General features: G+C 44.4%; 53 protein-coding genes, 19 tRNA genes and 1 pseudogene (1 of these 73 cut by a window edge). 8 read left to right on the top strand and 65 right to left on the bottom strand.

The window, feature by feature from the left end; all coding sequences use genetic code 11:
- Positions 1-400, bottom strand: the beginning of a protein-coding gene (gene ilvD / locus C4K46_RS10340; protein ID WP_209629177.1) for a dihydroxy-acid dehydratase. The gene continues 1,307 nt to the left of window position 1, outside the view; the window shows 400 of its 1,707 coding nt (coding positions 1-400); it begins with the start codon at positions 398-400; the stop codon falls past the left edge of the window.
- 496 nt (positions 401-896) lie between these two features.
- On the opposite strand from ilvD, the gene rpmF reads away from it, so the two are divergent.
- Positions 897-1,079 (top strand): 50S ribosomal protein L32, encoded by a 183-nt coding sequence (rpmF, locus tag C4K46_RS10335; RefSeq protein WP_209629176.1) that lies wholly within the window; start codon positions 897-899, stop codon positions 1,077-1,079.
- A 14-nt stretch (positions 1,080-1,093) separates the two neighbouring features.
- Complete coding sequence (rpmG, locus tag C4K46_RS10330; protein ID WP_001265622.1) at positions 1,094-1,243, top strand: 50S ribosomal protein L33; 150 nt, start codon at positions 1,094-1,096, stop codon at positions 1,241-1,243.
- 521 nt (positions 1,244-1,764) lie between these two features.
- Here rpmG and C4K46_RS10325 read toward each other — a convergent pair.
- The 14 genes and pseudogenes from C4K46_RS10325 to C4K46_RS10260 form a co-directional block, all read right to left on the bottom strand.
- Positions 1,765-3,045 carry a restriction endonuclease subunit S gene (locus tag C4K46_RS10325; protein ID WP_209629175.1) on the bottom strand — a complete coding sequence of 427 codons (1,281 nt, stop codon included), beginning with the start codon at positions 3,043-3,045 and terminating at the stop codon, positions 1,765-1,767.
- Positions 3,038-4,639, bottom strand: coding sequence for an HsdM family class I SAM-dependent methyltransferase (locus C4K46_RS10320; protein WP_209629174.1), 1,602 nt, complete (start codon positions 4,637-4,639; stop codon positions 3,038-3,040). The genes C4K46_RS10325 and C4K46_RS10320 overlap by 8 nt, the downstream gene beginning before the upstream one ends.
- On the bottom strand, positions 4,639-7,686 hold the full coding sequence (locus C4K46_RS10315) for a type I restriction endonuclease (protein WP_209629173.1): 3,048 nt from the start codon (positions 7,684-7,686) through the stop codon (positions 4,639-4,641). The genes C4K46_RS10320 and C4K46_RS10315 overlap by 1 nt, the downstream gene beginning before the upstream one ends.
- A gap of 104 nt (positions 7,687-7,790) precedes the next feature.
- Positions 7,791-8,087, bottom strand: a pseudogene (locus tag C4K46_RS10310) (ClbS/DfsB family four-helix bundle protein); the annotation flags it as partial.
- A gap of 140 nt (positions 8,088-8,227) precedes the next feature.
- Positions 8,228-8,521 (bottom strand): hypothetical protein, encoded by a 294-nt coding sequence (locus tag C4K46_RS10305; protein WP_209629172.1) that lies wholly within the window; start codon positions 8,519-8,521, stop codon positions 8,228-8,230.
- Between the two features lie 14 nt (positions 8,522-8,535).
- Positions 8,536-8,940, bottom strand: a complete 405-nt coding sequence (locus C4K46_RS10300) for a hypothetical protein (RefSeq protein WP_209629171.1) — start codon at positions 8,938-8,940, stop codon at positions 8,536-8,538.
- Positions 8,922-9,416: a hypothetical protein gene (locus C4K46_RS10295; RefSeq protein WP_209629170.1), complete on the bottom strand. Its 495-nt coding sequence runs from the start codon at positions 9,414-9,416 to the stop codon at positions 8,922-8,924. Before C4K46_RS10295 ends, C4K46_RS10300 begins: the two co-directional genes overlap by 19 nt.
- A 336-nt stretch (positions 9,417-9,752) precedes the next feature.
- Positions 9,753-10,793 carry an aldose epimerase family protein gene (locus C4K46_RS10290; RefSeq protein WP_209629168.1) on the bottom strand — a complete coding sequence of 347 codons (1,041 nt, stop codon included), beginning with the start codon at positions 10,791-10,793 and terminating at the stop codon, positions 9,753-9,755.
- Positions 10,794-10,878: 85 nt separating this feature from the next.
- Entirely contained in the window at positions 10,879-12,042 is a 1,164-nt protein-coding gene (locus C4K46_RS10285; protein WP_209629166.1) for an SIS domain-containing protein, read from the bottom strand.
- Between the two features lie 118 nt (positions 12,043-12,160).
- Positions 12,161-12,565 (bottom strand): PTS sugar transporter subunit IIA, encoded by a 405-nt coding sequence (locus tag C4K46_RS10280; RefSeq protein WP_209629179.1) that lies wholly within the window; start codon positions 12,563-12,565, stop codon positions 12,161-12,163.
- A 13-nt stretch (positions 12,566-12,578) separates the two neighbouring features.
- Positions 12,579-13,406: a PTS system mannose/fructose/sorbose family transporter subunit IID gene (locus tag C4K46_RS10275; RefSeq protein ID WP_209629164.1), complete on the bottom strand. Its 828-nt coding sequence runs from the start codon at positions 13,404-13,406 to the stop codon at positions 12,579-12,581.
- Positions 13,393-14,313 (bottom strand): PTS mannose/fructose/sorbose/N-acetylgalactosamine transporter subunit IIC, encoded by a 921-nt coding sequence (locus C4K46_RS10270; protein WP_209629162.1) that lies wholly within the window; start codon positions 14,311-14,313, stop codon positions 13,393-13,395. The genes C4K46_RS10275 and C4K46_RS10270 overlap by 14 nt, the downstream gene beginning before the upstream one ends.
- 25 nt (positions 14,314-14,338) lie before the next feature.
- A complete protein-coding gene (locus tag C4K46_RS10265; protein ID WP_209629160.1) occupies positions 14,339-14,815 on the bottom strand; it encodes a PTS sugar transporter subunit IIB in 477 nt (158 codons plus the stop codon).
- Positions 14,812-16,599 carry a glycoside hydrolase family 35 protein gene (locus C4K46_RS10260; RefSeq protein WP_209629158.1) on the bottom strand — a complete coding sequence of 596 codons (1,788 nt, stop codon included), beginning with the start codon at positions 16,597-16,599 and terminating at the stop codon, positions 14,812-14,814. Before C4K46_RS10260 ends, C4K46_RS10265 begins: the two co-directional genes overlap by 4 nt.
- Positions 16,600-16,739: 140 nt before the next feature.
- Between C4K46_RS10260 and C4K46_RS10255 the strand changes: the two genes are divergently transcribed.
- Positions 16,740-17,456, top strand: coding sequence for a GntR family transcriptional regulator (locus C4K46_RS10255; protein ID WP_209629156.1), 717 nt, complete (start codon positions 16,740-16,742; stop codon positions 17,454-17,456).
- Between the two features lie 84 nt (positions 17,457-17,540).
- Here C4K46_RS10255 and C4K46_RS10250 read toward each other — a convergent pair whose 3' ends face one another.
- The 5 genes from C4K46_RS10250 to C4K46_RS10230 all read right to left on the bottom strand — a co-directional run bounded on the left by C4K46_RS10250 (position 17,541) and on the right by C4K46_RS10230 (position 20,593).
- Entirely contained in the window at positions 17,541-17,834 is a 294-nt protein-coding gene (locus tag C4K46_RS10250; protein ID WP_209629154.1) for a hypothetical protein, read from the bottom strand.
- Positions 17,821-18,201, bottom strand: coding sequence for a hypothetical protein (locus C4K46_RS10245; RefSeq protein WP_209629152.1), 381 nt, complete (start codon positions 18,199-18,201; stop codon positions 17,821-17,823). Before C4K46_RS10245 ends, C4K46_RS10250 begins: the two co-directional genes overlap by 14 nt.
- Positions 18,183-19,478 carry a hypothetical protein gene (locus C4K46_RS10240; protein ID WP_209629150.1) on the bottom strand — a complete coding sequence of 432 codons (1,296 nt, stop codon included), beginning with the start codon at positions 19,476-19,478 and terminating at the stop codon, positions 18,183-18,185. The genes C4K46_RS10245 and C4K46_RS10240 overlap by 19 nt, the downstream gene beginning before the upstream one ends.
- The gene (locus C4K46_RS10235; RefSeq protein ID WP_209629148.1) at positions 19,475-19,885 is read right to left on the bottom strand and encodes a hypothetical protein; all 411 of its coding nucleotides are present in this window, start codon (positions 19,883-19,885) and stop codon (positions 19,475-19,477) included. Before C4K46_RS10235 ends, C4K46_RS10240 begins: the two co-directional genes overlap by 4 nt.
- Before the next feature lie 288 nt (positions 19,886-20,173).
- Complete coding sequence (locus tag C4K46_RS10230) at positions 20,174-20,593, bottom strand: hypothetical protein (RefSeq protein WP_209629147.1); 420 nt, start codon at positions 20,591-20,593, stop codon at positions 20,174-20,176.
- Positions 20,594-20,735: 142 nt separating this feature from the next.
- On the opposite strand from C4K46_RS10230, the gene C4K46_RS10225 reads away from it, so the two are divergent.
- The 3 genes from C4K46_RS10225 to C4K46_RS10215 all read left to right on the top strand — a co-directional run bounded on the left by C4K46_RS10225 (position 20,736) and on the right by C4K46_RS10215 (position 22,595).
- On the top strand, positions 20,736-20,966 hold the full coding sequence (locus C4K46_RS10225; RefSeq protein ID WP_209629145.1) for an AbrB/MazE/SpoVT family DNA-binding domain-containing protein: 231 nt from the start codon (positions 20,736-20,738) through the stop codon (positions 20,964-20,966).
- A 166-nt stretch (positions 20,967-21,132) separates the two neighbouring features.
- The gene (locus C4K46_RS10220; protein ID WP_209629143.1) at positions 21,133-21,864 is read left to right on the top strand and encodes an ABC transporter ATP-binding protein; all 732 of its coding nucleotides are present in this window, start codon (positions 21,133-21,135) and stop codon (positions 21,862-21,864) included.
- Positions 21,861-22,595 carry an ABC transporter permease gene (locus tag C4K46_RS10215; RefSeq protein ID WP_209629141.1) on the top strand — a complete coding sequence of 245 codons (735 nt, stop codon included), beginning with the start codon at positions 21,861-21,863 and terminating at the stop codon, positions 22,593-22,595. The genes C4K46_RS10220 and C4K46_RS10215 overlap by 4 nt, the downstream gene beginning before the upstream one ends.
- Positions 22,596-22,684: 89 nt before the next feature.
- Here the strand turns inward: C4K46_RS10215 and purB are convergent, their stop codons facing one another.
- The 13 genes from purB to C4K46_RS10150 form a co-directional block, all read right to left on the bottom strand.
- Complete coding sequence (purB, locus tag C4K46_RS10210; RefSeq protein ID WP_209629140.1) at positions 22,685-23,980, bottom strand: adenylosuccinate lyase; 1,296 nt, start codon at positions 23,978-23,980, stop codon at positions 22,685-22,687.
- 76 nt (positions 23,981-24,056) lie between these two features.
- A complete protein-coding gene (locus tag C4K46_RS10205; RefSeq protein WP_245335204.1) occupies positions 24,057-24,230 on the bottom strand; it encodes a hypothetical protein in 174 nt (57 codons plus the stop codon).
- Positions 24,231-24,261: 31 nt separating this feature from the next.
- Entirely contained in the window at positions 24,262-24,948 is a 687-nt protein-coding gene (locus C4K46_RS10200; protein ID WP_209629138.1) for a hypothetical protein, read from the bottom strand.
- A gap of 41 nt (positions 24,949-24,989) precedes the next feature.
- Positions 24,990-25,853, bottom strand: a complete 864-nt coding sequence (locus C4K46_RS10195) for a hypothetical protein (protein WP_209629136.1) — start codon at positions 25,851-25,853, stop codon at positions 24,990-24,992.
- Between the two features lie 2 nt (positions 25,854-25,855).
- Complete coding sequence (locus C4K46_RS10190; protein ID WP_209629134.1) at positions 25,856-26,074, bottom strand: phosphoribosylaminoimidazole carboxylase; 219 nt, start codon at positions 26,072-26,074, stop codon at positions 25,856-25,858.
- Between the two features lie 13 nt (positions 26,075-26,087).
- Entirely contained in the window at positions 26,088-27,167 is a 1,080-nt protein-coding gene (purK, locus tag C4K46_RS10185) for a 5-(carboxyamino)imidazole ribonucleotide synthase (RefSeq protein ID WP_209629132.1), read from the bottom strand.
- Positions 27,154-27,639, bottom strand: coding sequence for a 5-(carboxyamino)imidazole ribonucleotide mutase (purE, locus tag C4K46_RS10180; RefSeq protein WP_209629130.1), 486 nt, complete (start codon positions 27,637-27,639; stop codon positions 27,154-27,156). Before purE ends, purK begins: the two co-directional genes overlap by 14 nt.
- Before the next feature lie 36 nt (positions 27,640-27,675).
- Positions 27,676-28,935 (bottom strand): phosphoribosylamine--glycine ligase, encoded by a 1,260-nt coding sequence (gene purD, locus C4K46_RS10175; RefSeq protein ID WP_209629128.1) that lies wholly within the window; start codon positions 28,933-28,935, stop codon positions 27,676-27,678.
- 412 nt (positions 28,936-29,347) lie between these two features.
- On the bottom strand, positions 29,348-30,055 hold the full coding sequence (locus C4K46_RS10170; protein WP_209629126.1) for an MIP/aquaporin family protein: 708 nt from the start codon (positions 30,053-30,055) through the stop codon (positions 29,348-29,350).
- A gap of 3 nt (positions 30,056-30,058) precedes the next feature.
- Positions 30,059-31,885, bottom strand: coding sequence for a type 1 glycerol-3-phosphate oxidase (glpO, locus tag C4K46_RS10165; protein WP_209629124.1), 1,827 nt, complete (start codon positions 31,883-31,885; stop codon positions 30,059-30,061).
- Positions 31,886-31,923: 38 nt separating this feature from the next.
- Entirely contained in the window at positions 31,924-33,429 is a 1,506-nt protein-coding gene (gene glpK, locus C4K46_RS10160) for a glycerol kinase GlpK (protein WP_209629122.1), read from the bottom strand.
- A 487-nt stretch (positions 33,430-33,916) separates the two neighbouring features.
- On the bottom strand, positions 33,917-35,335 hold the full coding sequence (locus tag C4K46_RS10155; RefSeq protein ID WP_209629120.1) for an AcpB/EbpR/MafR family transcriptional regulator: 1,419 nt from the start codon (positions 35,333-35,335) through the stop codon (positions 33,917-33,919).
- Positions 35,336-35,343: 8 nt separating this feature from the next.
- Complete coding sequence (locus tag C4K46_RS10150; protein ID WP_209629118.1) at positions 35,344-36,636, bottom strand: NAD(P)/FAD-dependent oxidoreductase; 1,293 nt, start codon at positions 36,634-36,636, stop codon at positions 35,344-35,346.
- A 217-nt stretch (positions 36,637-36,853) separates the two neighbouring features.
- Here C4K46_RS10150 and C4K46_RS10145 point away from each other — a divergent pair.
- Positions 36,854-36,925, top strand: a tRNA-Glu gene (locus C4K46_RS10145).
- 5 nt (positions 36,926-36,930) lie between these two features.
- A tRNA-Asn gene (locus C4K46_RS10140) sits at positions 36,931-37,004 on the top strand.
- A gap of 507 nt (positions 37,005-37,511) precedes the next feature.
- Here the strand turns inward: C4K46_RS10140 and purH are convergent.
- The 32 genes from purH to C4K46_RS09980 form a co-directional block, all read right to left on the bottom strand.
- Positions 37,512-39,059 carry a bifunctional phosphoribosylaminoimidazolecarboxamide formyltransferase/IMP cyclohydrolase gene (purH, locus tag C4K46_RS10135; RefSeq protein WP_209629116.1) on the bottom strand — a complete coding sequence of 516 codons (1,548 nt, stop codon included), beginning with the start codon at positions 39,057-39,059 and terminating at the stop codon, positions 37,512-37,514.
- Positions 39,060-39,070: 11 nt separating this feature from the next.
- Positions 39,071-39,790, bottom strand: coding sequence for a suppressor of fused domain protein (locus C4K46_RS10130; protein ID WP_209629114.1), 720 nt, complete (start codon positions 39,788-39,790; stop codon positions 39,071-39,073).
- Complete coding sequence (gene purN / locus C4K46_RS10125) at positions 39,791-40,348, bottom strand: phosphoribosylglycinamide formyltransferase (protein ID WP_209629113.1); 558 nt, start codon at positions 40,346-40,348, stop codon at positions 39,791-39,793. It abuts the gene before it with no gap.
- The gene (gene purM, locus C4K46_RS10120; RefSeq protein WP_209629178.1) at positions 40,345-41,367 is read right to left on the bottom strand and encodes a phosphoribosylformylglycinamidine cyclo-ligase; all 1,023 of its coding nucleotides are present in this window, start codon (positions 41,365-41,367) and stop codon (positions 40,345-40,347) included. Before purM ends, purN begins: the two co-directional genes overlap by 4 nt.
- Before the next feature lie 111 nt (positions 41,368-41,478).
- Positions 41,479-42,918, bottom strand: coding sequence for an amidophosphoribosyltransferase (gene purF / locus C4K46_RS10115; RefSeq protein WP_209629111.1), 1,440 nt, complete (start codon positions 42,916-42,918; stop codon positions 41,479-41,481).
- Positions 42,919-43,015: 97 nt separating this feature from the next.
- Complete coding sequence (locus C4K46_RS10110; RefSeq protein ID WP_209629108.1) at positions 43,016-46,738, bottom strand: phosphoribosylformylglycinamidine synthase; 3,723 nt, start codon at positions 46,736-46,738, stop codon at positions 43,016-43,018.
- A 10-nt stretch (positions 46,739-46,748) separates the two neighbouring features.
- Positions 46,749-47,462, bottom strand: a complete 714-nt coding sequence (purC, locus tag C4K46_RS10105; protein WP_209629106.1) for a phosphoribosylaminoimidazolesuccinocarboxamide synthase — start codon at positions 47,460-47,462, stop codon at positions 46,749-46,751.
- Positions 47,463-47,659: 197 nt separating this feature from the next.
- On the bottom strand, positions 47,660-47,908 hold the full coding sequence (locus C4K46_RS10100; RefSeq protein WP_209629104.1) for an acyl carrier protein: 249 nt from the start codon (positions 47,906-47,908) through the stop codon (positions 47,660-47,662).
- Entirely contained in the window at positions 47,905-48,909 is a 1,005-nt protein-coding gene (gene plsX, locus C4K46_RS10095; RefSeq protein WP_209629103.1) for a phosphate acyltransferase PlsX, read from the bottom strand. Before plsX ends, C4K46_RS10100 begins: the two co-directional genes overlap by 4 nt.
- Entirely contained in the window at positions 48,906-49,688 is a 783-nt protein-coding gene (gene recO / locus C4K46_RS10090) for a DNA repair protein RecO (protein WP_209629101.1), read from the bottom strand. The genes plsX and recO overlap by 4 nt, the downstream gene beginning before the upstream one ends.
- On the bottom strand, positions 49,669-50,853 hold the full coding sequence (locus tag C4K46_RS10085) for a pyridoxal phosphate-dependent aminotransferase (protein WP_209629099.1): 1,185 nt from the start codon (positions 50,851-50,853) through the stop codon (positions 49,669-49,671). The genes recO and C4K46_RS10085 overlap by 20 nt, the downstream gene beginning before the upstream one ends.
- 138 nt (positions 50,854-50,991) lie before the next feature.
- Entirely contained in the window at positions 50,992-51,960 is a 969-nt protein-coding gene (locus tag C4K46_RS10080) for a ribose-phosphate diphosphokinase (protein ID WP_209629097.1), read from the bottom strand.
- A 164-nt stretch (positions 51,961-52,124) separates the two neighbouring features.
- Positions 52,125-53,360 (bottom strand): peptidoglycan hydrolase PcsB, encoded by a 1,236-nt coding sequence (pcsB, locus tag C4K46_RS10075; RefSeq protein WP_209629095.1) that lies wholly within the window; start codon positions 53,358-53,360, stop codon positions 52,125-52,127.
- Positions 53,361-53,459: 99 nt separating this feature from the next.
- A complete protein-coding gene (gene mreD / locus C4K46_RS10070) occupies positions 53,460-53,960 on the bottom strand; it encodes a rod shape-determining protein MreD (RefSeq protein WP_209629093.1) in 501 nt (166 codons plus the stop codon).
- A 1-nt stretch (position 53,961) separates the two neighbouring features.
- Positions 53,962-54,777, bottom strand: coding sequence for a rod shape-determining protein MreC (gene mreC, locus C4K46_RS10065; RefSeq protein WP_209629091.1), 816 nt, complete (start codon positions 54,775-54,777; stop codon positions 53,962-53,964).
- A 109-nt stretch (positions 54,778-54,886) separates the two neighbouring features.
- Positions 54,887-54,974, bottom strand: a tRNA-Ser gene (locus C4K46_RS10060).
- Between the two features lie 16 nt (positions 54,975-54,990).
- Positions 54,991-55,064: transfer RNA gene (locus C4K46_RS10055), tRNA-Ile, on the bottom strand.
- Positions 55,065-55,101: 37 nt separating this feature from the next.
- A tRNA-Gly gene (locus tag C4K46_RS10050) sits at positions 55,102-55,172 on the bottom strand.
- A 9-nt stretch (positions 55,173-55,181) separates the two neighbouring features.
- Positions 55,182-55,254 (bottom strand) — tRNA-Phe (locus C4K46_RS10045).
- A 5-nt stretch (positions 55,255-55,259) separates the two neighbouring features.
- A tRNA-Met gene (locus C4K46_RS10040) sits at positions 55,260-55,333 on the bottom strand.
- Between the two features lie 13 nt (positions 55,334-55,346).
- Positions 55,347-55,436 (bottom strand) — tRNA-Ser (locus C4K46_RS10035).
- A gap of 14 nt (positions 55,437-55,450) precedes the next feature.
- Positions 55,451-55,524 (bottom strand) — tRNA-Ile (locus tag C4K46_RS10030).
- 17 nt (positions 55,525-55,541) lie between these two features.
- Positions 55,542-55,615: transfer RNA gene (locus C4K46_RS10025), tRNA-Met, on the bottom strand.
- A gap of 6 nt (positions 55,616-55,621) precedes the next feature.
- Positions 55,622-55,695 (bottom strand) — tRNA-Pro (locus C4K46_RS10020).
- Between the two features lie 4 nt (positions 55,696-55,699).
- Positions 55,700-55,773, bottom strand: a tRNA-Arg gene (locus C4K46_RS10015).
- A gap of 17 nt (positions 55,774-55,790) precedes the next feature.
- Positions 55,791-55,876 (bottom strand) — tRNA-Leu (locus tag C4K46_RS10010).
- A gap of 5 nt (positions 55,877-55,881) precedes the next feature.
- A tRNA-Gly gene (locus C4K46_RS10005) sits at positions 55,882-55,953 on the bottom strand.
- 20 nt (positions 55,954-55,973) lie between these two features.
- Positions 55,974-56,046 (bottom strand) — tRNA-Thr (locus tag C4K46_RS10000).
- A gap of 10 nt (positions 56,047-56,056) precedes the next feature.
- Positions 56,057-56,139: transfer RNA gene (locus C4K46_RS09995), tRNA-Leu, on the bottom strand.
- Between the two features lie 11 nt (positions 56,140-56,150).
- Positions 56,151-56,223, bottom strand: a tRNA-Lys gene (locus tag C4K46_RS09990).
- 54 nt (positions 56,224-56,277) lie between these two features.
- A tRNA-Asp gene (locus C4K46_RS09985) sits at positions 56,278-56,350 on the bottom strand.
- Positions 56,351-56,353: 3 nt separating this feature from the next.
- Positions 56,354-56,426 (bottom strand) — tRNA-Val (locus tag C4K46_RS09980).
- Positions 56,427-56,632: the final 206 nt, after the last annotated feature.

Raw genomic sequence — 56,632 nt, 5'->3', positions numbered from 1 at the left:
TGGAACCAGGCATATTCTTATCACAGCCACCGATGGCCACAAAGGCATCAACATTATGCCCGCCCATGGCAGCCTCAATCGAATCGGCAATGATGTCACGTGAGGTCAGGGAAAAACGCATCCCCGGTGTTCCCATGGCAATCCCGTCAGCGACGGTAATGGTACCGAATTGAACAGGCCAGGCCCCCTCAGACTGGATTCCTTGCTTGGCTAGCTTACCCAAATCGTGAAGGTGGATATTACAGGGAGTGTTTTCGGCCCAAGTCGAAATAACCCCAACAATAGGAGATTCAAAGTCCTTATCGGTCATTCCGGTCGCCCGCAACATGGCTCGGTTAGGTGACTTAACCATGCTGTCATAGATACTGGACCGATGACGCTTGTCTTTTAAATCAGTCATGATTTTTCCTCTTTCATAGTCGTAGAATTCTTGTCTAGACTTATTATATCACAATTCCCTAGAGCTTTCACTAGGCAAAAATAAATTTTTAGAATATTCTGGATTAAATTGTCAGATTATTCTAGCCCGATAGAGAGCAAGTTGCTTCAGAAACTAGGAAAGTTGGATTGCTTGAGCTCAAGTCCTTCAGCTTTTTCTACCTTCAAAAATCTAGTGAAGCAGCCCTTATAAGACCAGCTAAGCCTAAAGGGCTTTGCAATTTTTTAGGTATTTCCAAACTCTTTTCAATACTACTAGTCATTTATCAGTCCGCGCCCAGATAGTCCTAGCTCTTGGGACCACAAGTCCCGCAAAAATTTAGAAATTCGGCAAAAAAATCTGTCAAGTAACTTTACTTTACAAGCCTTTTGTGTTATCATATTAAAGTTGATGAAAATCAAAGCATAACATTAACTAAATTTGGGCCAGGCCCGAGACTTTATGGAGGAAAAAATAAATGGCAGTACCTGCACGTCGCACATCAAAAGCGAAGAAAAACAAACGTCGTACCCACTACAAAATTACAGCTCCAACTGTAACTTTTGACGAAACTACTGGAGACTACTCACGTTCTCACCGCGTATCCCTCAAAGGATACTACAAGGGACGTAAGATTGCTAAAGCTAAGGCAGCTGAATAAGGAAGGGAGAGACCATGCGCGTAAATATTACACTTGAACACAAAGAATCTGGTGAACGCTTGTACCTAACTTCTAAAAACAAACGTAACACTCCAGACCGTCTTCAACTGAAGAAATACTCACCAAAATTGCGTAAACATGTTGTGTTTACTGAGGTGAAATAATATCATTACCCAGTGGATAATGATAGCCTGAGCTTTAAAGGTTAAAGCGAGGGAAATTAGAAAAACAGTCCTAGGCTGTTTTTTTATATAATAATCGCCCAGAAACCTTGATTTCTGGGCGGTTATTTTTCAGTATGTCCCCTCTTTGACAAAAAAAAATAAATGGAGTATAATGAGGTCATAAAGATGGGGTTCATTAGAACACCAAAGCCCTTAACTACTGCAATAGTTAAGGGCTTTTTTACGTTCTATGAAAGATTAACGGGTGTTTTTAGGCTGACAATACTACTTGTCCTTGCCGTCCAGCCATTTGCAGAGGTAATAGAGGACAAGACCTGCTAAAACATTTGCCACAACAGCAAGTAAGAGCTCAAAGATGGAATTCATTAACAAACACCTCCATTCCAGCAAAAAACTTGCTTTCAGGTAAGCATTGCCCAATTATTATACCACAACTAAAGCTTCTGCGGCTGTTAAAAGGACGATAAATTTAAAACGCACTCAATTTTTAGAAGTGCATTTTATAATTCTTCCCGAACTTCCGACTCACTTCTCAATTTAACCTGTCCATTCATAAGCAGGGGCAGAAGCCAGTCGCGGAGGTTGATGAGAGATTCATTTTGCTTTTGAATATTTCGAATTCCTTCAAAGTAAGTATCCATTATCCGAGAAAAACTTTTAACTATTTCTTTATTTGGAATAACAATAACCATTTGTGACAAAGTAGCTTGGGAAATATTTTTCATAATAGTTCCAGACGAACTATTGCTCATCAATAATTCTAAATCTTTTAAGTAGAAAAATACATAATCCAATAAAAACTTTTCGCTCAGTGTTACCCCAATAATAAAGCCTGAATAGATGACCTTTCCTCTAATGTTTGTAACCATCCTAGTTGCACCAGGAACACCACTACGTGTTATTAAAATCATAGATTCATCAACTAAATAATTATTGACCTGATTGTCAGACAACTTAACAGAATCTAATTCGTCAGCATCAATAAAGATAGTTGACGAGGACACATTACGCACATTCACAATTTTTGTTTTTGAATCTCCAGATGATCCTTTTTCATAGTTAATGCCGTTTTTAAAACTGCTAATATCAGAGAGCTTCTCCACTCCCCATCCTTGGGGGATTTCTCTTTTTAGTTCCTCGTTATAAACCATCTTGCCACCAGAGGATTTATAGGGCTTGCCATGCTCATCAGGAAAATCAAACTGCACAAACCAATAATCGTAGAGCGTTTTGGCCATGGACTCCAGTTGGGAGTTGATTTTGTTGTTGGTTTGGATTTTTTCTTCTAGTTTAGACAATACAGCAACTACAACATCTTGCTGTTCTCTGTCAGGTAACAATATTGGACATTCAGAAAATGTTTTAGCATTGATATTCCCTCTTGTACTTCCATTTGATAGATTCTCAACCCAAGCTCTATACTCTTTTCCTAATGTATAATATTTTAGGTATTTTGGATTAACTCTTTTAGGGTCTAAACTAAATTTTATCAAGAAGCCTGCATAAGCCATTTTACCATTTTTCTCTTCATGGTAATATGTCCTACCAGTAGAGTTTCCAGTTCGGGCAAATACAATATCTCCCTCCTTTAAAAGATATTTTTCAATATTTTCGGATGAAACGGATTTTTTATCAAAATCTAAGATATTCCCGTAATCATCAATATCCGATATCCTTAAATATCTAACTTTATCTTCTGAAAATTCTTCTGCAGAAGCAGGGATTCCATATTTACCAACTCCATTTTCAAAACACAAATCTTTAAGTTGAACCCTACTCATACTTCAACCCTTTCAACTGTTCCATGATTTCCTCTTCCAGTGCATGTGATTCTTGGAAGAGCTGGGCTAGGGTCTCTTGATAACCGTCCATTTTGGCTGCAAACTCTTCTGCACTAATATCCACATAGTCAATCTTTATTTCAAAATATTGGCCAGCTGAAAGACTGTAGTTTTTCTTTTCAATCTCCTCATAGCTCACAAGTACGGAAAAATCATCCACTTTTTCCTTAGAGACAAAGGTGGTAATGATTTGCTCCTCTTCTTCATCCGTTAGAACAGTTTTCTGGTTATTTCCTTCTTTGACCTTCTTACCAAGACTTGAGGCATCAATCAGAACCACATCTTCCTTGTTCTCCTTGTCAATAAAGAGGATAGAAACATTGGTTCCAGTCGTCGCGAAGATATTAGATGGCATAGAGACCACACCTGCCAACATTTGATTGTCAACCAAGTGCTGGCGGATTTTCTTATCAATCCCTGATTGAGCTGTGATAAAGCCTGTCGGTACCACTACTGCCGCTTTACCAGTATCGTTTAAAGAATAAATGATATGCTGGAGAAAGAGCTGATAGATAGCCATCTTGTCTTTCGACTTTGCAGGCTTTTTGGGAATTCCCGCAAAGAAACGTTGCTTATTTTCAGGAGTATCAACGCTGTCCCGCCAATCGGAAAAGTTCAGCTTAAATGGTGGGTTAGATACGATATAGTCCATCTTTTCAGGATGACGGTTATTGGTAATTGTATTTCCTTGGACAATGTTATGAATGGAGTGGCTCAAGTTATTCAGGATTAAATTGAGACGCAGAAGGTTTGATGATTTTTGTGATATATCTTGGCTGTAGACCGTCACCTTGTCATGCCCAATCTGACTGCCTAGATTCATTAACAAGGTTCCCGACCCAGCAGATGGGTCGTAGATTTTCACATTCTGCGGCTGATCCCTACCAACTAAGATACGGGCGATAATTTTAGCTACCGAATGAGGTGTGTAGTACTCAGCGTACTTTCCACCGCCATCTTTATTGTAGTCTTTAATCATATACTCAAAGATAGTTGAGAAAAAGTCAAAACCTTGATTAAAAACATGATCGTCAAACTTGGCCTCAGCCAATTTTGAAATGAGTTTTCGGGCTACATCATTACGCTGAGCAGGGTCACTGACAATATCCGCTATCAAGTGCTCGGAAAAAAGGCGAATAAAGGTATTCCCTGCCGTATGGACAGAGTAAATCTCATTATTTGTAATCGAGATATCATTCAACGTTTTATCAAATGTCTCGTAGAAGTCCTTCTCATTTTGTCTTTCAAAAAGCGATTGGATAAGTTGGTTTGGTCTTAACGTAGCCGCACTATTTCCCATATCCATCAGCAAAAACGTATAATCATCATTAGGCAAATTCGCCAAGGTCTTGGCGTCGTATTTAGGATTGATTTTCTTAGCTTCGTATAAAAATTTATCATTCAAAAATTTATAAAGAAAAGCTTGAGTGACAAGGTTATATTCCCCCGCTTCACCTCCCAGTCCTGCATGGGTAGAGATTGATTTAATACTATCTACCATGGACATGACAGTTGTTTTATAATCTGTTGTCATTAGTTTTGTAATTCTCCTATATATTCATCTTTCAATCGGTCTGAAAGATTTTTTATAACATCTACCGTTAGCTTACAATCCATTTCTTTCATGGACTCTCTAGCGATTTTGATAACTTCTTTGAGGAAGTACTCTTCATTTTGGAGCAAGCCTTCATTTTGGAAAACTTTTAAATCAATAGAAGGTTTCATACGCTGCAAAATCTGTAAAATTTCTCTATCTGCTAGAGGACTTTGAGAGTTTGTCTCACGTTTGTAGACTCTAGCATACTTTTCATCGTCAACAAATTTATGGAGCAGCAAGTTATCTTTTCTGTTGTGTTCTTTGGCTTTTGACCAAATTTCTTCCACTTCTTTAGAGACCTTATTTAAGTTTGATACACTCGCCTCTGTGATGTTTTGCTTGTGCAAAATACGTTGGAACTCCTCATAAATAGATAGCCATTTAGGGTCACTGTGGTCAAAATTACGATTTAACTCCGTTGCTGCTTTTCTAATCATATCAGCAAGGGAATTGGAAGCTAATTCTAATTCTTCCGTGTCGCCTTTTTTAAATAAAAATTCCGTTTGACTCATGGCTAAATTGAGAACCTGCTCAGCGGAAACATCATCTGCCTTTGCCAATAGACTTAGGGTTTGAAGGCGCATTTCTACTATAGATTGTAATTGAGTTATGCGACTAATATCAATCTTTGCGAGTATATCTTTGTGCTCTAATAGTCTAGCTACATTATAGTATTCTTTAATCGATTGTAGGGCTTTTCGTAGTTCAATTAAGGTTTTCCGGTCAGTTATCTCAGAAACTTCTTGAGCAAAGTATTCAAGGTTATCGGTTGTGTAAACTTCAATGATAGACTGAGCTTCTGATAATCGTTGTTCAATTTCTTCATTTGAAATAAAGATAGAGCCAAAGGCATTCTCTGCTTCATCTTTACCGACACTGACACTATACTCCTTGCTCAATTCTTCAAAGTAGGCTTGGTTGGTCTTATCAAATTCTTGGGTGATATTGGCAAAATCAACAACATAGCCCACTCTAAAACCCTTGTAAGGGCGATTCACACGAGTGAGGGTTTGCAAAAGGTTGTGTGCTTTTACTTGACGAGCAAGATATAATTTCTTTAATCGTGGTGCATCAAATCCAGTAAGCAGCATATTATAAACAAAGAGAATATCGACATGTCCGTTTTTATATGATTTTACTGCCTCTTTCCGAGTCTCTTTGTCATCTTCATTGCTTAATATAAGTGAACCATTTAGGTTTGGATAGTTTTTCTTAAACTGTTTAAATAATTCTCGTGCCTGATTAGAAGAATCTGCCACAACCATGGCACCAATAGAATCGTCAGCATAGGCAATGCGGGATTCTTCAAAATCCTTGACAATATAATCAAGCATTTTGGCTACATAGTTAGGATGAGAGAACATCATTTTTTTATTTAGGGTTCCTTGCTTTACTTCTTTTTCTAAACTATGCAGTGCTTCTTGAAGGAATTTACTGTATTCGGTGGTGACTTCTTCTCGAATCAATCTCAACGTATAACCATCCGCAATTGATTGATTGTAGTAATACTTATGGATATAATCTCCAAAGATGTCTCTGGTAGTTTGTCTATCCTGCTTTTCCCCATCTTTGCCCTTTTTATAGGCAATAATAGGAGTACCAGTAAGTGCAATTTTGATTGCATTTGGATCTGCTTGGTAGAGATTCGGAAGGAAGGAGCCCTTTATATTGTATGAGCGGTGAGCCTCATCAATAAAATAGATATTTTGAATATTGACATCATACCCAGAACGGTCAGTAAAATCAGTTTCCGAATCAAATTTTTGAATATTAACAACTGCAATATTTTCATCAAAAGGTTTATTTAATTCTGATCTTCGATTGATTAGTTTTACCGTTAGGCCGCGTTTTACAAATTCATCCTTCGCTTGTGTCGCTAGGTCGAGTCTATCTACAATGAAAAAGAAACGTGTCACAATTTTTTCTTGAGCGAAGTAGTCCTTAAGAACAGCATTATTAAAATAAGTTAGCGCTGTCTTCCCTGAACCCTGCGTATGCCAAATAACCCCCTTCTTACCACCATTTGCTATCATCTTTTTGATAGCCTGAGTAGCAAAATACTGTGGGTATCTCATGACATGTTTTTGAAGTTGGACAGTCGCATTTTCATCCGTCTCGGTCACATAAACAATGCCATATCTTAGAAAGAAACATAGTCGATCTAGTTTATACATTGATGTAAGGAAACGATTTGTAGGTGTATTCGATTCACAATTCAATTTAAATTCAGCTTTATTCTTATAACTATGACGATTATGATCTGCAAGAATTTCAAATTCTTTTTCAGGGTCTAAAGGAGAAACTGCTACGTCACAAGATGCAAAATCTTCTTCTCGAAAAGCATTGTACTTTGTCTTTTTTATACCCGTTGAAGAATAATAAGAGCCTTGATACTGTGCTCCTCGGGTATCATCATATTCATGATTATCAGAAAATGTAATCAGTTGAGTAATGTTGATAAATTTTCTAAATTTCCGATTTTGGAAGCGTTCTTCCATACGCCTAAATTCAGATTGAATACCCGTTTTTCCGTCTCGAATAACTTCTGGTTGCTTCACTTCAATGAATGATAGAGGGAGCCCATTTATAAAAATAGTGATATCTGGGCGAAATTCTTCATTACCATTGATACAAGGAACTTCAACCCCAAACTCAAAAGAATTATTTTCAAAATTTTGCCAATCAATCAGTTGGTAGCCTTTTTTTCCTTGAAGTCGCTCAAAAAAACTTCGGCCAAGATCTTCCTGTCCTAGCTCAACTTTAATATTTTTTAAAATATTTTCAAAATCCTCTTCACTAAAACTTGGATTGAGCGATAAAAATGCAGCCTTAAATCGAGCGATAAGAATATTCGTTTCATCATCAATCTCGGCTTTAATATCGCTTTTCTTAATATAGTTGTAGCCTAATCGAGTCAGATGAACAGCTGCAGGAAGCTGAACTCTTGTTAATTCATTATGTTCTGTTTTAACTCTTCTACTCACCGAAACATTCTCCTCTTTTTAAGTTCATCTCTAATCATTATACCACTTATTATTTCTTTTTTATATTCAAACATGCTCTGAGCGCTTGAAAATAGTAAATGTTTTCAACAGTCAATTCCCTCTATCTTCTTCCATTTTCTGATTTTGGTTCGGAAGGTGCCAAAGGGGGCAACGGTGTTGATATGGATGAATTTATAGACTGTCTAGACGGCGGTTTTGGTTGCGCCATCCGCCCATCTCCGCATGTGGGGTTGAAAGAGTTCCTCCTCGCTCATATTGTCAATCATCTGATACAGTTCTTGGATATTGCTGTCTAAGGTCCTTTTTAATTCCTGCAAAGACAAGTGAGCATAGCTGTCTGTAAAGTACTGGTAGAGCTGTCCTAGTTGGTTCCACTTGTAGTTAGTCAAAATCGCTAAAGAGAAATCTAGAGCACACGCAAAAGCGGCTAAACAGTCAAAAGCCAACTAATCGCTCTGCCCTTTTCCAATACATAAACAAAGAAAAAAGCCTAATCAAATGGGACTGATTAGGATCTTTCTTAGATTTCATCATAAGCCGAGCTTTTCTTTTCGATGGTTTCTTGGATTTTTGTTGACCAGGTACCGCGAATGGCTGTATCTAGCTGGCTAGATACGGTCACAAGGCTGCCCTTGGTCGATGTGGCTGTTTTCGTGATTTTTTCTTCTAAATTACTGGCTATATGACTAGCCTGCCTTAACTTTACTGGGGCGAAAACCTGCTGAATCAGGGAGCGTTCCAAGTCCTTTTCAATCTTGGTGTAAGTATCCACCGCCCCTGAGAGGAAATCACCGATATCTTCATGCAATGACATGATTGACCTCCCTCTTAACCTTTTTCATCTTCGAGTTTTTGTCGCAGCTTGTAGTCGGCCTCTAGAGCCTGACTGAGGCGCCCGTGGTCTGCCTTAAACTGCTGTTCCAACTCTTCATCCCTTTTATCTAGTTTTTGACAGTAGTCCATAAAGGTGGTTTCTGTCACTTCTAGATAAGTCGTAATTTCCCTATTTAATAAGCTAAATTCTGCATCTGTATCCATATCCAAATGTTTGAGCTGGTGGAGGGCAATATCATACTTGCTCTCAATCATCCGTCTGAGGTCGCGTTGCCTGACATCTAGCTCATTGTATTGGTCTTCCAGGTTTTTTTTGTCTGAATGGTACTGATCTTCTAACTTTTCTAGGGCTAATTTCTTTTTCAAAATTTCTGACTGAACTAAGTCAAATTTTTCCATTCCCTAAACTCCCTTGCTAACTCCTGATCGGCTTCTAGCTGTTGGTCAATTCCCTCTTTGATTTGTGATTCCAAATCAGTGAAGGTCTGGGCCAAGTCACCAGATTTATCGATTTTTTGTTGAAAATAAGCTTCAATCGGACTGACAATTGACGAATGATCGACTCCTGCCTCTTGATAGACTGCTTCTAGTTCATCAGGACTGAGTGCAAAGCCCCAGGGAACTTCTCTTGTGCTAGCTAGGAGGGCTTCTGCCTCCCCAATGGCCGCTTGCTTGTCGGTCTTCATAGTGTCTCGACCAGCAGTTGATATTTCACTCAAGCCCTTGGCAATGGTTAGGGCCTGCTCGCTATCCAAGAAAATTTGCTTATGAGCGGTCAAGCCTCCTGCTGCTAGGCGCCCCTTGGTTGTGGTGTAGCCCAGCATATCTGTCTGCACATTTGACAAAGATTTTGCTAAACGGTTTTGTTTCTCCAATTTCCTTCTCCCTTTACCCTCTTTTAATTGTAAATCTTACAATTGCTTGTCCCTTTCCTACACTTATCTTTATCCTAATCAAGCCGGGTCTTTCTGTCCGTACCCTTTCAATTTTTACTGCTGGTCGCAGAAATTAAAAGAGCTGAAACCTTCTTCCATTATAGCATAAAATTAGACAAGTCAGACTTCTAATGTCTTGATTTTTTACTAAAAAATTTAATTTTCATTTTTAGGCTATTTATCTCCCCCAAATAAAAAGACGGCAGAAAGGAGGAACTGCCGTCGGGCTTATAAATGAATGAGTTAAAGTCATTCAATTTATCAAAATAGATAGGCCTAGTCCTTGACGCTAGCATAGTAAAGGGTTCTGCTGGTAAATTCTTGACCCGCTCTGAGAATGACCTGCTGGCTTAAGGGGCCATGAATAGCGTCAGGTAGGGCCTGCGTTTCAAGGGCTAGGCCATTATGAATGCGTGCCGGCTGGCCTGCTAGATAGGTCTGCTGGTCGTAACTATTGGCTGTGTAGACTACAACAGTCGGCCGGTCGGTCTTGAAAATCAGGTAGCGACCCGATCCTGGGTCATAGAGGCTACCTGCCTGTTCAGCACCCATTTCCAAAGCAAAGGGATGGTCTAAGCCATTGACCAAGCGAATTTGCGGATCGGAATGGGCAAAAATATCTGCCAAGGGCTGGCCCTGCTTTACTTCCTCTAGCAGGGACCAGCTGGCATCATAGTTTTTCTCTGGAATAGAGATGTCAGAAAGTGGATAAATCCCTAGCGTATTTAACTGAAAGACGGTCGAGTCAATGCTTTGTCCGGCATCAGCTGCTAGATTAAAATAGCTGTGATTGGTCGGATTGACCAAGGTATCTTGGTCTGTCTGTACTTGGTAGGAAATTTCTAACTCGCCGATTTCAGTCAAATAGTAGGAAATCCAGACTTTCAACCTACCTGGAAAGCCCCCCGTTTGAGAGGGGCGTTCGGTGTAGAAGGTCAGGCCTTGCTGGTCTATTTCTTCTAGTTTGAAGAGGGTCTGATCCCAACCGCTTTTTCCGCTATGGTTGGTATTGCTGCCATTATTGGCTTCTAGCTGGTAGGTTTGGCCATTTAACTCAAAGGAGGCCCCAGCGATTCGTCCTGCTACTGGACCAATACTGGCCCCAAACTTGGGGCTATTGTCTATATACTCTTCAAATCTATCAAAGGCCAGGACAATATTTCCTATCTGTCCTTGTCTATCTGGACTACTGTATTCCAAAATGGTTGCTCCGTAGTCCATCACCGCTAGGCGATAGCCCAGGTCATTTTCAAAATGATAGCTGAAAACTTCCTGACCATCCAAGTGACCAAAAATCTTTTTTTGGTAGGCTTTCATCTCTGCTCCTTCTGATTTTTTCATCCTTGAGGCTTTAGCACTAGGTAACTTGCTTGGCTTGTAGGGTGAATCAAGCAAGCTCTAGCTAGGGCTCAAAGGGGTGGACAAGGACTCCTTGAACGACCCGATTGACAGTCCCCGTCGGTGAAGGGGTATCTGGTCTATTTCCTAGCTTGATGGCGGTCAAAAGGGCCAAGAGCTGGGCGTAGACCAGATAAGGAAAGGCTAGGTAGATGTCATCTGTCGGCTGACCTCCTAGCACTAGCTGGTCAACCTGTTCCAAGTCTTCCTTGGTCTGGGTCGCAAGGACCAGACCGCGGGCAATGCCGTCTCCAGCTAGCTCGCGCACCAAATCCAAATCATAGAGCTTGGTATAGGGATTGCTAGAACCAAAGACGATAACTAGGCTATCGCTATCAACCAGGGACTTGGGACCATGCCGAAAGCCTAGAGGACTCTCATACATGGTCGCAATCTGACCGGCAGTCAACTCCAGAACCTTGAGCTGGGCTTCATGGGCCAGGCCAAAGAAGGGACCCGCTCCCAGATAGATGACCCGCTTAAAGTCCTTTTGGAGCAGACTTGCAAGCTGATCAAGCCCATCGAAAACCGCTGTCGTCAGCTTAAGGAGGCCTGTGAATTTATCTGTTTTTACAGATAAATCAGCCGGATCAAAGACCAAGAGGGCCGTCAGGAGCATGGAGCTAAAACTGCTAGTCATGGCAAAGCCGGCGTCGTTAGAAGCGGCTGGTTGCAATAAGAGCAGATTGCGCTCGTCTCCCCTAGCCTGCAAGGCCAACTGGCCTTGCTCTGCACAGGTAATTGTAATTTGGTAGAGATTATCGACCAACTGCTTAGCCAGATCCACACAGGCCACACTCTCTGGTGAATTACCGCTGCGGGCAAAGGAAACCAAAATGGTTGTGATTTCTCTTTTCAGATAGGTCAGGGGGCGGGCTAAAATATCGGTCGTTGCCACCGAATAGAAGTCCCAGGGCTGGTCCTGACTGACCTCTCTTAAATGAGGTAGCAAGGTATCTCCCACATAGGCAGAAGTGCCTGCCCCGGTAAAAATAACCCGAACAGGGCGAGCCTGACTGCTAATGGCTACTAAAAACTGCTCTATCTGCTCCTTTTTTTTCTGGTAATTGGCAAAGGCTTGCTGCCAGACCTGCGGTTGCTGGTAGATTTCTCTTGTCGTAATGTCAGCTCCTAGGGCCTCTAGGTCTTGCTGAGAATAATCAAGCATAAGTCTCCTTCTCTTTCTCCATCTAAAGGATTTGGCACTGGCTAATCAAGGCCTGGCTGGGCCTTGCGAGCTGGCTTGCTAACCTGCAAGGCTAGAAAACCTACTTTCCTACCAAATCCTAGTCATCATCGTCAACCAAGAGGCCTGCTAGGAGGTCATTGACTTTGACGATATTTTCTGCGGCTTTTTCCTGATAGTCGGCCTCGACACCGACCAGAGAGGAATTGATAAACTCAATAATCATGGGCATGTTCATGCCAGCATAGAGCTCAATATCCCGCCCTTCCATAATCAAGCGACTAACCACATTACAGGGAGTCCCTCCCAGAAGATCGGCAAAAACTAGGTAATTATCTAGGTTCTCAATGGTTGCCAGGAATTTTTTCTCAAAGTCCTCTGGACCGTCCTCCGGCAAGAGGGCTACGGGATGAATGCTGTCTTGGGGACCCATAATCATCTCCGTACTTTTTTTCAGCTCCTCACAAAAGCGTCCATGGCTGACTAAAATCAACTGTTTGGTCATCATAAGGACTCTCCTAAACGCCTAGAATTGGTGTCTTGAGGAGATGACCCAGGAAGGATACCCCAATGGCAATGGCAATAACCAAGAAGATAGCCTTAGTGGAGTTCATTCCCTTCTTACCCAAGAGCCAGAAAATAAAGGCTGCAAAAAGGGCTGGGAGAATCCGAGGAAAGACAGAGTCCAGAGTGGATTGCAGGTTAAAGTTGACTCCGCCAAAGTTTTGTTCCAGGGTGAACTTAAAGTTAATCATGGTCGCAATCAAGGCTCCCACCATAAAGGTTCCCAGAACCGTTGCTGCATCTGTCAGAGCTGATAATTTGTCCTGCATGGTGGTTACAAGGTTGCTACCTTCCTTATAGGCAAATTCCAGCTGTTTCCAACGAAAGACATTGATTCCCATAGCGACTGCCACCCACAAGAGGATACCGACAAAGCTACCTTCCTTAGCCAGACCAGCTGCTAGACCTCCCATAATGGCAGGAATAGTGGCCCCAAAAATGGCATCTCCAATGGCTGCGAAAGGTCCCATCAGACCAGTTTTCAGTCCGGTTACAGCCTCCTTAGAGGCCACCCCTTCATTTTCCTCAAGGGCTAGGTCAATCCCAGCAATAATCGTATGGAAAAAGTTTGAAGTATTAAAGAATTGGGTATGGGTCTTCATCATTTCCTTGAGTTCAGGAGTTCCGTCTCCATACATCTTGCGTAACTGGGGCAAAATCATATAGAGATAGCTCGACCCCTGCATGCGCTCATAGTTCCAACCCCACTGGAAGGTAAATAAACTCCGGCGATTGATTTGTTTAAAGTCTTCCTTGCTTAATTTATACTTAGAGTTCGTCATCTTCAATCTCCCCACTTTCTGAAGGTGCTGCCGCCGCAGCTACTGGACGGCTGATGGCATTCTTATAACTAATAGCAGCTAGTGCAAAGCCAATCACTGCAATCCCAATCATTGGGAGGCCGTTAAAGGAGCCCGCAAAGGCTGCTAATTTTTCCTTATCGACCAAGTCCTTGACCAGAGGGATACCGTAAAGGGCAGTCACGCCATTGCCCAAAGTAGTCACATAGCCGTACAAGGTGGTTAACATAGCTGTAATCGCAAAGCCTAGACCCAGGTAAGCCAAGTTTTTTTTGACTGGCAGATAGCGAAGCAAGATAGCAAAACCGACACCTGGCAGCATCTTACCGGCCAAGATGAGACCGTCAGCCAACCATTGGGCATTATTCTTAATCCAGTCCGCAAAGGCTTGGACAGCTGGACCACCAAGGGCCAGAGCCAGAAAGACTGGCAGAGCCCGAGAAAGGGCCCAAGGAAGAGCTCCTAGTAGGTAGTTGCGCTCAATGCCCTTGTAATTGAAGTTTTCCACATGCTTATCAATCCTGTGGGCAAAGTAGGTAGTTGAAAAACGACCCAAAACGTCTGTATAGACCAGAAGGGCAGCTACCGGTACGGCAATGGCTGAAATAGCCAACTCAGGGTCAATCCCTGTCGCAATCGAGAAGGCTGTCGCAAGGACCGCTCCTGAAGTCGCGTCAATCCGAGAGGCCCCACCGAAGGTCCCAACACCTAGCACCACCAGTTGGAGACTCCCCCCAATCAAGAGACCAGTGGTCATATTTCCCATCACTAGACCAGTGATAAATCCTGCAAAAACAGGAGAACCAGCTGACGACACGATTGTCAACTCGTCCAAGATTTGATACGCTGAATACAGCGTCAGCAAAAGAATTTGCCACCATTGTATCATAACAATGTCCTCCTAAAATTTTATACTACTTGAGTAATTTCATAAAGTCTTCAACCGGGTCATTAGGCACCATTTGGGCCGTCAATTTGACTCCTTTTTCGGCTAATTGGTGGAAGACTTGAATATCTTGATCGACCACATTGATCGAACGGGTAATGGAGTGAGTCTCTGGTGTCTGGGACATATTGCCCACATTGAGACTATCAAGAGCCACTCCGGCCTCCAGCAAACGTAAGAAGCGGTCTGGTTTTCGAGCCACAATCAATAAACGTTGTGAATCATACTTGCCGGCCAAGATGTTTTCAGCAGCCTTGGCTACTGGTAGCACGCTAAGCTTGACACCAGCTGGTGTCGCTAGCTTTAAGCCACTTTTTTCAATAGGATTTTCTGCTACCTCATCATCAATCACCATGATGCGAGAAATACCTAGCTTAGTGGTCCAGAGATTGGCCACCTGACCATGAATCAAGCGTCCATCGATGCGATTAGCAATAATTGTCATAAATTTTCCCCCCCTATATCCTTAAATATAGGTTTTTTTACTAAGTTTAATTGGGTCTGATATTCGCCCTCCGTCTCAAAAATGACGATACGATTAGAACCTTTTTTCAAGAGGCCATGTGGAATATAAAGCGACAGGGTCGGCCCAACATTCCAAAAACGACCGATGTGAAAACCATTGACAAAGGCAACGCCCTTGCCAAAGCCTGACAGATCCAGATAGCTGTCCTTGCACTCGACAAGCTCAAAGTCATAGGCATAAAAGGCGGGTTGTTGGGCCTGCCATTGCCCTTCAAAGTCAATCTGGTCTGGGTCAATATCTTCTAGAGAATAGTGCTGCCAGTCAAGCAAGAAGTGCAGGTCCTTGCAGACACCAGTCCGAAGACCTTTTTTCTGGGTATCACTCAGGAGCTTGTGGCCATAATTGACCCGCCCCATATTTTCTATCAGAATATCAAGTTGCTGGGACTCCCGAGGCTGACCTGAAACAAAAATGTCCTCGCCAATTTCGGTCTGATACTGGCTGGCCAAGTGTTGACCGTCCACAAAGACCTGGGCCCGGTCCCTACCATCAATCAGTCTGAGACGCTCTTCTGTGGCATCCCATTCAGCCCTTGTCCGATAGAGCAGATAGCCATAAGACTGGCCCAGCTTTTCCATACTCAAGGGATAGAGGCTGGAAACCGGCTGGCTAAGTCTATCTAAGGTGGCAAAGAGACTGACCTTCTGGCTAAGTGGAATGCCCCTCTGCTCCATACTGTCCTTTCTTAAGGGCGTAAGCTGTGGGTATTCTGGAAAACTCTGGGCTAGCATCTCCCTCACCGCCTCATACTTGGCTGTCGGATTGCCCGCTTCATCAAGTAGGGCATCATAGTCATAAGAGGTCACCTGGGGCAGGTCCATTGTCCCCCTGGCCGAGCAGCCATTCATAAAACCAAAGTTGGTCCCCCCATGAAACATATAGAGGTTAATACTGCCTAGCTCTAGGACCTCCTTAACCGCCTGAGCCAACTCCTTGGGGTCCCGCTTAATAATAGGCTCTTTCCAGCGGTTAAACCAGCCGTCCCAAAATTCCATACACATGAGCGGCCATTTTTTCCCATGCTCAGCGAAAAACTCCTGCATCTGGCTGAAATTATAGGCCGCCTTGGAGCCAAAATTACCAGTCACCAAAACGTGGTCCTCAATCAGGGTCCCTGCCCTAAGAGTGGCTCGCCAGGGTCCATCCGAGGTAAAGAGGGGACAGTCTATCCCACCCTCTACTAAGAGGTCCTTAACAGCCCTCAGATAGGCCTTGTCCTCCCCGTAAGAACCATACTCATTTTCCACCTGAATCATGAGAATATTGCCCCCATGCTGAAGCTGGCGGGGAGCAAGACGGGGCAACAACTGCTCATAATAGCCAGCCACCGCTGCTAGATAGGCTGGATCTGACGAGCGCACCCGCATGGGCTCCTCCAAGAGCCAGGCTGGTAAACCACCAAACTCCCATTCCGCGCAAATATAAGGCGAGGGCCGGACAATCGCATACAAGCCCAAATCCTGGGCAATTTGCAAAAAACGCTCGATATCCAGCATCCCCTCAAAGTCAAACTGACCCTTGCGAGGCTCATGCCTGTTCCAGGGAATATAGGTCTCGACCGTATTGAAACCCAAGGCCTTGAGGTTATATAAAGAATGATACCAATCTTCTGGATGAATCCTAAAATAATGGATGGCCCCAGACAAAATCTTAAATGGCTGGTCATCCAAATAGAAGTCATCCTTGATCTCAAATCTTGCCACTTTATCACCTTCTTCTATTTTGAAAACCTTTTCACTAGTTAATATAATAAATTTATTTAAAAATGTCAATAGTTTTTTTCATTTTTTTTAAAATTATGGTAAAATTTTATAGAAAGGGGTATTAAAGCGAGGTGAGATAAATGGCAATCCCTAAATATCAATATATCAAAGATGAACTCAAGCATAAGATTATTTCGGGTCAATTTGAAAATGGCGATAAGTTTTATACCGAGGCCGAATTGATTGAAATGTATGATGTGAGTTCTATCACTGTTGTCAGAGCCCTGAATGAGCTAGCCAATGACGGCTACATCATTCGCCAGCAAGGAAAAGGAACCTTTGTCTCGCGAGCCCGTAAGCACAAGCTCGTAGAGTTTTCAGATGTAGAGGTCTTTCCGGCCCAAAATGACCAGGTTCAAGTATTATCCATTGAGCGAGGAAATGATTGGCAATTCTTAGACAAGCTTGGTCTCAAGAGCCATCAATTTTACTACAAGATTGAACGCGTCCGAAAGACCAATGGTATCACCTACATCTATCATCAGTCCTATATTCCTGAACAATATATCAATGCCAACTATCCAGACCTAGACTACTATAGTTCTATCTATGGTCGCTTTAAAGCTGACTACCACATCCACATGAATGATGAGCACTTTGAAGAAATCAATGAACTAGTCTTTCCAACACCCCAAGCCATTGCTGCTAAACTAGGGATTGACCCCAACTTTCCAGCCATTCGCCAGCTCAAGACGACCCAGCTAGAAAGCACCGGCCAAATCTTGGAATATAGCGAAACCTACAAACGAGGAGATTTTTACAAGATTAAATTTATCTCTCGTGACCGCGATCGCTAAAAAACTAGAACCCAGCTTAGCTGGGTTCTAGTTTTTTGTGTTTGATTTCCTCTCAAGCCTAAAAAGAAAAAAGGGTTAGCACCCTTAGACAAAATGGTCATACTGCTTCAGTTTATCCTTGATTCCGGCCTCTAGTTCCGTCCGAATTGCCCCCTTAATGGACTTGTCCATATTGGAAGAAATAGACTGAATATCGTCCTTGATATGACTAGCAAGAAACTGACTTCCTATATCGAAGGTTTTCTTGAGGCCTTCTAATCTTGCCTTAAGCACTTGAGCTTCTAAACTAATTCGTTGTCGCTCCATGCTACGGTAGAGCTGCTTTAAAGCATGCTGGTACTCTTTATCTGTATAGGTACCGTCACTAGTTATCATCATTTGTCTTGCCCAACCTTTCTATCTCATCTTCCAGTTGATTACACTCTTTCTTAAAGGAACGGTCATAATCGTCTTCTATTTGTTCCAAACTTCTAGACCTAGCTTGATAAACCTCCCTGGCCTCTAAACGCTGTCCAGCCAAATCTCTCAAAAAAGAAACTTCTCCTAGTGAGAGGTCCGAGTTCCTATGCAAGAGCTCCAGCCTCAAGTCCTCTTCTTGGTCAATAAAGCGGGAAAGCTCTAAATAGTCGGCATAGGTCTCTTCTTGCACTTGCTCAAAGAACTTTTTCCCCAAACGATAGTCATCCTCCAACTCAAAAAGTTGCCGTTCCTTCTTTTTTCTCGCTTCTACATCTGGTCTTTCCATACTTGAAACTCCCTGGCCATTTTCTGATCAGTCGCAAGCACTTGCTCCATTCCCTGCTGTAAGCGACCGCTTAAGTCCGCAAAATCTCCTGCTAAACTTGCGGCCTTATCCTTGACAGCCTCGCTATGAACCTGAAATTCCTCTACAAGGCTTGCTCGGGTAACTCCTTCGGCAGCAAAGGCTGCCTCTACCTCAGCTGGGCTCAAATGCTGATACCTAGTAAAGTCAATTCCTGCCCAAAGTTCCTCTGCTTGTGCCTGACAATTTTGAGCTAGGCTGGCAATCTGGTCTGCTCCCATTTGAGCTGCTGCTGCAATCGCCGAGCCTAGGGCTGTCCCCTGCACACTATCCAGAAAAATCTGCTCAGACCGAGAAAGACCGCCTGCTGACAACTTCTTTTTCAAGTCCTTAAATTGGGTCATGACCCGCACCGTATCTAAAACAGCCTGTGTAGACTGACTAGCCAAGACCTGTCCGTTTTCATTGATAACCCTACCCGTTTTCTTATCAAACTTCCAGTCCTCGATTTTGTGGCTTGTGCCGTCCACCCAGTAAATTTTAATACTATCGTCTAATTTATGGTCTTTATTATAATAAAGACCAGGGTGATTTCCGTCATTCCATTTGACCACTTCATCATCTATTTTGCGATAATCTCGATAGAGGTCGGGATGTTTAGTCAGAAAGTCTTTTTCTTTTTTGGTTAAACTTTCATACTTAAACCAAGAATTAAAGGTTGTTACGGGAATACCATACTTTGCCCCTGCTTTGAGCACATAAGAGCCTTGCGAGTAGCCAGATAAATGGGTGACTTGATAGCGAGGGTCGTCTTTGACCTCTTTGACAAACTTATCCAAAATTTTATACTGAGGAGAAAGACCGCTCAATTTTCCATCTATCGCACTTTGAAAATCTCTAGATACAATCCCATTCCAAGCCGGATTTTCTGTTTTGTTATTGGGGTCAGTCCCTGCGGCGATAATAGCGACACTCTGATAGTCGGGCTTGCCATTGACAATGGGCGCTACCGCCATGCCGTCAAAGCCTGTCTCCTTATCTGTTTTGGTAGCAACGACTTGGAAACGTTGACCGTCTTGTGTATAAATAATATTTTTCTCATTTTTATTTTGAGGAGTAGGAGTAATGTACTGTATCTCTTTTTCGCCATTTTTTCTAGCTTTTTCATTATAGTTTTTAACAAAGGTTTTATTGACACTATAGACTGAGTAATTCCAGTTTACATTATTTAATTGCTCATCCGTATAATGATAGGTCATTCTTCTCTCACCTCCTTATTAGAATAGGTAACTTTTACTTTATGCTTCGTTTCACCAAAATGTTTCTCCAATAAATTACCCTCTTTTTCTGAAACAACTGCTGAACGATTTCGTTCAGTGCTTAACGTATGCCCCAAAAGATTATAAGATACTTGTTCACCATTAGAAAAAGTTAATTGAACAAAACATGACCAGTTTCCTGGTACTTCTGCATAATTTGGGCTAGACAATTTTATCTCCTCAATATCCGCATAGCTATTCTTCAAAGCTTTGACCAAACTTTTTTCGTACTTGTGATTTCTTGCTTCTTCGGAATTCTTCTTGAACTCATTAGACATATAAGCGCCTCCTACAATCACTAAAATAACAACTGGAATGGCAAATAACCAGATTTTTTTAGACTTCATACGATAACTCCTTTGCCTCCATTATACTACGATTTTGCTTGAAAATCACACTAGAACAGCGATAAAGGCGTAACCGCCATACCGTCAAAACCCGTTTCCTTATCTGTTTTGGTAGCGACGACTTGGAACTTTTGACCACCAGCCGTGACGATGTTGGTTTCTGTTTTATTTTGAGGATTTTCTGTAACTTTTAATGTCTTATTTCTACGACGAAAATCATCATTAACACTATAAACATTTTTTCACGATTGAGATAATTCAATTCTTCGTCTGTGTAATGATATGTCATTATTGTTCCCCTTTCTCATTATCAGAGTAATAAACGATTACTTTTTCTATCGTCTTCCCTTCTCGTGAATGAAGAATTTCCCATTGCTTATTGATTTCTGCATTTGTGTTTCCTTTCACAACTCCGTCGTGATTAACCTTATCATCTAAACTATGATTTATACCATATGAAATAATTGTATTGTCTTTAAATTTCATTTCAACATCACAAGACCATGACCCCGGTTTATCTGTATAATACGGATCACTTATTCTTATTTCCTCAATCCCTGCATAGGAATTTTTCAGCGCCTTGACAAGACTGACTTCGTATTCACGATTACGCTTCTCTTCTTCCATTTTTTGCTTCAACATAAACCCTCCTACAATCACTAAAATCACAACAGGAATAAGCAACAACCAGATTTTTTTAGACTTCATACGACAACTCCTTTGTCTCCATTATACTATGATTTTGCTTGAAAATCACACGACACCGGCAGTAGCTGTTCTTTTTCTTGTCTCTGACTTGTGTTTAGCTCTACTTGGCTGTATAATAGACTTAGAGGTGGGAGGAGAAAAAATGGATACTAAAGATATGAAAACTGGAAAAGATAAGTATATTGGCTCCGTTAAAATAGGGCCTAAGGGACAGATTGTCATCCCCAAAGAAGTGAGAGATATGTTTGACATCAAAAGTGGCGATACGCTGGTTCTTTTGGCGGATAGCAAACAAGGGATTGCTGTCCAAAAATACGAGGCCTACGAAAAGGTCTTTGAGCAAATTTTCAAACAGGAAGATAAAGCCGAATAAAGCAGTCTCAAGGGCTGCTTTTCTTTTTAGAGATAAAGTAAGAAAAGTTTTACTTTTTATTTGTAGTTTTACCTAGGAAGGAGTATAATAAAGGTAGAAGGAAAGCGATTAAATTTTTCCTGCTGGCAGTTTTCTGAAGAAGCCCATAACCAAGTGGAGGTGTATCATGAAAGCAATTGATATTAAGGGTTTAACCAAGACTTACGGACAAAGAACCGTTGTCAATCAGCTCAATTTGACGATTGAAGAGGGGGAATTTTTTGCCCTCCTAGGCTCAAATGGCGCTGGGAAAACGACAACTATTAAAATGCTGTCTTGCCTGCTTGCGCCAAGCAGTGGCCAGGCGACTATCCTGGGCTATGACCTCGGTCAGGCTGAAGAAAAGATTAAAAGCCAGATCAATCTATCTCCACAAGAAACGGCAGTTGCCCCCAAATTAAGCGTCAAAGAAAATCTCCTCTTAATCGCCCGCCTATACGGCTACTCCAAGAAAGAGGCCGAGGAAAAGGCGGCTGAGATGATGACCACCTTTGATTTGACCGAGCGGCAAAATGACAGAGCCAAGGCCTTGTCCGGTGGCATACAGAGAAAACTCAGTATCGCCATGGCTCTCATCAGCCAACCAAAAATCCTCTTTTTAGACGAGCCCACCTTGGGGCTGGACGTTCGGGCCCGCCACGAGCTCTGGAAAACCATTGAGGCCTTAAAGGGCAAGACGACCTTGATTTTAACCACCCATTATCTGGAAGAAGCCGAGGCCTTGGCTGATCGGATTTGCATTATGAACAAGGGTAAAATCCAAATCTTGGGTAGCGCCCAAGAAATTATCAAAGCCTCTGGTCAGAAGAATTTTGAAGAAGCATTTTTAGCCTATACAGAAGAAGGTGAACTAGCATGAAATACAGCATTTTTGCCAATCGTAATCTCAAGGAAATCACCAGAGACCCCGTTAGTATCTTAATGGGCATTGGTTTTCCGGTTCTCCTCATTATCGCCCTGTCTCTAATGAAGCAAAGAATTGGCCAAATGGCCGACATTTTTCAGATTCAAAACTTTGCTCCTAGCATGATTGTTTTTGGCTTGTCTTGGCTGGGGATGTTTGTCGGAACCCTAATGGCTACTGATAGGGGTAGCTCTTTTCTGGCTCGGCTCTTTGCTAGCCCCTTGAAAAGTTCGGATTATATCCTAGGCTATTCCCTTCCTGCCCTGCCTTTAGCTATTGTCCAAGCAACTTGCTGCTTTATCGTCGCTGCCTTTTTCGGCTTGAAAATCGGGCTGGAAACGCTGGTCGCCTTATTGACCCTTCTGCCCATTGCTCTCTTGTTTATCGCTTTTGGCCTCTTTATGGGAACAGTCCTTCCCAGCAGTAACGCTGTCAGCGGTTTTGGGACTATTCTAATCAATGCCACTGTCTTTTTAAGCGGGGCCTTCATTCCCCTAAAACTTATCGGCGGAGCCTTTGAAAAAATCTGCAACCTCCTGCCCTTTACCCATGCTATCAAGGCTATTCAGGCCGGCCTGACTAGCAATTACGGACAAATCTTGCCCCAGCTAGTCTGGATACTGGCCTACACTCTGCTACTTTTCCTTCCGACAATCTTGATTTTTAAAAAGAAGATGAAGGGCTAGAGCCTGCAAATATCGAAAGGATAGATTGTTAACTCACTTGACTTTAAACTAAAATCTCCATTAAGCCACTTGCTTAATGGAGATTTTTTCTATTCGAGACCCAGACGCTTAAAGACTTCGTCGACCCGTTTAGTGTAATAAATAGGATTGAAGATGTCGTCGATTTCTGCTGGTGTCAGGCGGGAGGTGACTTGCTCGTCAGCTTCTAGGAGCGGACGGAAATCAGTCTGATTGTCCCAGGCATAGGCCGTCTTTGGCTGTACCAAGTCATAGGCCTCCTCACGAGTCATGCCCTTTTCAATCAGGATAAGCATGACACGCTGGCTATAAATCAAGCCGAAGGTAGAGCCCATATTGCGCTTCATGTTTTCTGGGAAAACGGTCAGATGTTTGACAATATTACCAAAGCGATTGAGCATGTAGTCAATCAGAATGGTTGTATCTGGAGCGATAATCCGCTCGGCAGAAGAGTGGGAAATATCGCGTTCGTGCCAGAGGGCGACATTTTCAAAGGCCGTCACCATGTGGCCACGAATGACCCGAGCTAGCCCAGTCATATTTTCAGATCCGATTGGATTGCGCTTGTGGGGCATAGCCGAGCTGCCCTTTTGACCCTTGGCAAAAAACTCTTCAACTTCGCGCTGTTCGGACTTTTGCAGACCACGAATCTCGGTCGCCATCCGCTCAATAGAGCTAGCAATAGTAGCCAAGACTGCGAAGTACTCAGCGTGGAGGTCACGCGGTAGGACTTGGGTGGAGATTTCTTGAGGCCGAATGCCTAATTTTTCACAGACATATTTTTCCACAAAAGGCGGGATATTAGCAAAATTTCCCACAGCACCAGAGATTTTTCCGGCTTCCACACCAGCAGCGGCCCGCTCAAAGCGCTCGATATTACGCTTCATTTCGCTATACCAGGTAGCCAACTTGAGACCAAAGGTTGTAGGCTCCGCATGCACCCCGTGGGTACGCCCCATCATAATGGTCAGCTTGTGCTCACGCGCCTTGTCAGCCACAATCTCTGTAAAACGACGCAGGTCCTCACGAATAATGTCGTTGGCCTGTTTATAAAGGTACCCATAGGCTGTATCAACCACATCGGTCGAGGTAAGACCGTAGTGGACCCACTTGCGCTCTTGACCCAGACTTTCAGAAACTGCCCGAGTGAAAGCCACCACATCATGGCGGGTCTCCTCTTCAATTTCCAAAATGCGGTCAATGTCAAAAGTCGCTTTCTCGCGAATCAGGGCTACATCTTCCTTGGGAATTTCGCCCAACTCAGCCCAAGCCTCGTCCGCCAAGATTTCCACTTCCAACCAAGCGCGGTACTTGTTTTCCTCGCTCCAAATTTTCGCCATCTCAGGGCGTGAATAACGTTCTAGCATGTGTTCTCCTTGTTGCTTTTTACTTGCTCTTGCTCCTTGGCCAAGTTTAAAACCAAGTCCAAACGCAGAACAACTACTAATCTAAATCGCTAGCTAGCGATAACTTGTCAATCCTCCAATAATCCCGCGGAAATTGCTCTTGCAGCTCCGCCAGCTTTGCTTTCACCTTAACCTTGTCGGTGCTAGTGTAAGCAAGCTGAAAAATCGGTTTTTGCTGTCTGAAAAAGCGTGGGGTAATCAGTTTAATCATGTGGGGTCTCCTTTGGGAAAGTTATATTTTTTTAGTAATAGTTCATTCCTAAATCATCTCTTATACTATTTTTCAACTCCCAACGTATATCATCCATTCGATTTTGCCTATCTGATATATTCAAAGGAAATGTACCAGCAATAAAAGCATTATTCACCAATACATCAAAATGGACTAGAGCATTTTTAACTTTTTGTCCCGCATACAAATCAAAATCTGATTTTTCATCTTTTTTAAATAATTCATATTCTTCTTTTGCTTGAAAATATTGGTCTCTTATTTTAATTATTTCTTTTTTATAATACTCCCTATTTCGAATTTCAATTTTCAGTTCTTCTTGAACATCATAACTTAATCCTTTTTGCTTTAAACGCTTTTTATATTCTTCTATCTGAATATCAAGGATTCTATTTACCGTATCAAAGCCTTCAAAATGAAATCTTGGACAATCCACTAAATGCTCTAATATATCATACGGATTTTGATTAGGATACATATCAGCTATCTTGATAAGATGCGAATAAATCTTATCAAGCTTTTTTCGTTTAATATTTAATTGTTCTAATTTTACATCAAAATTTCTTTCCTTAGCTTTATTTCTTTTTTCAATCTTATTTTTTATAATATATCCCAAAGGTGTTCCAACAGCAACTATAGCAAGAATGGCTTGCCATTGAAAAATCCCATCCTTATCAAAAAATATTTTAGTCCAATCCAAAATTGTCTTTCCTTTCTATTCAAAATTTCTCTAGATGATAATTATATGATTCTTTTAACTATATATATTAGTTTGTCTTTCATCCATGAAATAATATCAATATCAAGCGTCCACCAAGCTTTAATTTGTTTAACATCTTTCCTTCTATTCTCCTCTTGTAATTTTAAAAATCTATAAAAATTGGGGTTAGATATTATTCTGTTTTCACATTCATCGCCACCGTAAAATATACAGTCTCTTAATTTTTCGTAGCGCTTCTCATCGGACATACTTTCATATCCATTTAATATTTCTAAATACACTTCTTTTGCTATATTCTCACCTAATTTTAATTTTAAATTGATAATAAAGCTTCCAATTGTATAAGAAGTAAGTATTAGAAAACTAATGCTTTCTAGACGTAACTCACGCTCTAGAACTATAGAGGACAATATAGAAATAAGTACTCCAAATATTAGAGTGGAGTTGGTTACCTTTCTAAGAGAATACATTGGGAGACTTATTGTAAAAATTATATAAATAACTACTACTATAAAGAAGAACATTGCTATATCACTCTGGAAGTTTGGAAGTCTACACATAACGTACACAGGAATCAAGTAATACAATAAGCTCGTCAAATAAGTGAATAATAAACAATTTATTACAATCAAACTTAGGTAGATTATAGGATAGAATATAAATCCTAGCAAATCTTGATTTATATAATTTTTTCCAAAAGATCCAAATATTATAGCAACCGGTATCATTGCAATTAAAAAGAGTATAAAACAACAAAGGAAAATTTCTCCCCAAAATTTTCTTCTATAAACAATATCTACTCTATTCGTTCCCTCTGTAACAAAATAAAAATCTCTATTTCTTATTTTGTTATAGTTACTTTTCAATTCTAACAATATTTTCATTTCTACTCAAAATCACTCTTCTCAATCGCGACCGAGGGGTAATGGGCTAGCTGATTGAGCTCGGTGTCTAGTGGTAGGTCGTAGATAGCGAGGTAATCGTTGGGGTAGCTAGCTTGGTAGTCGGAAAACTTGCTGGCTACTTTTTGGTGGTCGGAACTGGCAAATAGCACTTCCACCACGCCGACCTCATCAACGAAAGCATGAACAATGATTTTTATCATCAGTTTCTCCTATTTAGTCTAAACTCACTTTATCTGGTTCCTCACTAAGCAAGGTCACATGCCCCATTTTGCGGTTGTGTTTGGCTTCTTCCTTGCCATAGAGGTGGAGGTGGGCTTCTGGGTGCTCTTTGACAAAGGCGGCCGCCGCGGGCAAGTCTTGTCCCAGAACATTGAGCATAAGGGCTGGTTCATGGAGCTTGATTTGAGGCAGGTCCTGGCCTAAGATTCCCAGGATATGGGTGTCAAACTGGGAAAAGTTGCAGGCCTCGATGCTGTAATGGCCCGAATTATGAGGCCGCGGGGCGATTTCGTTGACCAAAATCTGGTCCTTGGTCACAAACATCTCTATACATAGTGTACCAGAAAGCTGGACTTCTGTGGCGATTTTTCTAGCCATTTCTTCGGCTTTCAGGGCTAAGATAGGGGAAAGACGGGCCGGGACAATGGTTTTTGAGAGAATATTGTTGCGGTGGATATTCTCTTGGAGGGGAAAGACGGTAAAGTCTCGCCCATTACCTGAAATAAGGACAGAGATTTCCTTTTCAAAGGGAACAAAGTCCTCAAGGACGCAGTGGCTGGCTGTTTGGTCAGCTAGCTGGCGGGCCTCATCAAGGCTAGCCTCGTCCTTGATAACTACCTGGCCATGGCCGTCATAGCCACCGGTTGCGGTCTTAAGGACCCGCTTGGTGGCAAAATCAGCGTAGTCGGCCAAGTCCGTACTAGACTTGATAACTCGATAGGGGGCGATGTGAACGCCAGTCTGGGTCAAAAACTCTTTTTCGGCAATCCGGTTTTGGGAAATGCGTAAGAGCCTGGTCCCTTGGGGCAGGTCGGCTAATTGAGCCACTGCGTCTAGGGTATCGGCATCGACGTTTTCAAATTCATAGGTCAAGACATCGGCCTGCTCGGCTAGTTGGCGGAGGGCTGTCTCATCATCATAAGATGCTACAATGACCTGGCTAACCTTGGAGGCGGGACAATTTGCAGCTGGATCCAAGGTTATCACCTTATGGCCTTGGTAGATGGCCGAAATAGCCATCATTTGACCTAGCTGGCCACCTCCGATAATTCCGATTGTTTTACTTGAGTTCATCTGTGGAGGCCTCCGCTATCTTTCCTTGCTCTCTAGCAAAATCAGCCAACTTTTGCGCCAAGTCTTGGTCATTAGTCGCTAAAATTCTTAGGGCCATAAGAGCCGCATTGGTAGCACCGGCTTCGCCAATAGCCATGGTGGCAACGGGCACACCGCCCGGCATTTGGACAATGGAGTAGAGCGAGTCGACGCCACTTAAGGCGCGTGATTTGACCGGTACGCCAATGACTGGCAGACTCGTCTTAGCTGCTACCATACCTGGCAGGTGGGCGGCACCGCCCGCTCCTGCGATAATGACTTCAAGACCCCGACTACGGGCTTTTTCCGCATATTCAAACATCAGGTCTGGAGTCCGGTGGGCGGAGACTACCTTTTTCTCATAAGCGATGCCAAAGTCGTCCAAGATTTGGGCGGTTTTTTGCATGGTTGCCCAGTCAGACTTGGAGCCCATGATAATCCCTATTTTTGTCATTTTATTCCTCTTTCTTTATGCTAAAAGCAAGTCTATCTAGTCCTTGAGAGCCTTGCTACCGATGTCAGTCCGGTAGAAGAAGCCATCTAGCTCCTGCTGCTCAAGCTCCTGGTAGAGGCGGGTTTGGGCCTCTTGGACGCTAGGGGCAGTAGTGACTAGCATATAGACCCGGCCACCGTTTGCGACAAGACCTGTCTCTTTTTGCTCCACTCCGGCATAGTAGGTCTTGATGGCTCCTTGGGTCGGAGCGGGAACATCACTTCCTTTTTGGTAGGCGCCTGGATAGCCCTTAGAAGCCACGACAACACCCAGGGTAATGCCTTCTTCCTGCCAGCGAAAATCAGCTGGTTCTTGCTTGAGCAGGGCCTCAATTCCTAGAGCAAAGTCGCTCTTGAGCCGGGGAAGGAGGATTTGGGTTTCTGGATCGCCAAAGCGGGCATTGAACTCAATAACCTTGGGTCCAGTCTTGGTTAAAATAAGACCAGCATAGAGGACCCCCTTGTAGGGTCGGCCTTCTGCCTCCATGGCCGCCAAGATTGGCTTGATGATGGTCTCAACCGCCTCTGTAAAGGCCGCCTCCGGTAGGTGGGGAAGGGGAGAATAGGCACCCATACCACCCGTATTGGGACCTTGATCCCCATCAAAGGCCCTTTTGTGGTCCTGGGCTGGTGGTAGGAGGTAGAAGTCCTGCCCATTGACAAAGGCAAAGAGGGAGAATTCTTCCCCTTCTAAAAATTCCTCAATAACCACACGCGCGCCAGAGTCACCGAATTTATTATCCAAAAGCATGTCCTGGGCAGCAGCTAGGGCCTCCTCAACTGTCTCAGCAACCACGACCCCCTTGCCCAAGGCCAGTCCGTCTGCCTTAATCACAATGGGTGCTCCCTGCTCCTTGATATAGGCTGCGGCCGCCTCATAATCTGTGAAGGTCTGGTAGCTGGCAGTTGGAATCTGGTACTTGGCCATGATGGACTTGGCAAAATCCTTGGACCACTCTAGCTCTGCTGCTTCCTTACTGGGACCAAAAATGGCCTGACCTTCGGCCTCAAAGTAGTTGACAATCCCGTCAGCCAGAGCATTGTCTGGTCCGACAAAAGTGTAAGTCACTTCTTCTGTCTGGGCTAGTTTGAGGAGACCCTCAAAGTCATCAGCAGCAATATTGACCAAGGTCAAGCCGTCCAAGGCCATGCCTGCATTTCCTGGTGCAACAAATACCTGCTCAACAGCTGGTGAATCCAATAATTTTCTCGCAATGGCGTGCTCTCGCCCACCAGAACCAATAACCAAGAGTTTCATGATCTACCTCGTTTACGAATGTTTTTCTTTTATTTTATCAGAAATGTTCGTCAATTTCCATAGAATACTGGTTATGAAAGCGAATTTTTTTGGGACAAAAAATAATTCCCTGACAAAAGATGAGAACTTCTTGAAAATAGATGGAAAATCCGGCTTCTTTTTCCTTAGTTTTCAAACTCCAGGCAGATTCTAGGAGAGTAAGAGGACTTCCTGGCCTTCCAGCCAGACTTGAAACCTACTATCAATAGTGGCTTCCTGACCCGTATGAACTTCCTGTAGGTCTTTAATCAAGCACTTGTAGAGGAACTTCATCTACAAACCTCAGAAGAAGAGCCAAAAAGAAAAGCATCTACCAGACTAATCCTTAACAGAATTGACTGATAGATGCTTGATGATGTACTGGGTTTATCAGCTAGGTATTTAGGAGGCTCCAAACGAGAACCGCTATGAGGCCACCTAGGATTGGGCCAAATACTGGAATCCAAGCATAGGACCAGTCACCACTTCCCTTAGCCTTGATTGGAAGTAGCTGGTGTAAAATTCGAGGTCCCAAGTCACGGGCTGGGTTAATGGCATAACCGGTCGTCCCCCCAAGTGAAAGACCAACACCAATGATTAGGACAGAGACTGCAAGGGTTCCTAGACCAGGCTGCATGTCATAACTGCCGATAGCAATGATGGTCAAAACTAGGACAAAGGTTCCAAGAATCTCGCTCAAGAGATTAGAAACAGGATTCTTAATGGCTGGACCAGTTGAGAAGGTCCCCAAGATATTTCCCGCATCCTCTTCCACATCATAATGAGGTTTAAACATGAGATATACTAAGATTTGCCCCAAGATAGCCCCGGAAAACTGGGCGACAATAAAAGTAAGAGCTCTTCCCCAAGCCAGGTCTCCCTTGACTGCTAGAGCAATTGATAAGGCTGGGTTGAGATGGGCTGGGCCAGCAGTTCCAGCAACAAAGGCGGCAATGGCTACCGCAAAGCCCCAGCCCATGGTAATGACAATCCAACCAGATTGATGGTTTTTAGTTTTAGGTAGGACAACTCCCGCTACCACACCATTCCCTAATAGGAGGAGAAGGGCAGTCCCTAAAAATTCACTTAAGATTTCTTTCATGACTTATCCTTTCAGTTGGGCCAAATCATTCTTGGCGATAGCAAGCTCTAGTTCAGCCAGATGGGCAGCCTTTTCTTCTTGGCTCCAAGCATAGTAGCTGGCCATTTCTTCAAGAACTGGCTCAACTAACTGATCCAAGGAATCCCGCATAAAGAGCATATGGTTGGTCCGACGGAGCAAGAAGTCTACTGGACGCAAGGTCATTTCATGACGTAGAGCATAGGCTAGAGAAAGACTCTCTGCTAGGCCTAGGGCTGGATTGACTTTGACTTCCTCTGCTAGGGCATAGACATCTAAAACATTTGAGCCATATAGGTTGGCCAGATAGCTAGCCTCCTCTAGGCTCAAGCCATAGGCTTGGCCTTTTTGAGCTAGGGCTTCTAGTTCTCCTTTGACATTGCTCGGATTAAGCTCACCACCAGAGACTGGGTAGGTCTTAGAGTTAATCGCCTTAAAGTGACGGTTAAATTCCTTAGCTAAAATACTTAAGATTAAGTCTAGTGCCCCTTCGGCCATCTTGCGATAGTCAGTAATCTTGCCACCCGCTAAGGTCAATAGGCCGTTGTCGTCTCTCTCTAAGCTAGAGCCTCGCGATACAGCAGACGGATCCAAGACCTTCTCTGAGGTGCTGCCTTCTAGTCGGCTCACTGCCTCTTCCACATCTTCCCGCGATTGTTCCTCTTTCAAATAAGCCTGAACTGTATCAACCAAGTGATTGAAGGAGGCATCCGAGATCTTACCAGAGTTTCCCCCATTATAGTCTGAAGCTGAATTTCCAGCGATTAGAGGCCGTAATCCTGCCCAGCTAGACTCAATATCGGCCACTGTCAGTCTGGCCTCTGGGAAGCGGTTATTAACAATCTCTAGTAGGTAATCTACATCTTCCTGAGTCACGCGCGGATCTTCCAAGTCACCTTGGTAGTCAGTATCGGTCGTTCCGAAGTAGGTTTTCTCTTCTCTAGGGAGGACAAAAATCATTCGACCATCTGCTAGACCTGAGTCAAAGTAGACTGGCTGGGGAACCTTGATTTTACTAGAGTCCACAACCAGATGAACCCCCTTGGTTGGTCGCATCTGCTGTACCTTTTTAGATCCTTCAGCTAGATTTCTTACCCGGTCGCTCCAAGGACCAGTCGTATTGATAATCACTCGGGCCTTGATGTCAAGAACTTGATTGCTCAAGAGATCGCGAGCTTGGACTCCGATAACCTTGCTAGCTTCATTGTAGAGGAAACCCTCTGCCTTGACATGACTAGCCAGATGTGCCCCGTCACTATGAGCCCGCTTGATATTCTCAATTACTAGCCGGGCATCATTATTGCGATAGTCTAAATAAACCCCGCCTCCAACTAGACCTTCCTTTTTCAATTGAGGTAGGCGTTCTAAAACCTCTTCCTTACTGAGGAGCTTATTAGCTAAATCGGTATTGTTGACACCGGCTAAAAGGTCATAGAGGTCCATGGCTACCTTGAGACGAAAGAGACTAAAGGTAGACCCTTCTTCTTCATAGACAGGCAGGAGCATAGGGTCTGGTTTAGGAATGTGGGGAGCGATTTGCTGGACGACTGCCCGCTCAGAAACGGTGTCTGAAACGACTTCTACGTCAAACTGCTTGAGATAGCGTAAGCCCCCGTGGACCAGCTTGGTTGAGCGACTCGAGGTCCCTTCTGCAAAGTCCTGCATTTCAATCAGACCAGTCTCTAGGCCAGAAGCAGCGGCTTGAAGGGCCAGACCAGCACCGGTGATTCCTCCACCGATAATCAACAGATCCAATTCTTTTCGGCCTAATTCCTTGAGCGCTTGAGCGCGACTTGCTTTTGAAAATTCCATTTTTTTCCTCCTAACCTCTTGCAGTGAGGTTTTTTATCCTAGTCTTCTTGAGCAAAGAACTGAGCAGCGGCAACAGCCTTTTTCCAACCTTTGTAGAGTTGTTCTTTACGCGATTCATTCATAGCTGGTTCAAAGACTTCACCAGCTTCATTAAGTGCCTTGAGTTCATCCAAATCCTTCCAATAGCCAACAGCTAGACCTGCCAGAAAGGCCGCTCCTAGGGCTGTTGTTTCTAGGTTTTTCGCCCGAGCAATTTCAGTTCCTAAAATATCTGACTGAAACTGCATCAAGAGGCTATTCATAGCGGCTCCACCGTCAACCTTAAGGGATTGAATTTTGATGCCCGTATCAGCTTCCATGGTATCAGTAACATCACGTACTTGGTAGGCGATTGATTGGAGGGTCGCCTTGACAAAGTCTTCCTTACTGCTTCCTCGGGTCAAACCAAAGACAGCTCCTCGAGCATTCGAGTCCCAATAAGGAGCTCCTAAGCCAGTAAAGGCGGGAACTACATAAACCTCATCATCATTTTGAGAAGCACGAGCCAAACCCTCTGATTCTGGTGCAGACTCCACCATTCGGAGACCATCACGTAGCCATTGGATGGCTGAACCGGCAATAAAGATAGACCCCTCTAAGGCATAGTAGACCTTGCCATTGATGCCATAAGCAATTGTAGTGAGTAGGTTGTTCTTGGACAAGAGTATTTCCTCACCTGTATTCATGACAATGAAAGAGCCTGTGCCATAGGTATTTTTTACCATACCTGACTCAAAGGCTAGCTGGCCAAATAGGGCCGCTTGTTGGTCACCTGCCATTCCAGAAATAGGAACTTCTCCACCGTAGAAATGGAAAGGAGCAGTCTTTCCATAGACTTCTGAATTTGACTTGACCTCAGGTAGCATGGCTGCCGGAATATTGAGCAGCTCCATGATTTCCTGATCCCATTTAAGCTCCTTGATATTGTAAAGCATGGTCCGAGCAGCGTTTGAATAATCGGTTACATGAGATTTTCCATCGGTTAATTTCCAAACCAGCCAAGTATCAATGGTCCCAAAAAGAAGTTCTCCCTTTTCAGCCCTTTCCTGAGCTCCCGGAACCTGGTCTAAAATCCAGCGAATCTTGGTTGCTGAGAAATAGGCATCGACCACTAAGCCGGTCTTTTCATGAATCATTTGTTCATGGCCATCAGCCTTGAGCTGGTCAGCAATGGCTGCTGTTTGCCGCGACTGCCAGACGATAGCATTGTAGATAGGAAGACCCGTCTCCTTATCCCAAACGACCGTCGTTTCACGTTGGTTGGTAATCCCAATCGCTTCGATTTGTCCTGGTTTGATGCCGCTCTCGATGAAGGAGCCAGCGATTACTGATTGGACAGAATTCCAGATTTGGTTGGCATTATGCTCTACCCAGCCTGCTTGGGGGAAGATTTGGGGAAATTCTTTCTGACTAGAGGCAATCTTTTCTCCTTTTTTATTAAAGATAATGGCCCGCGAACTCGTTGTTCCTTGGTCAATGGCCATGATATATTTTTCTTCTGACATGGTTAGTCCTCCTTGTAAATATTGGGTAGTACCCATTAAGAATCTTATTGCTTGAGACCTTGCCTCAACGACACTACTAGTATATAAAATAAAGCGCTTCCAAAATTATCGTTTTTTTCTTTTTTCTTCTAAATTTTGATAGAAAAGGTCAAAAATCCCTATCTCTAGGCCCCAAAGAGGACTTGTGACAGAGCAAGGGACTAGCTAGCTAAATACTAAAAGAAGAGGGAGTGGATAAAGCAAGCGAAGCTTGTCACAAAAGAATGAAAAGGAAGCCTTCGTCCGCTTTCTTGTTTCTAGGCTGATGTTTAAACAGCCCCGCTGGACTGTTTAAATCTATTATTGCTTGCTGGAAAGCGAAAGGATCTTCGACGCGGCTACCGCATCTTGTACATATTCCCAACAAATTTTTGAGGCTGCAGACTTTTGTCCCAGCCTCCCCTCCTCATCTGTAAATAGCTACTTTTTCTGAACTAGCTGACAATAATCAATAAGGCTGACCTACCCCCAAGTCTTGCAGATAGGCACGAATGGCCTCTTGGTCCTTGACATTAAAAGGCCCCTGTAGGTAGTAGACTGCTGCTCCAGAAGGGTAGGTCCGCACCTCCTTATTGCTTAAAATCAAATCATAGCTCTTTTGCTCATCATAGGGTTCTAAGCTAATTAGACTATTGTGCTCCAAGCTCAGTTGCAGAGCATGAGTCAGACGATAACGAGTCATCTCATTACCAAAAAAGTCCAATCCTAAACGCAGCCCCTGGGCCTCCTCTTCGACCATATAATAAAGAGTTTGACCCAAGTCCCAGGCTAACTTTAGGATTTGATCCCCACTAAGACCGGGATTTAAGAACTGTTCCCCAAGCTGCTGGACCAAAAGATGCTCCTTCATATCCAGCTTGAGACGCTCCAAAACATAGCTAGACTCACTCAGCAGTAAATAACCCTTAAAAAAATAGCTCTGACCAAAGATTTGTCCTAGTTGATAGGTCACATGTTCACTAGTATAGTCCCCCAAGAGATTGAGCTGACGCAGGAGGCGTAGGGATTGGGTCATCTTATCAACAATAGGCCCGCCAAAGCCCAAGGTGTACTCCATCATATCCGAGGGTAGGATAAAAAAGGAAACCAGAAAGGCAAAGAGACTCATGCTCTCAGACTCATCTGTTTCTATGGCATAGCGCATATAATAGCGTAAGGTCTGCTGGTGAACCCGCTGGTAAAAAACATTGTCTTGAAAAGGGGCTAACAGATTGTGTAGCCCAGCAACTTCCCGCTCTCGAACAGTCAAGCGTTTCTTGGTCACATAAAACCAGATTTGCAGTAACCTACGCTGGTGAAGATTGAGACTAACCCGAGCCAAATGCTCCACCAAAAGAATTTCCTTCTCATAAAAATCATGCTGACAGTGACCTTCTAGCTGCTCCTTGGTCCAGACACTATCCAATAAGAGCAAGTAAAAATAGCGAATTTGTAACTCAGGGCCCTTGAGACTGCCATTCTGGATTTTTAAATCAAACTCAGACAAAAGTTGATTCAGACCTGCCAAATGGCGGTTAAGAGTAGCCTCACTAATCAAGAGTTCCAAGGCCAACTGCTGAATACCAAAATGTTGGTGCTTTAGCAGATAGAGCAAAATTTGATACTTGATTGCACCTTCTAAAAAGAGCTGGTAGAGGGACTGGGCCGGTCTACCCAAGCCCAAGTCAAGATGAAGCATCTCATCTTCTAATCGCAAGGAAACCTGACTAGTCCGCTGGGCAAATAAGTCCGCCAGTGCCTCTTGATATTTGAGGAGGGTTGAGCGAGAGAGGCCGATTTGAGCCTGGGCCTCCTTCAAGGACAAACCTCCCCTACTCTCCAAAAGTAAATTAAATAACTGGAACTGGCCGGCTTGAGCCTTTTCCATTAAGCTTCCTAATAACATAAATCTTCCCTTTCCCTCATAACAGCCAAGGCCGCCTGGTGTAAATAATAGCCTAAAGCTTCATCTTGCGGAGCAAAGAGAAACTCATCAAGGACTAGATCCTCTGCTCGTCTCTTTCCCCGAATAGCGGCTAGAGCTAGATTGCCCAGAGCCAGACAATTTTTCTCTCCCATAGCCTGTAGGCCTAAGAGCACTCCGCTTTCCCTAGACCAAATGGTCTGCAATAAGAGTTCCCGCTCTTTTTGCAAGTGAAGATGAACTGCCTGTTGATCCAAAATCTCTTCCTCAATCAAACCCACACTGAGGCGATAGAGACCAAAATGCTGATAACCGACTAGGCGCAGGAGGGGCGGCAAAGCCAGACGAGGTCCCAAGAGATTCCAAGCCGCAACCTGACCAGTCCGAATCGCCGTTGAAATCAAGGGGGTATAGGCCTCAGTCTGCTGAGTTGGCAAATAGGCCAAGTCACCAACAGCAAAAATATCCTTGGCCGAACTTCTCAGATAAGAATCAACCAAAACTCGGCCGTCCAAGTGGAGGTCTAATAGGTTAGTCAAAAGCTGGCTGTTACTCCGAAAATTAACAGCCAAAAGAACCAAATCAGCCGAATACCGACCCCGATTGGTTTCTAATGAAAGATTTGCTCCCTGCTCCTCAATTGCTAGGACCCGCTCATTCAGATAAAGATCTAAGCCAGCCTCCTCCATTTTAGTCAGCAAACTCTCCGTAAAAGGGGCATCAAACTGCTTAAAATCCAACCAAGGTCCCTCTTCAAAGAGTTTGACCTCCTTGCCTAGCTTGAGACAGGCCTCACTCATTTCAATCCCAATCGGCCCTCCCCCAACCAGAGCAATTCTTTGAGCCTCTTGAATGGCCGAAAAAGCCTGCTGACCTTGCTGGAAGGACTTAAGTCCTAGAACCTTGTTTTGCTTGGCTCCCTTAATTAAGTTCGATTCCGATCTAGCTCCCATAGCTAAAACCAACCGATCATAGTTAAAAGAACCCCGACTCGTTTCTAAACTTTTATGATTCAAATCTAGGCTTAAAACCGAGCAAGTCAGATGCAAGTCAATCTCTAAGGCTCTTAAATTTTCCTGACTGGACCAGTTTTGGGGGTTAAAAGTCCGACCACTAGCCAAAGACCAGGCCAGAGAATTAGGAATATAGGCAACCTCTTCCCCTGCCTCTAACACTGTAATCTGGGCTTGGGGATAGAGCTTTCTCGCCTCCATGGCACAGGCCACACCAGCAAAAGAAGCTCCAATAATAATTATCTTCATCATTTTACCTCATTTTAAATCTATTATAACAAAAATGGAAGGGTTTCCAAGTAAATAAGGCTTGCAGGCTCCAAATCTCCTACATCAAGCCTTATAGCAACAAATCAAGAACCTTTTCAGCTCCGCAGACAGCTTTGCTTCTTTAATATAAAAAAATAAAAAAATCCTATTGACAAAGCTAAAGAAACTGGTATAATGGTATATGTCTGAAAAACAGCAAGGTCCGTTGGTCAAGGGGTTAAGACACCGCCTTTTCACGGCGGTAACACGGGTTCGAATCCCGTACGGACTATGCAATCCGCCATAGCTCAGTTGGTAGTAGCGCATGACTGTTAATCATGATGTCGTAGGTTCGAGTCCTACTGGCGGAGTTCATAGAAAAAGCAGCTAGGCTGCTTTTTTCTTTTATTCTGAAAAACATACCCCTCCAAACTCTCTAGTCTGGAGGGGTTTTGTTAGTAAATCGAGGCTTCCCAGTTGCAGTCGCTATATTGCCCAATATAGGCAGTTCGTGCCCTATCTAGCTTACTCCAAAGGGGCTCGCAAGCAAGCTATCTGGTGAAAATTTCCTTAAGGCTTGTCTCCTTGACCTCTTCAAAAGTTAGGGCAAAAACATCTCGGTGCTTCTCTTGACGGTCAACCAAGTCTCGCTAATCTGGCGGTCTAGAGTAACCGCAACCTCCAAAGTCATAATATAAAGGCCTGCTTATCAACTGCTAGAATAGCTTGCTGGGCTAACAAGATAGATAGACAGTCTCCCAGCTCCCGAATTCTATTACTATTAACAAAGCAGGCAACAATAGGAGGCCGAGACAAGGGTCTCCGGCCCCTAAACTCTATCAAATAGCGGCATTAGCTGGGATAAAAGCTATCCCCTCTTAATGCCTAAAGTGTCTGACTCCGGTAAAGATCATGGTTAGGCCATGCTTATTCGCGGCATCGATTGATTCTTGGTCGCGGACAGAGCCTCCTGGCTGGATGATAGCCTTGATGCCGGCTGCGGCAATTTCTTCGATATTGTCTGCAAAGGGAAAGAAGGCGTCACTGGCTAGGGCTGCCCCATCCAGGCGATCCTTGGCCTGGTCAATGGCAATCTTGACTGAGGCTACTCGGTTGGTTTGGCCTGGCCCAACTCCCAGAGTCATGTGGTCGTTGGCGATTAAAATCCCATTAGACTTGACATACTTGCTGGCCTTCCAGGCAAACTCTAGAGCAATTCTTTCTTGCTCAGATGGCTGGCGGTCGGTAACCACCTGCCAGTCTGCTGGGTCTTCCTTAATAGTGTCCTGGTCTTGTTTTAAAATTCCACCCAGAACACCGGTTAGTTCGGCCTCTTGTTCACTGGCTGCCTGCTGGTCAAAGTCCACTTGCAGGAGGCGCAGGTTTTTCTTTTTATTGGTCAAAATTTCCAGGGCCTCTGGGCTGAAAGAAGGAGCGATGATAATTTCCAAGAAAATTTCATGCATCTTTTTAGCTGTGGCAGCGTCCACTGGACGATTGAGGACCACAATTCCACCAAAGATAGAAACAGGGTCGGACTGGTAGGCATAGTCCCAGGCTGTCTCGATGGTCTCAGCCTGGCCGATACCACAAGGATTCATGTGTTTAAGCGCCACAACGGTTGGGCGGTCCTGGAAGTCTCGGATAATCCGAAGGGCTGCATCGGCATCTCGAATGTTATTAAAGGATAATTCTTTCCCGTTCAACTGTTGGCTGGCAGCCAAGGAGAAGGCTGTCGGTAGGGCTGCTTGGTAGAAGTCGGCCTCTTGTTGCGGGTTTTCTCCATAACGCATAGGCTGTTTCAGCTCATAGGTCACAGTGAATTTTTCTGGTTTCTGCTCACCAACTTGCTTGGTAAAGTAGTCTGCAATCAGGGCATCATAGGCCGCTGTATGACGAAAGACCTTGGCAGCCAGGGCCTGGCGGGTTGCTAGCTCTGTTTGGCCTTGGGCTTTGAGCTCCTCAAGGACGGTTGCATAGTCGCTAGGGTCGACCACAACGGTCACGCTAGCATGATTTTTAGCAGCTGAACGCAACATAGAGGGGCCACCGATATCGATATTTTCCACAGCCTCGGCATAAGTCACGGCTTCCTTGAGGATGGTTTCCTTGAAAGGATAGAGGTTAACAACTACTAGGTCGATAAGCTCAATCCCTTGCGCACGCGCTGCCTCTAGATGGCTATCCAGGTCACGACGGGCTAAAAGTCCCCCATGAATCTTGGGGTGCAGGGTTTTGACCCGGCCATCCATCATCTCTGGAAAGCCAGTTACATCATCAATAGCAATGGTTGCTACTCCAGCTTGGTCCAAGGCCGCCTTGGTTCCCCCGGTCGAGATAATCTCCCAACCCAGGTCTGCTAAAGTGCGGCTAAATTCTACAATTCCTGTCTTGTCAGACACGCTGATTAGGGCGCGTTTTGTCATAGTTTCTCCTTTTAAATCATGGAATGACGTGAATAATCTGTCATCTGGCTCTTGAGCTTGGCTAGCAATTTTCTGATTTCTTCTTTACTAGCATCACTATTATGAATCTGGCTTAATTCGGCATCTGTCGCTCCAATCAAGCATATAAATTGAACCTTACCATTGGGGCTGTCTAGGGTAGAAAGTAGGTCATCACTAGCCGTGATGAAACCTGTTAGCAGTGATTTTTGAGTAAGATCGATACCCTCTTCTTGTCTGGTATAGATGTATTCCTCTGGCAAAATGATATTGCCTGTCTCAAAAACATAACGAGCCAACTTTTGCAGATTGCCACAGGCAGCTCGGATTTCTTCCTCTTCCTTTACCAGGCCTTTTTTCTTTAGCTTAAAGGTAAATTCAATACCATAGCCACTGTATTGAGGGTTATCCGACTCTTTTTGATAGAGTTCTGACAGACCATAGCTGACAAAATGCCAAAATTCACCCCCATCGTAGACACTGATGCCATCCAAGGGGTCCGGGCCACCAAACATATATTTAACTAAGGTGCCATAATGCTTGGGATTTTTTTGCTCCGGATATAGGACTTTAAATGCATCCTCAATCGCCTCCCAGCCTGGACTGCTGTCATCGGCTCTTGCTGAGGAAATCATTTGCTCTGCTATTTCTTGTTGGGCAGGTTTTTCAGGAGCTGTTTTTTTCTTTCCTTTTAAAAAATCAAATAAACCCATCTACTTTGCTAACCTCTCTATCCCTAAACTTTCTAAGACCTCCGGATAAAGCGCATACTCCATCTGGTGAATACGTTCTTCAAAGGTCGCTAGGCTGTCGGTCGCTAGGCGCGGCACGCGCTTTTGACGGATAATCTGGCCACTATCTATGCCCGAGTCCACCCAGTGAATGGTCACACCGGACTCCTTGACCCCGGCGGCCCAAGCATCCTCAATACCGTGGGCACCGGGAAATTCGGGCAGGTAGGCCGGGTGAATGTTTATCATGCGCCCCTCGTATTTATCAAGGAGGGTGCGGGCCACGATTTTCATGTAGCCCGCCAGCACAACCAAGTCAATCTGATGCTGGTCCAAGAGTTGGACCAGCGCTGTCTCATAGGCTGCCTTGTCTGCAAAGTCCTTGAGCTCAAAGCTATAACTTTTAACGCCCAGCTTTTCTGCTCGCTTAAGGACATAGGCATCATGATGATCAGAAAAGACAAATTCAACTGGAAATTGCTCCGCCAAGACTTGAAAATTAGAGCCATTACCCGAAGCAAAAACAGCTATTTTTTTCATTTGATGACCACGCTTTGCTCTTCTTTGGGGATAATTTGTCCGATTTGGTAGACTTCCTCGTCCAGCAGTTCCTTGACCTTGTCCACATTTTCAGGAGCTACTGCCAGCACCATCCCTAGTCCCATATTGAAGATTTCAAACATTTCCTTATGAGGAATTTCTCCATACTTTTCGAGGGCTTTAAAGATAGGTAGGACAGGAATTTGACTTTCGATAATTTCTGCTGCCAGGTTATCCGCAAACATGCGGGGGATATTTTCGATAAAGCCACCACCGGTGATATGGGCGATTCCATGTAGGAGTCCGGCCTTAATCAAGGGCAAGAGGGCCTGGACATAGATACGAGTCGGCTCCAAAAGGACTTCCTTTAGGCTCTTTCCATCAAGCTCAGCTAGAAGCTCCTCGCCGCTATAGTCCTTAAAGACACGGCGGACCAAGGAATAACCGTTAGAGTGGATACCGCTAGAGGCCAAGCCCAAAAGGACATCACCTGCTGCGACCTTGCTGCCATCAATAATTTGAGACTTTTCAGCCACACCAACTGCAAAGCCAGCCAGGTCATAGTCATCTGGACCGTACATGCCTGGCATTTCAGCAGTTTCTCCTCCAATGAGACCAGCTCCAGCCTGCTGGCAACCGTCCGCTACTCCCTTGACTACCTGTTCTAACTTTTCTGGTTCATTTTTACCAGTCGCAATATAGTCTAAAAAGTAGAGGGGCTCTGCACCAGCTGCCACAATATCATTGACACACATGGCCACACAGTCCTGGCCAATGGTGTCGTGTTTGTCATATTGAATGGCTAACATCAGCTTGGTCCCGACACCGTCTGTCCCTGAGATTAGGACCGGCTCCTTGACATCCAGAAGGCTCAAGTCAAACATACCACCAAAACCACCAAGGGCTCCCATGACCCCCAGACGTTCGGTTTTCTTGACATGTTTCTTGATTCGCTCGACAACTTCATAGCCCGCTTCAACATCCACACCGGATTGGGCATAAGCATTTTTTGACATGATTTTCTCCTAAGATAATAGCAGGCAACCCCAGGCCAGATGAGGCTGGTCCCTAGGGAAGCAAGGTTGGTCATTCCTAGTCTAAAAGTAGGCTAGATTAGCAAGGAAAAGGAACTAGAAAAAGCTGGTATGGTCCGCTAGGCTTTCTAGATACTGCTCCTCATAGTCATAGAGAGGGGCTGGGTAGTCTCCGTCGAAATAGGCCACACAAAGCCCTCCATTAGGAGCGTCAGTCTTTATACCAACCGACTCAATCAGGCCCTCCAGTGACAGGAAGGTTAGACTATCTGCTCCGATGATTTGACGAATTTCTTCGACCGAGTGGTTGGCAGCAATCAACTCCCTACGGCTCTGAATATCAATCCCAAAGAAGCAAGGGTATTTGAGGGGCGGACTAGCAACTGCCACATGGACCTCGGAGGCTCCAGCCTCACGCAAGAGGTTGACAATCCGCCGACTGGTCGTTCCACGGACAATGGAATCGTCTACCATGACCACTCTTTTGCCTTTGACGATGCTAGAGACCGCTGACAACTTCATCCGGACCCCCTGCTCCCGCAATTCTTGGGTCGGTTGGATAAAGGTCCTCTGACTGTACTGGTTTTTAATCAGCCCCATTTCATAAGGTAGGCCCGATTCTTCCGCATAGCCCGAAGCGGCAGATAAAGAGGAGTTAGGTACACCAACTACAATATCGGCTGCAATTTGGGCTTCCTTGGCCAATCTTCTGCCGGTCTGCTTGCGGGCAGCGTGAACATTGACCCCATGAATAACCGAGTCCGGCCGGGCAAAATAGACATACTCCATAGAACAAATTGCCAACTGGGTCTCTGTCGTATAAGAGTCATAGTGGAGGCCCTGATCGTCAATTATCACTAGTTGGCCTGGTTGTAGGTCACTGACCCATTCAGCTCCCACTACCTCAAAGGCACAGGTTTCACTAGAGACCACCCAGGCTCCATTTTTCATCCGACCGATTGACAAGGGACGAAAACCATTGGGATCAAGGGCCGCATAGAGCTTGTCCTCAGCCATTAGGAGATAGGCAAAGCCTCCCTTGACCTTGCTTAAGGCCTCCTTGAAACGGTCGAGAAATTCAGCCTTTTTACTGCGCCGAATCAGGTGCATGAGAATTTCTGTATCCGACGAGGAGGCAAAAATGGCCCCCTGCTCTTCTAATTCCCGTCTAAGGGTCTGGGTGTTGGTCAGATTGCCATTGTGGGCCAAGCCCAGCTGCATATCATAAAAGTCAAAGAGAAAGGGCTGGACATTGTTGATAGAGGCCCCACCTGCTGTTGCATAGCGGACATGGCCGATCGCAGCTTGACCGTTCAATTCTTCCAAATCAGCAGGATTTTTAAAGACCTCGGCCACCAGACCCAAGTCCCGATAGCGCTTGAGTTTGCCTCCATCATTGGCCAAAATACCGGCCCCTTCCTGGCCCCGATGTTGTAGGCTATGGAGGCCAAAATAAGTTACTTGAGCAGCTTGTGGATGGCCCCAAATACCAAACAAGCCACACTCTTCATTAAGAGATTTTACTTCGTATGTCAATCTTTTTTCCTCATTTTAAGTAGGGGACAGACTGGCCCTAGCTCTTGCCAAGAGCCACCTGCCCCTTCTAGCTTTTCTTTTCGCCGGTTTAGAAAAATCAGTGATTTCTAAAGTAGGCAACCGCACTCTCAAAGAGGCCTTGGTCCTTGAGACCAGGTACATTCTTAAAGAGGCCTTCTTCATAACGTTCTGAATGGCCCATCTTACCGATAATCTGACCATTTTTGCTGGTAATTCCCTCAATCGCATAGTGGGAGCCGTTAGGATTGTAGCGGCTATCCATGCTGGCTTGGCCAGAAAAGTCCGCATACTGACTGAAAATTTGTCCATTATCTCTCAGCTCAGCAAATTCTTCTGGACTGACCACAAATTTTCCTTCGCCATGCGATACAGGAATGGTATGAATATCCCCCACCTGCACCTTGCTTAACCAAGGAGAATTGGTATTGCTAATCCTTGTTTCAACCATCTTAGCCACGTGCTGGTTGGCATCATTGTAGAAGAGGGTCGGACTACTTGCGCTAGCCCCTTCAAAATCACCATAAGGCAGGAGGCCTGATTTGACCAAAGCCTGGAAGCCATTACAGATACCGATAATCAAGCCACCCCGCTCTAAAAAGTCGCTAATGGCTTCTTTGACAGCTTGATTGAGCAAGATGTTGACGATAAACTTAGCCGAACCGTCTGGCTCATCGGCTGCCGAGAAACCACCTGCAAAAAAGAGAATCTGGGCCTGCTTGATTTGAGCAATCATCTCTTGAACGGACTGCTCGATACTAGCTTGGCTCAAGGTGACAAAAGGTAGGAGGTTAACCTTAGCACCAGCCTGTTCAAAGGCCTTGGCCGAGTCGTATTCCGAATTGGTCCCCGGAAAGACTGGAATGTAAACTAGGGGTTGCTCCACCCTTTCTGGTGCCTTGCGTCTGATTTCCCTAGCTTGTTCAGGCACTTCTGCTAATAATTGGTCCTGCTCAAAGCGCGTTGGATAGACAGACTCCAATGGTGCCTCAAAGCTAGCCAACAAATCGGACCCTGCTAGGACCTGACCATTGATTGTCAAATCAAAGGCAGCCTGTGTTTGACCGATTGGCTCTAGATTTTCAATCTTGTCTGGACTGGTAAAGACAAAGCCTCCCAATTCTGCCCGGAAAATCTGGCTCAAATCTGCCAAGTCTACCCTTGCCCCAATCTGGTTTCCAAAGCTCATCAGGGCCAGGCTTTCTGCCAGACCACCGTACTTAATCGCTGAACTTGCAGTAATCGAATAGGTCTCTTGGATACGACTAAAGGTCTCGAAGTTTTTCTTGATGCTAGCAAAATCAATTTTCTCAGCTAGGGCTGGACCTGGTAGATAGTAGATATACTGGTCTTTGGCCTTAAATTCTGGCGAAAGAATCCGATCCACAGTCGAGGTCGTTACCCCAAAGGCAACCAAGGTCGGAGGAACCGTCAAATCCTCAAAGGTTCCAGACATGGAGTCCTTGCCACCGATAGACGGCAGACCCAGCTCGATTTGCGCCTCAATAGAGCCCAATAGAGCTGCGACAGGCTGTCCAAAACGCTCCGGCTTTTTATCCATCCGCTCAAAATATTCCTGATAGGAAAAGCGGGCCTTGGACCAGTCAGATCCTGTAGCAACCAGACGGGCTGTCGCTTCCACCACAGCATAGGCTGCTCCGTGGTAGGGAGACCAGGCTGCTAGGTCTGGGTGATAACCCTGGGCCATAACAGAAACAGTCTCAGTAAAGCCATGTTCAACAGGCAATTTTTGGACTGAACTCTCTGTCGGAGTAATCTGATAGCGACCACCGATTGGCTGATTGACCGTAGAACGACCAACAGAGCTATCAAAAATTGTCTGCAAGCCCTTTTGGCTAGCATGATTGAGTTGACTTAGTAAGTCCTTGAAATCCTCTTTCAAGTCTGAAGCAGAGGTTACTTTTTGTCCCGGTAGACTAGCTGAACTATCAAGAACCTTGGCATCAACGACCACGCGCACCCCATTAGTATCTAGGAAGGAACGTTCAATATCTACAATAGTCTGACCCTTCCAGTTCATCACTAGGTGAGGCTTTTCTGTCACCTCAGCTACTACTACCGCTAAAATATTTTCCTTGGCCGCAGCAGCGATAAAGGCTGAAACATCCTTCGGATCCACCACAACAGCCATCCGTTCCTGGGATTCAGAAATAGCAATCTCAGTCCCATTGAGCCCTTGATATTTCAGGGGAACCTTGTCCAAATCAATGCTCAAGCCATCAGCCAGCTCACCAATAGCCACACAGACCCCACCAGCTCCAAAGTCATTGGATTTCTTAATCAAGCGGGTAACAGCCGCATCACGAAAGAGCCGCTGAATTTTCCGCTCCTCAATAGCATTTCCCTTTTGAACCTCAGCACCAGCCGTCTCAACCGACTCAACTGTCTGAACCTTGGAAGAGCCGGTCGCTCCACCAACGCCATCGCGACCCGTTTTGCCACCCAAAAGGATAATCAAATCGCCAGCCTGTGGTTTTTCCCTAATGACATTTTCCTTAGGTGCCGCTCCAACCACAGCTCCTAGCTCCATCCGCTTGGCTACAAAACCAGGATGGAAGTACTCTTTGACATAGGTAGTCGCAAGGCCAATCTGGTTACCATAGGACGAGTAACCATGGGCCGCCGTCTTAGAAATAACCTGCTGCGGTAATTTCCCGGCACGTGTCTCAGCAAGAGGCTGAGTAATATCGCCCGCCCCCGAAATCCGCATAGCCTGATAAACATAGGAACGACCAGAAAGAGGATCCCGAATCGCTCCACCAATACAGGTCGCTGCCCCACCAAAGGGTTCAATTTCAGTTGGGTGGTTATGGGTTTCATTTTTAAACATGAGCAACCAAGGCTCTTTCACCCCATCCACATCAACTTCAATTTCGACCGAGCAAGCATTGATTTCATCGGAAACTTCCATATCGTCCAAGCGCCCATGGGCCCGTTCATAACGACCAAAAATCGTTGCCATATCCATAAGAGTTTGAGGCTTATCAGTCCGGCCCAAGTCCTTGCGCATAGCTAAATAACGCTCATAGGTCGCCTGCAATTGGTCCTTAAATTGGGATGCCGAAAAGTCAATCTGCCTCAACTCTGTCTCAAAGGTTGTATGCCGACAATGGTCTGACCAATAGGTATCCAAAACCCTAAGTTCGGTCTCGGTCGGAAAACGCCCCAAGGACTTGAAATAATCCTGGATAAAGAGCAGGTCAGCCACTTCCATAGCCAAGCCCTTGTCTTCTTTATAGGCCTTAAAGTCTGCCTCTTTGTAGTCAGCAAAAAAGTCTAGGACCGGAATGGCTTGGTCCGATTGAGAAAATTGCTCCAAAGTCAACTCTCGTTCAATATCCTTAAAGCGAGAATCCACCGGATTGAGCAAGTATTTCTTGATGGCTGCTAGATCACTAGCGCTCACTTCCGGATTGAGCAAGTAGAGCTGGGCCGTCTTGACCTGGGCTTCAGGGGCCCCTAGTAGGAAGAGGGCCTCTTTACTGCTAGCCGCCCGCTGGTCAAATTGACCAGGCAGGGCCTCGATTGCAAAAAATTGATGGCGAGCCAAGGCCTGACTCACTTCTGCTGCTGGCAGGAGCTCATCGGTCACAGGCTCAGAAAAAATCCTCTGCTCAGCCTGAGCAAGAAGTTCTTCTTGAAGATGAAAGACATCATAGACCTGAATGATGCGTAATTGCGTCAAGGACGTCACCTGCAATTGGTGGCGCAATTCCTGAAGCAGACTGGCTGCCTTTACTTGAAAATCAGCTTTTTTTTCAACGAAAATCCGTTTATCCATTTTCCTACCCTTATTTTTTAAATTTATCTTCTAACTTGGCCAAGACTACCTGATAAACATCAGTCAAATCCCCCAAACCACGACGAAAGACATCCTTGTCCATGTGATTGCCTGCGGCATCCCACAAGCGACAAGTATCTGGTGACACCTCATCAGCCAGGATAATCTGTCCCTCTTTGGTCCGACCAAATTCCAATTTATAGTCGATTAAGGTCAGCCCAATATCCGCAAATAAGGCCTGCAAAACCTCATTGATGCGCAAGGTTTCAGCCTTCAAAAAGGCCAGCTCATCAGCAGTAGCCAAATCTAAAAAGGCGACATGCTCATCATTGATGAAGGGATCATCTAAGTCATCATTTTTGTAGTAAAACTCCAAAATAGGCTGCTTGAGCTTGATTCCCTCTTTTAGGCCAAAACGTTTGGAGAAAGAACCAGCCGTATAATTACGCAGGACCACTTCCAAAGGAATAATGCTGACCTCTTGATTAAGCTGCTCCGTCTCTGAAAGCTGCTCAATAAAGTGGGTTGCAATTCCAGCCTCATTCAAGTGCTGAAAAATTAAGGAAGAAATCTGATTATTCAAACGCCCCTTACCTGCTACCTGCTCCTTTTTAACCCCGTTTAGGGCCGTCGCCTGGTCCTTGTATTGGGCCAAAATGACTCCTTCCCGGTCGGTCGAGTAGATATCCTTCGCTTTTCCCGAATATAGCAACTGATTTTTCATTTCAATATTCGCCTTTCATCTTTTACTGCCTTAAGTCTATCACATTAAAGTTTATTTTTCAAGGAGTATCCGTATATTATCCGTTTACAAAAAAGTAAAAAATCAGAATTTCTAAGAAAGAGAAAAAAGCCAGGATAGAAGCCCTTTCTTTCCAGAAAGAATTCCTATCCCAGGCCCTTGACCTTTTATAAAAGAAACTAAGTGAGCGGTTTAGTCTTTTTATCAACATAGGCTACCACATCAGCCACCGTTGCCAAATGATCGATATCTTCATCAGAGATTTCAATTCCAAATTCATCTTCCACTGTCAAGATAAACTCCATGACATCCACAGAATCAGCCCCTAGTTCATCCTTAATATTAAAACTAGGAGTCACCTCAAAGTCCTTTCCCTGCCACTTTTGAATGAGTTCCACTACTTTTTGATAACTTTCTTTTTGAGTCATTTTTCCTCTACCTCTTTTGAAAATTCTACAACCGACTTGCCCACAACATCGGACTCTAACATGGTCCTAATTTGAGCAATGGTGCTGAAAACAGCCTTGGCATCACTAGAGCCATGGGTCTTGACCACAGGCGCCTTAAGCCCAAACAAAACTGCCCCCCCTGCATCTGAATAGTCCAAACTCTGCTTTAAATCTTTCAAACTATCCTTGAGTAAGAGGGCGCCTATTTTGGCTTTCAGACCGCCAGCTAAAATTGACTTCTTGAGTTGCCCCATGATACTCATGGCTGTCCCCTCGATGGATTTGAGCACAGCATTGCCCGTAAAACCATCTGTCACAACAACATCGGCCACGCCAGACATCAAATCCCGCGCCTCGACATTGCCCACAAAATTGATAGCAGAATCATTGGTCAGAAGCTCATAAGTTTCCTTACGCAAGGGGTCCCCCTTGCTGCTTTCTGTTCCATTATTTAAAAGACCGATCCGAGGCCGCTCAATCCCTCGGACATGCTTGGCATAAAAACTCCCCAGGATCGCATACTGGTGCAAGTGGTGGGCGGTATTTTCAGCATTAGCCCCCAAATCTAGCATATCAAAGCCTCGCCCATCCACAGTCGGCAAGGTCGACATCAGGCCTGGTCGATCAATCTGCTTAATCCGACCGATAATGAAGAAGCCCGCAGCCAAGAGAGCTCCCGTATTACCAGCAGATAAAACTGCATCCGCCTCACCATTCTTGACAGCCTTGGCCGCCAAAACCATACTGGCCTCTTTTTTCTTGCGGATGGCCTTAGTTGGCTCATCGTCCGACTGAATCTTCTCCTTGGTATGGACAATGGATACCCGCTCCCGGGCCTTGAGGAGCGGTTTGATTTGCTCCTCATCCCCATATAAAATAAGCTCGATATCCGAAAACTTCTCCAGAGCCTGATTAGCTCCCTCCACCAGAGCTTGAGGGGCATGATCCCCTCCCATAGCATCAATGGCGATTTTTTTCATAGTGACTCCTTATCTTGACGATTTTTTAAGATAGTTCCCCAGTCTCCCAGGGAATCAATGAATTTCTTGGATTTTAAGTGAAGACCGACATACTCATCATACAGTAGGTCGATAAATTGGCGTAATTCCTGCTTAATGTCTGCCTTGAGCGAGATGGTCTCCAAATCATCGAATTCCACAGCCTGAAATTGATCCAATAAAAATAAAACATTGGGATTGAGATGGCAACGTCGCTCATCCTGATGATAATGGGCTGGACATAAGACCCCGCCATATTTAAAGGAAAAATCAAAGGCTAGATTGGCCCGATGACAAAAGGCACAGTCATGCAGGTTTAATTGAACACCGAAGCGCGACAGAATTTGAATTTCAAAAATATTGGTCAAAACCTCATAGTCCAGGCCCTGCTCCATCAAGTCCAAAGTTTTTTCTAAAAAAGCAAACAGGGCCGGATCCCTTTGATTATCCTGGATACTAGCATCTGCTAGGGCAGCGACATAGCTAGCATAGGCCAGGCAAAAGAGGTCGTTGTTAATCCGCTTGAAGGTCTTGGCAGCCTGGTAATCCTCAATATAGCTCAACCCCTCATCATTGACCTTGATCAATAAATCAGCCGCCGTCAAGGGTTGAATAATTGGACTTAACTTGGACTTGGCCGCATGTTTCACGAAAAACATTCGCTTACCAGCCTGCTCTGTAAAAATTTTGACCAGCTTATCATCTTCACGAAAATTTCGATTGTAGAGAACCAGCCCCTTACTAGTCAGCGATTTTAGCATCTTCCTCCAAGTATTCCTCCAAACGATTTAGGGCTTCCTCAATGGTCTCCATGCTAGCAGCATAAGACAGGCGAATATAGCCCTCACCATACTGACCAAAAGCCACTCCAGGAATGAAGGCCACTGCCTTCTTCTGTGCAAAGTCCTTTAAAAAGGCGAAAGAATCCTGATTGTAGGCCGCAGGAATTTTGGCAAAGATATAAAAAGCCCCGTCAGGTTTGATAATCTTAAAGCCTAGTTTAGTCATCCGCTCAATGATGTAGTCCCTGCGCTTAATATATTCCAACTTCATCGGTTCAGCATCATTTTTTCCAACTGTTAGGGCCTCAATTCCCGCAAATTGAACCATGGTCGCTGCCGCTGTCACCAAGTACTGGTGACTCTTAATCAATTGGGCAGTTAGGGGAGCAGGAGCAAAGATAAAGCCCAAACGCCAGCCAGTCATGGCATGGGATTTAGACAGACCATTGATAACAATCGCCTGTTCAGGCAAAAATTCAGCCAAAGAAACATGAGCTTGCCCGGTATAGGTTAACTCCGAATAAACCTCATCACAGACCACAAAGATTTCATACTTGGCCAGAACGGCCGCCAAATCCTTGATTTCCTGTCTAGAGTAGGTCACCCCTGTCGGATTAGCCGGATAATTCAAAATGACAGCCTTGAGGCACTCTCCCTGCTCCAGAATAGCCTCCTCCAATCTTTCCGGAGTTAATACAAAGTCATTGGATCTAGTGTCAATCTCAACAATTTCTGCCCCAACCAGATTTACAATCGGCTCATAACCTGGATAGGCCGGTGCTGGAAGTAATACCACATCCCCCTCTTCCAAGATAGCCGTCAAAGTTGCCGATAGGGCCTCTGTCGCCCCAATAGTCACCAGAATTTCATTTTCTGGATTGTAGTGGAGATTGTATTTTTCCTTGACAAAGTCGCTAGCTGCCTGTCGCAAGTCTAAGAGCCCGCTCATTCCAGTATAGTGGCTCTGATTAGCATCGATTGCCTCCTTGGCTGCCTCCTTTACATGTCCTGGAGTTGTAAAGTCAGGCTCCCCCAAGGTCAAGCGTAAGACACCAGGAATCTGGGAAATTGCTTGATCAAATTGTCGAATCATCGAAATTTCGATTTTTTCCAAATTTTTGTTAAAACGCTTCGTTAAATCCATTTCCCACCTCAAAAATCTTTTAGAAACATTATACTATAAAAGGAAAAGGATAGCAAAAAGCCCAATCCCAGACCAGAAAAAGAGATTAAGTCCTACTCAATCTCTCCATCATCTATTCAAATAAATTAAATCAGAGTCTTAACGGGCCTTGCCAATTTCAAACAAGGGAGATAAAGGCCGTTTCTCATGAATCCGAATAATGGCATCCGACAATAATTCAGCAATCGAAATTTGTTCAATCTTGTCAATCAGGTTTTCCTCTGGCAAGTAAATAGTATCTAAAACAACTAATTTCTTAATAGCTGACCGACTGATGTTATCCATAGCTGGACCAGATAGGACTGGATGAGTACAACTAGCATAAACCTCAACAGCTCCTGCCTCAGCCAGGGCATCTGCCGCATGACAAATAGTACCAGCCGTATCAATCATGTCATCAATCAAGATGCAGGTCTTGCCCTTGATTTGACCGATGATATTCATGACCTCACTTGTATTCATCTTATCGACACTTCTACGTTTGTCAATGATTGCAATCGGAGTTTTCAAAAATTCAGCCAATTTACGGGCCCGAGTCACTCCACCATGGTCAGGACTGACCACCACAAAGTCACTCCCTGTCATCCCCCGGCGTTCAAAATAATCAGCAATCAAAGGAGCACCCATCAAGTGATCTACAGGAATATCAAAGAAACCTTGGATTTGCGCCGCATGCAAATCAATGGTCAGGAGTCGATTTACACCCGCAATTTCCAGCATATTAGCGACTAACTTAGAAGTAATGGGCTCTCTTGCTCGAGCCTTACGATCCTGGCGAGCATAACCATAGTAAGGCATCACTACATTGATAGACTCTGCACTAGCCCGCTTAAGCGCATCAACCATAATCAAGATTTCCATCAAGTTATCATTGACTGGTGAGCTGGTAGACTGCAAAATAAAAACATGTTTCCCACGAATCGATTCTTCAATATTAACCTGAATCTCCCCATCCGAAAACTGACGAACTGTGGCCTTGCCAAGCTCAATCCCAATCCCTTTAGCAACACGTTGGGCCAAGTCTTGATTAGAAGAGAGGGCAAAGAGCTTTAAATCAGAAAATGACATGACTTCCTCCGAACTTTTATTCATCTATCATTTTAGCGCTTTTTTCCTAATTTTTCAAATTAAAAATAAAAGTCAATCACACAAAAGAGAAAAAAAGAGAGGTGCTATTTAGCCCTCTCCAGACCTTGGATGCAAGTTTAGAAAAACTGCCATCAAAAGTCTTTTTAGTTTGGATAAATGTAAGTGAATGAACCTTGACCTGCTGCTGCCGGGTTAAACCAACCACGGTAGTTACCGATACTTTGGTTACCTGCATAGTTAGCTTCAGATACTTGGATACTTGAAGCAGATTGAACAGCTGTAACAACCGCTACGTGACCATATCCACCGTCATTCCAAGAAATAATCGCTCCAACTTGAGGAGTAGAACCTGTACGGAAACCTGCTGCTGCCGCACTCGCTCCCCATTGAGCACCATTACCCCAGTAATCTCCAGCCCAAGGAGCTAGTGTCTTAGCACCCCAAGTACATTGACCAACTGGATAAGATGAAGCATTTGAGCTGTACACTGGACGGCTAGTAGCAGCTGGTGCTGCAGGTGCAGAATAAGTTGAAGGTTGAGAAACAGTTACAGAAGGTGCTGCGACTGCTTGAGAACCACCATTGTTAACTGCTTGAACTTGTGCCGCCAAGTCAGTGTTTCCAGATGCTTGAATAGCTTGAGCCTTAGCTGCTTCTTCAGCCTTGTAGGCTGCTTCCTTAGCTGCCGCTTCTTCAGCTGCTTTTTGAGCTGCTGCCTTTTGCTCTAACAAGGCATTCTTTTCACCTTCAGCACTTGCTTTTTCAGCTGCAAGTGACAACTGAGCAGCCTTCAATTCAGCCTGTTTAGTTGTCAAAGCTTTTTCATTGTCAGCAAGAGTTTGTTGGTTAGCAATGACTGTGTTGATTGCTTCATTGTTAGCAACTTGCTTTTCAGCGATAGCTTCTTTATCAGTCTTTTGTTGCTCCAACATTTTGTTGTTAGCAGCTACAATTTCACTCATAGCTGATACACGAGAGATAGCTTCGGTTACAGACTTAGAGTTGATAATAGTGTTGATGTAGCTAGTAGCAGTACCACTAGTTTGAGCGCTACGAGCTTGGTTAGCCAAAGACTCGTTACGAGCAACAATATTTTTTGAAAGTTCTTCAATTTCTGAAGCAAGTTTTGCTGATTCTTCAGTTAATTTATCATTTTCAGCTTGTAATTTATCTTTTTCAGTTTGAATAGCTGATACTTGACCTTGAATTTCATCAACTTGAGCTTGAGCAGCCTGTTGTTGTGAAGTAAGGTTATTGATTTTGCTGTCCTGTGCAGCAATTTTATCATCAGTACTGTCCGCTTGAACACTTACAAGTCCCGCTCCTTGAGCAAGAACAACCGTACTTAATAAAAATGATGTTAATAATTTTTTCTTCATAAAAAATATATACCCCTTTTTCCAATAAGACAATTATAAGTATAACAAAAAAAGGCGCAAGATATGTTACGCCTTTATTACATTTCTATTTCTTATTCATCATAAATAAATTTTCTCTAAAAGAGGCTGTAAAAAGAGGAGTAATCCTCCATTAAAGAGCATTGAGGGAGCCAAGCTATAGACGATAAAGAGACCCAAATCCATATTGACCAGCTGCAAAAAGCTAGCCAATAAAAAGGATGATAATTCAAAAAGAAAGACTAGGACCAAGACAGCTAGTAATCTAGTCCAACGATTGGACATCATAATGGTATTTAACTTAAGAACCAGTAGAGTCAGCAGGGGCATAATCATGGTAGCAATCCCGATGACATGGAAATAATAAGCATCATAGAGAAAACCAATGATGACAAAGACTGAAAAATTAGTTAAATCTGCCAGCTCAATGGAGGTAAAAAGCATCAAGATGAGGAGCAAGTGACTAACCAGATGCCAATTCAGTGGAAGTAAGTTTGCCAATGCGGTTGCAATCTGTCCATCCACAAGCATGGCCAAGAAAAGAACAAGCGGAAGCCAAAGATTTTCTCGAAGAATACGCATACTAAGTCCCCACTAACATTACTACACGAATATCAGATAAGTCTGCACTCGGTTTTACATATATTTTCTTGGTCAAGTGATCATCTCCCTCTGACATGGCACTCACCTCACCAACCGGTATATCGGCAGCTGTATAGGCTCCCAAACCACTAGTTGTCACCTTATCCCCATTTTTAATCTGGTCAGCACTATTTAATTGACTGATGATAAAGGCTGATTTTTCCTCACTATAACCAGTGATAATCCCATAGACAACCTTAGAACCCGTCTTTATACTAACAGATATGTTATCTGTGTTCTCCTTATTGGTCAATAAATTGACTCGACTGGAGTGACTAGCCACCTGTTCAACACTACCGACCAAGCCTCCATTAGCAACTACTAGCATATTGGCATTAACTTGCTTATCCGAACCCGCATTAACAGTCAGTTCATTTCGCCAACTAGCAGGAGTCCGAGCAATCACATCAGCTGCCAGACTAGTCCTGTTAGCAGCTATATCTTTCATCTCCAAAAGCTGACGTAATTGCTTATTTTCATCTTTCAGAGAGTCTGCTTGATTGCTTTTTTCTTCCAAACTATACAAGCTTTTCTTCAGAAGCTCATTTTCTTTATAAGTGTGAAGCAAGTCAGTTAGATCCGCCTTACGAGCTGCTATAAAATTAAAAGGCTTAGCAACTAGCCCATCAACCATAGAGACCAGATTGGCAGTATTGGTAACTAGCCAGGTCGAATAGGTTGTCATCAAAAGGCCCGATGTTGTCAAAACCAAAACAAAGATAAGAATAAGAAATTTAGATTTTTTAAATTTATTCATAAGATAGTCGTTTCTACTAAAACATCAACAATATCTATAGAATTTTAAGATATCTCAACCAAAACGCGATACAAGAAAAGGAGATAGCCAAAGCTACGCTCCTAAACTACGGAGAATGGGGGATTCGAACCCCCGCGCCAGTTACCCGACCTAACGATTTAGCAAACCGTCCTCTTCAGCCTCTTGAGTAATTCTCCAAAATATAATATTTAATGGGCACGAGTGGACTCGAACCACCGACCTCACGCTTATCAGGCGTGCGCTCTAACCACCTGAGCTACGCGCCCAAGTTTTGCAAAAAACTTGGTATGAACAATCGTTCAAAGCGGGTGACGAGAATCGAACTCGCGACAACAGCTTGGAAGGCTGTAGTTTTACCACTAAACTACACCCGCTAAGGATACTGGCGCGAGACGGAATCGAACCGCCGACACATGGAGCTTCAATCCATTGCTCTACCAACTGAGCTACCGAGCCTAAGATTGCGGGAGCAGGATTTGAACCTACGACCTTCGGGTTATGAGCCCGACGAGCTACCTAGCTGCTCCATCCCGCGCTATTCTTACTTAAGGAGGATGTGGGATTCGAACCCACGCACGCTTTTACACGCCTGACGGTTTTCAAGACCGTTCCCTTCAGCCGGACTTGGGTAATCCTCCAAATATCCAAAGTATGGACCTTGTAGGACTTGAACCTACGACCACTCGGTTATGAGCCGAGAGCTCTAACCAGCTGAGCTAAAGGTCCAACAAGATCAAACAACATAGCGGCGAAGGGGATCGAACCCCCGACCTCCCGGGTATGAACCGGACGCTCTAGCCAGCTGAGCTACACCGCCATATAATCGGGAAGACAGGATTCGAACCTGCGACACCTTGGTCCCAAACCAAGTACTCTACCAAGCTGAGCTACTTCCCGTATATGCACCCTAGAGGAGTCGAACCTCTAACCGCCTGATTCGTAGTCAGGTACTCTATCCAGTTGAGCTAAGGGTGCTTCTTTTATTCATGCTATGCCGAGGACCGGAATCGAACCGGTACGATCGTTACCAATCGCAGGATTTTAAGTCCTGTGCGTCTGCCAGTTCCGCCACCCCGGCCTCCAAGCGAACGACGGGATTCGAACCCGCGACCCCCACCTTGGCAAGGTGATGTTCTACCACTGAACTACGTTCGCATATTCTTCCTATAAAAAAATGCCGGCTACATGACTTGAACACGCGACCCTCTGATTACAAATCAGATGCTCTACCAACTGAGCTAAGCCGGCTCATTTCCTATGCGGGTGAAGGGACTTGAACCCCCACGCTACGAAAGCGCCAGATCCTAAATCTGGTGCGTCTGCCAATTCCGCCACACCCGCTTCTTACTATATGACCCGTACTGGGCTCGAACCAGTGACCCTTTGATTAAAAGTCAAATGCTCTACCAACTGAGCTAACGAGTCTATTTACCGAATATTACCTTATCCGATACCTCAAAATGCCTAAGGACATCCTAACGGTCCCGACGGGAATCGAACCCGCGATCTTCGCCGTGACAGGGCGACGTGATAACCGCTACACTACGGGACCTAATGGGAGTTAACGGGATCGAACCGCTGACCCTCTGCTTGTAAGGCAGATGCTCTCCCAGCTGAGCTAAACTCCCTTGGGAGGGAAGTTTAACTCGCTGGCTCCCTGTCGTGCGCTGCTTACAGCTTCGACAAAGTCGAACTTCCGTTCTCCTTAGCTGAGCTAAACTCCCTTGGGAAGGAGTTCATCAATGAACTCCTCATTTGCTAAGCGACTACCATATCTCACAGGGGGCAACCCCCAACTACTTCCGGCGTTCTAGGGCTTAACTGCTGTGTTCGG

This window comes from Streptococcus oricebi (assembly GCF_017883985.1).
Classification (GTDB): Bacteria; Bacillota; Bacilli; order Lactobacillales; family Streptococcaceae; genus Streptococcus; species Streptococcus oricebi.
This window is presented reverse-complemented; position numbering and strand designations above follow the sequence as displayed.

What these genes read in the sequence shown, in the direction of transcription:
- C4K46_RS10235 (WP_209629148.1), bottom strand. Translation starts at nt 19,885, where the DNA reads ATGAAGTCTAAAAAAATCTGGTTATTTGCCATTCCAGTTGTTATTTTA.
- recO (WP_209629101.1), bottom strand. Translation starts at nt 49,688, where the DNA reads ATGCTAAAATCGCTGACTAGTAAGGGGCTGGTTCTCTACAATCGAAAT.
- C4K46_RS10220 (WP_209629143.1), top strand. Translation starts at nt 21,133, where the DNA reads ATGAAAGCAATTGATATTAAGGGTTTAACCAAGACTTACGGACAAAGA.
- C4K46_RS10285 (WP_209629166.1), bottom strand. Translation starts at nt 12,042, where the DNA reads ATGCTTGATTATTCTCAGCAAGACCTAGAGGCCCTAGGAGCTGACATT.
- C4K46_RS10255 (WP_209629156.1), top strand. Translation starts at nt 16,740, where the DNA reads ATGGCAATCCCTAAATATCAATATATCAAAGATGAACTCAAGCATAAG.
- C4K46_RS10195 (WP_209629136.1), bottom strand. Translation starts at nt 25,853, where the DNA reads ATGAAAATATTGTTAGAATTGAAAAGTAACTATAACAAAATAAGAAAT.
- purH (WP_209629116.1), bottom strand. Translation starts at nt 39,059, where the DNA reads ATGACAAAACGCGCCCTAATCAGCGTGTCTGACAAGACAGGAATTGTA.
- rpmF (WP_209629176.1), top strand. Translation starts at nt 897, where the DNA reads ATGGCAGTACCTGCACGTCGCACATCAAAAGCGAAGAAAAACAAACGT.
- C4K46_RS10100 (WP_209629104.1), bottom strand. Translation starts at nt 47,908, where the DNA reads ATGACTCAAAAAGAAAGTTATCAAAAAGTAGTGGAACTCATTCAAAAG.
- C4K46_RS10305 (WP_209629172.1), bottom strand. Translation starts at nt 8,521, where the DNA reads ATGTCATTGCATGAAGATATCGGTGATTTCCTCTCAGGGGCGGTGGAT.
- purB (WP_209629140.1), bottom strand. Translation starts at nt 23,980, where the DNA reads ATGCTAGAACGTTATTCACGCCCTGAGATGGCGAAAATTTGGAGCGAG.
- C4K46_RS10215 (WP_209629141.1), top strand. Translation starts at nt 21,861, where the DNA reads ATGAAATACAGCATTTTTGCCAATCGTAATCTCAAGGAAATCACCAGA.
- C4K46_RS10280 (WP_209629179.1), bottom strand. Translation starts at nt 12,565, where the DNA reads ATGACCAAACAGTTGATTTTAGTCAGCCATGGACGCTTTTGTGAGGAG.
- C4K46_RS10230 (WP_209629147.1), bottom strand. Translation starts at nt 20,593, where the DNA reads ATGAAGTCTAAAAAAATCTGGTTGTTGCTTATTCCTGTTGTGATTTTA.
- C4K46_RS10325 (WP_209629175.1), bottom strand. Translation starts at nt 3,045, where the DNA reads ATGAGTAGGGTTCAACTTAAAGATTTGTGTTTTGAAAATGGAGTTGGT.
- C4K46_RS10265 (WP_209629160.1), bottom strand. Translation starts at nt 14,815, where the DNA reads ATGACAATTATTGCTAATCGCATCGATGGACGCTTGATTCATGGTCAG.
- C4K46_RS10155 (WP_209629120.1), bottom strand. Translation starts at nt 35,335, where the DNA reads ATGGAAAAGGCTCAAGCCGGCCAGTTCCAGTTATTTAATTTACTTTTG.
- plsX (WP_209629103.1), bottom strand. Translation starts at nt 48,909, where the DNA reads ATGAAAAAAATCGCCATTGATGCTATGGGAGGGGATCATGCCCCTCAA.
- glpK (WP_209629122.1), bottom strand. Translation starts at nt 33,429, where the DNA reads ATGTCAGAAGAAAAATATATCATGGCCATTGACCAAGGAACAACGAGT.
- C4K46_RS10170 (WP_209629126.1), bottom strand. Translation starts at nt 30,055, where the DNA reads ATGAAAGAAATCTTAAGTGAATTTTTAGGGACTGCCCTTCTCCTCCTA.
- C4K46_RS10300 (WP_209629171.1), bottom strand. Translation starts at nt 8,940, where the DNA reads ATGGAAAAATTTGACTTAGTTCAGTCAGAAATTTTGAAAAAGAAATTA.
- purD (WP_209629128.1), bottom strand. Translation starts at nt 28,935, where the DNA reads ATGAAACTCTTGGTTATTGGTTCTGGTGGGCGAGAGCACGCCATTGCG.
- rpmG (WP_001265622.1), top strand. Translation starts at nt 1,094, where the DNA reads ATGCGCGTAAATATTACACTTGAACACAAAGAATCTGGTGAACGCTTG.
- C4K46_RS10290 (WP_209629168.1), bottom strand. Translation starts at nt 10,793, where the DNA reads ATGAAAGCCTACCAAAAAAAGATTTTTGGTCACTTGGATGGTCAGGAA.
- C4K46_RS10080 (WP_209629097.1), bottom strand. Translation starts at nt 51,960, where the DNA reads ATGTCATTTTCTGATTTAAAGCTCTTTGCCCTCTCTTCTAATCAAGAC.
- purK (WP_209629132.1), bottom strand. Translation starts at nt 27,167, where the DNA reads ATGAACTCAAGTAAAACAATCGGAATTATCGGAGGTGGCCAGCTAGGT.
- purN (WP_209629113.1), bottom strand. Translation starts at nt 40,348, where the DNA reads ATGAAAAAAATAGCTGTTTTTGCTTCGGGTAATGGCTCTAATTTTCAA.
- C4K46_RS10085 (WP_209629099.1), bottom strand. Translation starts at nt 50,853, where the DNA reads ATGGATTTAACGAAGCGTTTTAACAAAAATTTGGAAAAAATCGAAATT.
- C4K46_RS10250 (WP_209629154.1), bottom strand. Translation starts at nt 17,834, where the DNA reads ATGATGATAACTAGTGACGGTACCTATACAGATAAAGAGTACCAGCAT.
- C4K46_RS10205 (WP_245335204.1), bottom strand. Translation starts at nt 24,230, where the DNA reads ATGATTAAACTGATTACCCCACGCTTTTTCAGACAGCAAAAACCGATT.
- C4K46_RS10245 (WP_209629152.1), bottom strand. Translation starts at nt 18,201, where the DNA reads ATGGAAAGACCAGATGTAGAAGCGAGAAAAAAGAAGGAACGGCAACTT.
- C4K46_RS10275 (WP_209629164.1), bottom strand. Translation starts at nt 13,406, where the DNA reads ATGACGAACTCTAAGTATAAATTAAGCAAGGAAGACTTTAAACAAATC.
- C4K46_RS10190 (WP_209629134.1), bottom strand. Translation starts at nt 26,074, where the DNA reads ATGATAAAAATCATTGTTCATGCTTTCGTTGATGAGGTCGGCGTGGTG.
- mreC (WP_209629091.1), bottom strand. Translation starts at nt 54,777, where the DNA reads ATGAATAAATTTAAAAAATCTAAATTTCTTATTCTTATCTTTGTTTTG.
- C4K46_RS10240 (WP_209629150.1), bottom strand. Translation starts at nt 19,478, where the DNA reads ATGACCTATCATTATACGGATGAGCAATTAAATAATGTAAACTGGAAT.
- glpO (WP_209629124.1), bottom strand. Translation starts at nt 31,885, where the DNA reads ATGGAATTTTCAAAAGCAAGTCGCGCTCAAGCGCTCAAGGAATTAGGC.
- C4K46_RS10320 (WP_209629174.1), bottom strand. Translation starts at nt 4,639, where the DNA reads ATGACAACAGATTATAAAACAACTGTCATGTCCATGGTAGATAGTATT.
- pcsB (WP_209629095.1), bottom strand. Translation starts at nt 53,360, where the DNA reads ATGAAGAAAAAATTATTAACATCATTTTTATTAAGTACGGTTGTTCTT.
- C4K46_RS10225 (WP_209629145.1), top strand. Translation starts at nt 20,736, where the DNA reads ATGGATACTAAAGATATGAAAACTGGAAAAGATAAGTATATTGGCTCC.
- C4K46_RS10130 (WP_209629114.1), bottom strand. Translation starts at nt 39,790, where the DNA reads ATGGGTTTATTTGATTTTTTAAAAGGAAAGAAAAAAACAGCTCCTGAA.
- C4K46_RS10110 (WP_209629108.1), bottom strand. Translation starts at nt 46,738, where the DNA reads ATGGATAAACGGATTTTCGTTGAAAAAAAAGCTGATTTTCAAGTAAAG.
- purE (WP_209629130.1), bottom strand. Translation starts at nt 27,639, where the DNA reads ATGACAAAAATAGGGATTATCATGGGCTCCAAGTCTGACTGGGCAACC.
- mreD (WP_209629093.1), bottom strand. Translation starts at nt 53,960, where the DNA reads ATGCGTATTCTTCGAGAAAATCTTTGGCTTCCGCTTGTTCTTTTCTTG.
- purC (WP_209629106.1), bottom strand. Translation starts at nt 47,462, where the DNA reads ATGAAAAATCAGTTGCTATATTCGGGAAAAGCGAAGGATATCTACTCG.
- C4K46_RS10150 (WP_209629118.1), bottom strand. Translation starts at nt 36,636, where the DNA reads ATGATGAAGATAATTATTATTGGAGCTTCTTTTGCTGGTGTGGCCTGT.
- C4K46_RS10270 (WP_209629162.1), bottom strand. Translation starts at nt 14,313, where the DNA reads ATGATACAATGGTGGCAAATTCTTTTGCTGACGCTGTATTCAGCGTAT.